Annotated in this window: 49 protein-coding genes and 4 pseudogenes (2 of these 53 running past the window's edge); 15 read left to right on the plus strand and 38 right to left on the minus strand. The window is 54.5% G+C overall.

Annotated elements, in window-relative coordinates; translation table 11 throughout:
- From ACA075_RS21465 to kdpF, 5 genes are all read right to left on the minus strand, one after another.
- Nucleotides 1–2,191, minus strand: the 5' portion of a protein-coding gene (locus tag ACA075_RS21465; RefSeq protein ID WP_497295210.1) for a DUF4118 domain-containing protein. It extends 461 nt beyond the left edge of the window; 2,191 of the gene's 2,652 nt are visible here — the first part of the coding sequence; it begins with the start codon at nt 2,189–2,191; its stop codon lies beyond the left edge, outside the window.
- 103 nt (nt 2,192–2,294) lie between these two features.
- Complete coding sequence (kdpC, locus tag ACA075_RS21470) at nt 2,295–2,840, minus strand: potassium-transporting ATPase subunit KdpC (protein ID WP_497295212.1); 546 nt, start codon at nt 2,838–2,840, stop codon at nt 2,295–2,297.
- 209 nt (nt 2,841–3,049) lie between these two features.
- Nucleotides 3,050–5,107 carry a potassium-transporting ATPase subunit KdpB gene (kdpB, locus tag ACA075_RS21475; RefSeq protein ID WP_497295214.1) on the minus strand — a complete coding sequence of 686 codons (2,058 nt, stop codon included), beginning with the start codon at nt 5,105–5,107 and terminating at the stop codon, nt 3,050–3,052.
- Between the two features lie 10 nt (nt 5,108–5,117).
- Complete coding sequence (kdpA, locus tag ACA075_RS21480; protein WP_497295215.1) at nt 5,118–6,812, minus strand: potassium-transporting ATPase subunit KdpA; 1,695 nt, start codon at nt 6,810–6,812, stop codon at nt 5,118–5,120.
- A gap of 8 nt (nt 6,813–6,820) precedes the next feature.
- The gene (gene kdpF, locus ACA075_RS21485) at nt 6,821–6,910 is read right to left on the minus strand and encodes a K(+)-transporting ATPase subunit F (protein WP_007899818.1); all 90 of its coding nucleotides are present in this window, start codon (nt 6,908–6,910) and stop codon (nt 6,821–6,823) included.
- Between the two features lie 396 nt (nt 6,911–7,306).
- Between kdpF and eat the strand changes: the two genes are divergently transcribed.
- Entirely contained in the window at nt 7,307–8,671 is a 1,365-nt protein-coding gene (gene eat, locus ACA075_RS21490; RefSeq protein ID WP_497295216.1) for an ethanolamine permease, read from the plus strand.
- 125 nt (nt 8,672–8,796) lie between these two features.
- On the plus strand, nt 8,797–8,964 hold the full coding sequence (locus tag ACA075_RS21495; RefSeq protein WP_497295218.1) for a DUF2897 family protein: 168 nt from the start codon (nt 8,797–8,799) through the stop codon (nt 8,962–8,964).
- 45 nt (nt 8,965–9,009) lie between these two features.
- On the opposite strand, the gene ACA075_RS21500 is transcribed toward ACA075_RS21495, so the two are convergent.
- Both ACA075_RS21500 and ACA075_RS21505 read right to left on the minus strand, forming a co-directional pair.
- Complete coding sequence (locus ACA075_RS21500; RefSeq protein WP_094468422.1) at nt 9,010–9,861, minus strand: urea carboxylase-associated family protein; 852 nt, start codon at nt 9,859–9,861, stop codon at nt 9,010–9,012.
- A gap of 15 nt (nt 9,862–9,876) precedes the next feature.
- Nucleotides 9,877–10,530: a GntR family transcriptional regulator gene (locus tag ACA075_RS21505; protein ID WP_497295219.1), complete on the minus strand. Its 654-nt coding sequence runs from the start codon at nt 10,528–10,530 to the stop codon at nt 9,877–9,879.
- 176 nt (nt 10,531–10,706) lie between these two features.
- Here ACA075_RS21505 and ACA075_RS21510 point away from each other — a divergent pair, with 176 nt between their 5' ends.
- Nucleotides 10,707–11,264 (plus strand): TetR/AcrR family transcriptional regulator, encoded by a 558-nt coding sequence (locus ACA075_RS21510; RefSeq protein ID WP_497295220.1) that lies wholly within the window; start codon nt 10,707–10,709, stop codon nt 11,262–11,264.
- Here the strand turns inward: ACA075_RS21510 and fabF are convergent.
- The 10 genes from fabF to ACA075_RS21560 form a co-directional block, all read right to left on the minus strand.
- The gene (gene fabF / locus ACA075_RS21515; RefSeq protein WP_497295222.1) at nt 11,261–12,535 is read right to left on the minus strand and encodes a beta-ketoacyl-ACP synthase II; all 1,275 of its coding nucleotides are present in this window, start codon (nt 12,533–12,535) and stop codon (nt 11,261–11,263) included. The genes ACA075_RS21510 and fabF overlap by 4 nt on opposite strands.
- 32 nt (nt 12,536–12,567) lie before the next feature.
- Nucleotides 12,568–13,362 (minus strand): SDR family NAD(P)-dependent oxidoreductase, encoded by a 795-nt coding sequence (locus ACA075_RS21520; RefSeq protein ID WP_497295223.1) that lies wholly within the window; start codon nt 13,360–13,362, stop codon nt 12,568–12,570.
- Nucleotides 13,363–13,560: 198 nt separating this feature from the next.
- Nucleotides 13,561–13,896: a ComEA family DNA-binding protein gene (locus ACA075_RS21525; RefSeq protein ID WP_497295225.1), complete on the minus strand. Its 336-nt coding sequence runs from the start codon at nt 13,894–13,896 to the stop codon at nt 13,561–13,563.
- 112 nt (nt 13,897–14,008) lie between these two features.
- Nucleotides 14,009–16,003: a polysaccharide biosynthesis protein gene (locus ACA075_RS21530; protein WP_497299309.1), complete on the minus strand. Its 1,995-nt coding sequence runs from the start codon at nt 16,001–16,003 to the stop codon at nt 14,009–14,011.
- 99 nt (nt 16,004–16,102) lie between these two features.
- On the minus strand, nt 16,103–17,137 hold the full coding sequence (locus tag ACA075_RS21535; protein WP_497295227.1) for an MraY family glycosyltransferase: 1,035 nt from the start codon (nt 17,135–17,137) through the stop codon (nt 16,103–16,105).
- A complete protein-coding gene (locus tag ACA075_RS21540) occupies nt 17,134–18,102 on the minus strand; it encodes a UDP-glucose 4-epimerase family protein (protein ID WP_497295228.1) in 969 nt (322 codons plus the stop codon). The genes ACA075_RS21535 and ACA075_RS21540 overlap by 4 nt, the downstream gene beginning before the upstream one ends.
- The gene (locus ACA075_RS21545) at nt 18,102–19,355 is read right to left on the minus strand and encodes a glycosyltransferase family 4 protein (RefSeq protein ID WP_497295230.1); all 1,254 of its coding nucleotides are present in this window, start codon (nt 19,353–19,355) and stop codon (nt 18,102–18,104) included. Before ACA075_RS21545 ends, ACA075_RS21540 begins: the two co-directional genes overlap by 1 nt.
- A 14-nt stretch (nt 19,356–19,369) precedes the next feature.
- The gene (gene wecB / locus ACA075_RS21550) at nt 19,370–20,500 is read right to left on the minus strand and encodes a non-hydrolyzing UDP-N-acetylglucosamine 2-epimerase (protein ID WP_497295231.1); all 1,131 of its coding nucleotides are present in this window, start codon (nt 20,498–20,500) and stop codon (nt 19,370–19,372) included.
- 23 nt (nt 20,501–20,523) lie between these two features.
- A complete protein-coding gene (gene wbjC / locus ACA075_RS21555; protein WP_497295233.1) occupies nt 20,524–21,642 on the minus strand; it encodes a UDP-2-acetamido-2,6-beta-L-arabino-hexul-4-ose reductase in 1,119 nt (372 codons plus the stop codon).
- Between the two features lie 3 nt (nt 21,643–21,645).
- On the minus strand, nt 21,646–22,686 hold the full coding sequence (locus tag ACA075_RS21560) for a polysaccharide biosynthesis protein (RefSeq protein WP_497295235.1): 1,041 nt from the start codon (nt 22,684–22,686) through the stop codon (nt 21,646–21,648).
- A gap of 1,201 nt (nt 22,687–23,887) precedes the next feature.
- On the opposite strand from ACA075_RS21560, the gene ACA075_RS21565 reads away from it, so the two are divergent.
- The 5 genes from ACA075_RS21565 to ACA075_RS21585 all read left to right on the plus strand — a co-directional run bounded on the left by ACA075_RS21565 (nt 23,888) and on the right by ACA075_RS21585 (nt 29,221).
- Complete coding sequence (locus ACA075_RS21565) at nt 23,888–24,286, plus strand: sugar 3,4-ketoisomerase (protein WP_497295236.1); 399 nt, start codon at nt 23,888–23,890, stop codon at nt 24,284–24,286.
- A 38-nt stretch (nt 24,287–24,324) separates the two neighbouring features.
- Nucleotides 24,325–25,443 carry a DegT/DnrJ/EryC1/StrS family aminotransferase gene (locus tag ACA075_RS21570; RefSeq protein ID WP_497295238.1) on the plus strand — a complete coding sequence of 373 codons (1,119 nt, stop codon included), beginning with the start codon at nt 24,325–24,327 and terminating at the stop codon, nt 25,441–25,443.
- Between the two features lie 12 nt (nt 25,444–25,455).
- Nucleotides 25,456–26,718 carry an O-antigen translocase gene (locus tag ACA075_RS21575; RefSeq protein ID WP_497295240.1) on the plus strand — a complete coding sequence of 421 codons (1,263 nt, stop codon included), beginning with the start codon at nt 25,456–25,458 and terminating at the stop codon, nt 26,716–26,718.
- Nucleotides 26,719–26,740: 22 nt separating this feature from the next.
- Complete coding sequence (locus ACA075_RS21580; RefSeq protein WP_497295242.1) at nt 26,741–27,682, plus strand: glycosyltransferase family 2 protein; 942 nt, start codon at nt 26,741–26,743, stop codon at nt 27,680–27,682.
- A gap of 258 nt (nt 27,683–27,940) precedes the next feature.
- Nucleotides 27,941–29,221, plus strand: coding sequence for a hypothetical protein (locus ACA075_RS21585; RefSeq protein WP_497295244.1), 1,281 nt, complete (start codon nt 27,941–27,943; stop codon nt 29,219–29,221).
- 232 nt (nt 29,222–29,453) lie between these two features.
- Here ACA075_RS21585 and ACA075_RS21590 read toward each other — a convergent pair whose 3' ends face one another.
- From ACA075_RS21590 to ACA075_RS21605, 4 genes and pseudogenes are all read right to left on the minus strand, one after another.
- A complete protein-coding gene (locus ACA075_RS21590) occupies nt 29,454–29,714 on the minus strand; it encodes a DUF6429 family protein (RefSeq protein WP_497295246.1) in 261 nt (86 codons plus the stop codon).
- Nucleotides 29,715–29,783: 69 nt separating this feature from the next.
- A pseudogene (locus ACA075_RS21595) lies at nt 29,784–29,999 on the minus strand (transposase domain-containing protein); the annotation flags it as partial.
- The gene (locus tag ACA075_RS21600; RefSeq protein WP_497295248.1) at nt 29,941–30,306 is read right to left on the minus strand and encodes a hypothetical protein; all 366 of its coding nucleotides are present in this window, start codon (nt 30,304–30,306) and stop codon (nt 29,941–29,943) included. The pseudogene ACA075_RS21595 and the gene ACA075_RS21600, both read right to left, overlap by 59 nt.
- A gap of 73 nt (nt 30,307–30,379) precedes the next feature.
- Complete coding sequence (locus ACA075_RS21605; protein WP_497295250.1) at nt 30,380–31,516, minus strand: acyltransferase family protein; 1,137 nt, start codon at nt 31,514–31,516, stop codon at nt 30,380–30,382.
- A gap of 509 nt (nt 31,517–32,025) precedes the next feature.
- On the opposite strand from ACA075_RS21605, the gene ACA075_RS21610 reads away from it, so the two are divergent.
- The 6 genes and pseudogenes from ACA075_RS21610 (at nt 32,026) to tnpC (ACA075_RS21635) (ending at nt 37,356) form a co-directional block, all read left to right on the plus strand.
- Nucleotides 32,026–32,964, plus strand: a complete 939-nt coding sequence (locus ACA075_RS21610; protein ID WP_497295252.1) for a glycosyltransferase family 2 protein — start codon at nt 32,026–32,028, stop codon at nt 32,962–32,964.
- 167 nt (nt 32,965–33,131) lie between these two features.
- Complete coding sequence (locus ACA075_RS21615; RefSeq protein ID WP_497295254.1) at nt 33,132–33,515, plus strand: GtrA family protein; 384 nt, start codon at nt 33,132–33,134, stop codon at nt 33,513–33,515.
- A 17-nt stretch (nt 33,516–33,532) separates the two neighbouring features.
- Nucleotides 33,533–34,987, plus strand: a complete 1,455-nt coding sequence (locus tag ACA075_RS21620; protein WP_497295256.1) for a hypothetical protein — start codon at nt 33,533–33,535, stop codon at nt 34,985–34,987.
- A 202-nt stretch (nt 34,988–35,189) separates the two neighbouring features.
- Nucleotides 35,190–35,333 (plus strand): annotated as a pseudogene (locus tag ACA075_RS21625) (ISL3 family transposase); the annotation flags it as partial.
- 112 nt (nt 35,334–35,445) lie between these two features.
- The gene (gene tnpB / locus ACA075_RS21630; RefSeq protein ID WP_024647222.1) at nt 35,446–35,805 is read left to right on the plus strand and encodes an IS66 family insertion sequence element accessory protein TnpB; all 360 of its coding nucleotides are present in this window, start codon (nt 35,446–35,448) and stop codon (nt 35,803–35,805) included.
- Between the two features lie 18 nt (nt 35,806–35,823).
- Nucleotides 35,824–37,356 (plus strand): IS66 family transposase, encoded by a 1,533-nt coding sequence (gene tnpC / locus ACA075_RS21635; RefSeq protein ID WP_497295258.1) that lies wholly within the window; start codon nt 35,824–35,826, stop codon nt 37,354–37,356.
- 64 nt (nt 37,357–37,420) lie between these two features.
- Here the strand turns inward: tnpC (ACA075_RS21635) and ACA075_RS21640 are convergent, their stop codons facing one another.
- From ACA075_RS21640 to mtnA, 17 genes and pseudogenes are all read right to left on the minus strand, one after another.
- Nucleotides 37,421–37,747, minus strand: a complete 327-nt coding sequence (locus ACA075_RS21640) for a DUF6429 family protein (RefSeq protein ID WP_497295260.1) — start codon at nt 37,745–37,747, stop codon at nt 37,421–37,423.
- A pseudogene (gene tnpC / locus ACA075_RS21645) lies at nt 37,671–38,591 on the minus strand (IS66 family transposase); the annotation flags it as partial. The pseudogene tnpC (ACA075_RS21645) and the gene ACA075_RS21640, both read right to left, overlap by 77 nt.
- A gap of 255 nt (nt 38,592–38,846) precedes the next feature.
- Nucleotides 38,847–39,365 (minus strand): acyltransferase, encoded by a 519-nt coding sequence (locus tag ACA075_RS21650; protein WP_497295261.1) that lies wholly within the window; start codon nt 39,363–39,365, stop codon nt 38,847–38,849.
- An 8-nt stretch (nt 39,366–39,373) separates the two neighbouring features.
- Nucleotides 39,374–40,255 (minus strand): glucose-1-phosphate thymidylyltransferase RfbA, encoded by an 882-nt coding sequence (gene rfbA, locus ACA075_RS21655; RefSeq protein ID WP_497295263.1) that lies wholly within the window; start codon nt 40,253–40,255, stop codon nt 39,374–39,376.
- A gap of 173 nt (nt 40,256–40,428) precedes the next feature.
- The gene (locus ACA075_RS21660) at nt 40,429–41,487 is read right to left on the minus strand and encodes a Wzz/FepE/Etk N-terminal domain-containing protein (protein ID WP_497295265.1); all 1,059 of its coding nucleotides are present in this window, start codon (nt 41,485–41,487) and stop codon (nt 40,429–40,431) included.
- A gap of 125 nt (nt 41,488–41,612) precedes the next feature.
- Nucleotides 41,613–42,689 (minus strand): dTDP-glucose 4,6-dehydratase, encoded by a 1,077-nt coding sequence (rfbB, locus tag ACA075_RS21665; RefSeq protein ID WP_497295267.1) that lies wholly within the window; start codon nt 42,687–42,689, stop codon nt 41,613–41,615.
- A 225-nt stretch (nt 42,690–42,914) separates the two neighbouring features.
- Entirely contained in the window at nt 42,915–43,151 is a 237-nt protein-coding gene (locus tag ACA075_RS21670) for a lipopolysaccharide assembly protein LapA domain-containing protein (RefSeq protein WP_497295269.1), read from the minus strand.
- 27 nt (nt 43,152–43,178) lie between these two features.
- Nucleotides 43,179–43,475, minus strand: coding sequence for an integration host factor subunit beta (gene ihfB, locus ACA075_RS21675; RefSeq protein WP_003218804.1), 297 nt, complete (start codon nt 43,473–43,475; stop codon nt 43,179–43,181).
- 151 nt (nt 43,476–43,626) lie between these two features.
- A pseudogene (locus ACA075_RS21680) lies at nt 43,627–43,904 on the minus strand (hypothetical protein).
- A gap of 313 nt (nt 43,905–44,217) precedes the next feature.
- Entirely contained in the window at nt 44,218–45,912 is a 1,695-nt protein-coding gene (gene rpsA / locus ACA075_RS21685) for a 30S ribosomal protein S1 (protein WP_123406822.1), read from the minus strand.
- Between the two features lie 120 nt (nt 45,913–46,032).
- Nucleotides 46,033–46,722 (minus strand): (d)CMP kinase, encoded by a 690-nt coding sequence (gene cmk, locus ACA075_RS21690; RefSeq protein WP_059406801.1) that lies wholly within the window; start codon nt 46,720–46,722, stop codon nt 46,033–46,035.
- Nucleotides 46,719–48,926: a bifunctional prephenate dehydrogenase/3-phosphoshikimate 1-carboxyvinyltransferase gene (locus tag ACA075_RS21695; protein ID WP_497299310.1), complete on the minus strand. Its 2,208-nt coding sequence runs from the start codon at nt 48,924–48,926 to the stop codon at nt 46,719–46,721. Before ACA075_RS21695 ends, cmk begins: the two co-directional genes overlap by 4 nt.
- 28 nt (nt 48,927–48,954) lie before the next feature.
- Nucleotides 48,955–50,067, minus strand: a complete 1,113-nt coding sequence (gene hisC / locus ACA075_RS21700) for a histidinol-phosphate transaminase (RefSeq protein WP_497295271.1) — start codon at nt 50,065–50,067, stop codon at nt 48,955–48,957.
- Between the two features lie 10 nt (nt 50,068–50,077).
- Nucleotides 50,078–51,172 carry a prephenate dehydratase gene (pheA, locus tag ACA075_RS21705; RefSeq protein ID WP_162436108.1) on the minus strand — a complete coding sequence of 365 codons (1,095 nt, stop codon included), beginning with the start codon at nt 51,170–51,172 and terminating at the stop codon, nt 50,078–50,080.
- The gene (gene serC, locus ACA075_RS21710) at nt 51,172–52,257 is read right to left on the minus strand and encodes a 3-phosphoserine/phosphohydroxythreonine transaminase (RefSeq protein ID WP_497295273.1); all 1,086 of its coding nucleotides are present in this window, start codon (nt 52,255–52,257) and stop codon (nt 51,172–51,174) included. The genes pheA and serC overlap by 1 nt, the downstream gene beginning before the upstream one ends.
- 237 nt (nt 52,258–52,494) lie before the next feature.
- The gene (gyrA, locus tag ACA075_RS21715; protein WP_219095353.1) at nt 52,495–55,158 is read right to left on the minus strand and encodes a DNA gyrase subunit A; all 2,664 of its coding nucleotides are present in this window, start codon (nt 55,156–55,158) and stop codon (nt 52,495–52,497) included.
- A gap of 424 nt (nt 55,159–55,582) precedes the next feature.
- Nucleotides 55,583–56,659 (minus strand): S-methyl-5-thioribose-1-phosphate isomerase, encoded by a 1,077-nt coding sequence (mtnA, locus tag ACA075_RS21720; protein ID WP_497295275.1) that lies wholly within the window; start codon nt 56,657–56,659, stop codon nt 55,583–55,585.
- A gap of 108 nt (nt 56,660–56,767) precedes the next feature.
- Here mtnA and ACA075_RS21725 point away from each other — a divergent pair, with 108 nt between their 5' ends.
- A protein-coding gene (locus ACA075_RS21725) for a TRZ/ATZ family hydrolase (RefSeq protein WP_497295277.1) crosses the window boundary here: on the plus strand, nt 56,768–57,671 show its 5' portion. 431 nt of this gene lie beyond the right edge of the window; only the first 904 of its 1,335 coding nucleotides appear in the window; its start codon is at nt 56,768–56,770; its stop codon lies beyond the right edge, outside the window.

Genomic DNA, 57,671 nt, shown 5'->3' on the forward strand with positions numbered 1-57,671 from the left:
CCGGCGACACCCAGTCCCGCGCCAGCTTCAATGCGCCGTGACCGAGGCGGGTCATGTCCAGCAGGTTTTGAATGTAGCGGTCGAGGCGCTCGGCTTCATCGCGGGTGCCTTCGAGCAGTTCGCGGCGATCCTCCAGCGGGATGGCTTCACCGAGGGCCAGCAGGCTGTCGATGCTGCCACGCATGGAGGTCAGCGGCGTGCGCAAATCGTGGGACACCGACGCCAGCAAGGCACTGCGTAACTGCTCGGTTTCGCCATGCAGGCGCGCGGCTTCCAGGTCTTCGGCCAGTTGCGCACGGGCCAAGGCCTGGGCCAGCGGCTGACTCAACGCTGTCAACAAACGCCGACGCTGACCGCTCAAGGTCTGGCCTTCTTTGGCACAGACGCCCAGCAGCGCCAACGGCCCCTCCTCCACCGACAACGGCCACCACCACCAACGCCCGAACGGCAGCGTGCCGGTGCCCGCGCCCGCCGGCTGGTCATGTTGCCAGGCCCAATCGGCAGCGGCACGCTCGGCTTCGGAAAACGCCAGCGGGCCGCCGGTTTCGACCTTCCAGCCGCCCTGGCCGTCGCGGTTGAGCAGGCACAGTTGCAGATCGCTCCAGCCGTTGAGGTGCTGGGCCGCCGCGCTGACCACCGCCTGGCGGTCGGTGGCAGCAGTGAGTTTGCGCGACAGGTCAAGCAGTTCGGTGGTCTCTTCCTGGGTGTCGCGCAACGCCTGCAATTGCCGCCGTTGCCGCGCCGCGAGGTTACCGGTAAGGGCCGCCATCAGCAGGAAGAACAGCAAGGTCAACACGTCTTCTTCGCGCTGGATGGCGAACGAGAAATTCGGCGGAATGAACAGAAAGTCATAGGTCAGAAACGACAGCGCCGCACAGGCCAGCGCCGGGCCGAGGCTGCTGCGCACCGCCACCAGCAACACAGCGGCGAGGAACACCAGCGAGATATTCGGCAGTGGCAAGACACTCGCCACTGCCCAGGCCAAAGCACTGGCCAAAACCGTTGCCACCACCGCTAAAGCGTAGTCGAACCAGACCAGCGTTTGCGCCGAACGCTGGCGCGGCTGATGCGGTTGGTGCTCGCTGTCGAGGACGTTGATTTCCAGCCCGCGCGCATCGCGCAGTAAACGCGACGCCAGTCCGCCGCCGAACAACCGTCGACGCAAACGCTGCCGGGACTGACCGACCAGCACCAGGCTGGCACGGCGTTCGGCAGCGTGCTGGATCAATGTTTTTGCGACTTCACCGGCGCGCAGTAAAACCACTTCGCCGCCCAGTCGCTCGGCCAGTTGCTGGGCACTTTGCAAGCGCAGTCGCGATTGTTCGTCGCGCACGCTACCGTTGTCTACGTGCACCAGGCTCCACGGCAAATGACGACGCTGGGCGACGCGGCTGGCGTGGCGCACCAGGCGCTCGGCCTGAGCATCGCCATCGACGCCCACCAACAATCGACCGCGCACCGCTGGCGCGGCTTGGCCGAGTTGTCGATAACCCTGGGCCAGGTCATCGTCGACCTGCGCAGCAGCGGTTTGCATCGCCAGTTCGCGCAGGGCGGTGAGGTTGGTCTGGGTGAAAAATGCGTCGATGGCCGCCCGCGCCTGCTCCGGCACGTAGACCTTGCCATCGCGCAGACGCTCAAGCAGTTCGCGTGGCGGCAGGTCGATCAGCAGCAGTTCGTAGGCTTCTTGCAGCACCCAGTCCGGCAGGGTTTCGCGAACCTGCACGCCGGTGATCCCGCGGACTTGATCGTTGAGGCTTTCAAGGTGCTGGACGTTGACCGTGGTGAACACGTCGATGCCCGCGGCGAGCAGTTCCTGGATGTCTTGCCAACGTTTGGCGTGACGGCTGCCGGGGGCATTGGTGTGAGCCAGTTCGTCCACCAGCACCAGCTTCGGCTTGGCCGCGAGCAGGCCGTCGAGGTCCATTTCTTCAAGCATCACGCCACGGTATTCCGAACGCACCAAGGGTTGCTGCGGCAAGCCGCCGAGCAGTGCTTCAGTTTCGGCGCGGCCGTGGGTTTCGACCACGCCGGCGATGACTTTCACGCCCTGGCGCAGTTGGGTGTGGGCGGCTTGCAGCATGGCGTAGGTCTTGCCGACACCGGGCGCGGCGCCGAGGAATACCTTGAGCCGGCCACGGCCATCGCGGGGCAGGTCTGCTAACAGCGCGTCGGCGCGGCCGGAGTCACTCATGCTTGAAGCTCACTTTATTCAGATGTTGATGTGGTGATTGTTCTGCCGCCATCGCTAGCAGGTGCGACGATTCGACCTGCTAGCGATTGGCGGAGCCACCGATCTACAAGTTTTCCAGCGCCATGTTCAATGCCAGCACATTAACCACTGGCGGGCCAACGAGCGGCTGCTCAATGTGCGCATTCATCAATTGCTGAAGCGTAGACACTGGCAAATTACGCGCTGCCGCAACACGCGCCAGTTGATAGGCAATCGCCGCCGGTGGCAAGTGTGGATCGAGGCCGCTGCCGGAGGTGGTCACCATTGCCAGGGGCACGGGCCCCTGACCGGGCACCAGCAGTTTGTTGGCATCGTCAATCACGCGAGTCGCCAGCGCCGGGTTGCTCGGCGAGAAGTTGCTGGCACCGCTCGCCACGGTGGCAAACGCACCCGCCGATGGCCGTGGATGGAACCAGGCGTCGCCGACGAATTCCTGGGCGATCAGTGAGGAGCCGCGGACCTTGCCGTCGGCGTCACGCACTAGGCTGCCATTGGCTTGATCCGGGAACGCGACCTGGGCGACGCCGGTGACGACCAAGGGGTAAGCGACGCCGGTGATCAGGGTCATCAGCACGAGCAGGCTCAGTGCGGGACGTATCATTGTGGACATTTCAAAATCCTCGAATTCGGATATCACTGTGAAGACACACACATCACCTGTGGCGAGGGAGCTTGCTCCCGTTCGGCTGCGAAGCAGTCGTCAACCCGGCGAACGCGGTGTGCCTGAACAAATACGGTGGTGGGGATTGGGCTGCTTCGCAGCCCAGCGGGAGCAAGCTCCCTCGCCACAAAAAGCGGCTCCCACCTACCCATCAACCGTTAAACCAAATGCAACGCCGTCAACAGCATGTCGATCGCCTTGATGCCCACAAACGGCACCAGAATCCCGCCCAATCCATAGATCAGCAGATTGCGTCGCAACAACGCCGCTGCACTGGCCGCCTGCACCCGCACGCCGCGCAATGCCAGTGGAATCAGCACCACAATGATCAAGGCGTTAAACACAATCGCCGACAGAATCGCGCTCTGCGGACTGGCCAGGTGCATGACGTTCAGCACGCCCAATTGCGGGTAGATCGAGGCGAACAACGCCGGCAGGATCGCGAAGTATTTGGCCACGTCGTTGGCGATGGAAAACGTCGTCAACGCACCGCGGGTCACCAGCAATTCCTTACCGATTTGCACCACGTCCAGCAGCTTGGTCGGGTCGCTGTCGAGGTCGACCATGTTCGCCGCCTCGCGCGCGGCTTGCGTGCCGTCGTTCATCGCCATGCCGACGTCAGCCTGGGCCAGGGCCGGGGCATCATTGGCGCCGTCGCCGCACATGGCGACCAGGCGACCGTCGTTCTGTTCGTGGCGAATGCGCGCCAGTTTTTTCTCTGGCGTGGCCTCGGCCAGCACGTCATCGACGCCCGCTTCGGCGGCAATGGCAGCGGCGGTCAGCGGGTTGTCGCCGGTCACCATGACCGTGCGGATGCCCAGTTTGCGCAGCTCGGCGAAACGTTCACGGATACCGGGTTTGACCACGTCCTTGAGATGGATCGCACCGAGCAATTTACCCTCGGCGCAGACCAGCAATGGGGTGCCGCCGCTTTGGGCGATCTTGTCGATTTCCCGGGACAGGGACGGCGCCAGATCGGCGCGTTTCAGGCCGACGAAGGCCAGCAACGAATCCACCGCGCCCTTGCGATACACGCGACCCTGATAGTCGACACCGGACAGACGAGTTTCGGCACTGAACGGTACGGCAGTCAGCAGCTCGGCGCTTGGCTCAGACTGCGGATGCAGGCCGCGCAGATACTCGACGATGGATTTACCTTCAGCCGTGTCATCGGCCAGCGAGGCGAACAGGGCACCCTCGGCGAGTTCCTTGGCGGTGACGCTAGGTGCCGCATAAACCGCGGTGCAACGACGGTTACCAAAGGTGATGGTGCCGGTCTTGTCCAGCAGCAGGACGTGTACGTCCCCCGCCGCTTCCACGGCGCGACCGGACTTGGCGATGACGTTCAGACGCACCAGACGGTCCATCCCGGCAATACCGATGGCGGACAACAAACCGCCAATGGTGGTCGGAATCAGCGTGACCAATAACGCCACCAGGAACACCAGCGGCAGGCTGCCGTTGGCGAAGTGGGCGAACGGTTGCAGGGTCACGACCACCAGCAGGAAGATCAGGGTCAGGCCGATCAGCAGGATATCGAGCGCCACCTCGTTCGGGGTTTTCTGGCGTTTGGCGCCTTCGACTAGGGCGATCATGCGGTCCAGTGTCGACTCGCCCGGGTTGGCGGTGATGCGCACCAACAGCCAGTCGGACACCAGGCGGGTGTTGCCGGTGACGGCCGAACGGTCGCCCCCGGACTCACGAATTACCGGCGCAGACTCACCGGTGATTGCCGCTTCGTTGACCGCGGCGATGCCTTCAATCACCTCGCCGTCACCGGGGATCATTTCCCCGGCTTCGACGCGCACCACATCGCCCTTGCGCAGAGCGGTGGCCGGCACCACTTGAAAAGCGCCGCTGCTGGTTTTGCGACGGGCGCTCAGGCCTTCGCTGCCGGCCTTGAGGCTGTCGGCGCGAGCCTTGCCGCGACCTTCGGCCAACGCTTCCGCGAAGTTGGCGAACAGCACCGTGAACCACAACCACAGGGCGATTTGCGCAGCGACGAAGGTCGGCACGGCGCTGTCGGGAATGAAGCACAGCACGGTGGTCAGGATCGCGGTCAGTTCGACCACCAGCATCACCGGCGCGCGTTGCAATTGCCGTGGGTCGAGCTTGACGAAGGCTTGCACCAGCGCCGGGCGCCAGAGGGCCGAGATCGCGGTTTTGGGTTGCTCCGGCGCCTTGGCGACGACGGTTTTGCTTACAGGCATATTCATGATGGATTCCTTAGAAGCCCATACTCAGATGTTCGGCAATCGGACCCAGTGCCAACGTCGGCAAGAAGGTCAGTCCGCCCACCAGCAAAATGGTCACGGTCAGCAGAGTCACGAACAGCGGGCCATGGGTCGGGAAGCTGTTCTGGCCGATCGGTGCGGTTTTCTTCATTGCCAGACTGCCAGCCAACGCCAGTACCGGGAGGATGTAACCGAAGCGACCAATCAACATGCCAAGACCGAGCATCAGGTTGTGGAATGGGGTGTTTGCGCCGAAGCCGCCAAACGCCGAACCGTTGTTGGCACCGGCCGAGGTGTAGGCGTACAGCAACTGGCTGAAACCGTGGGCTCCTGGGTTGCTCACCGCTGCCACCGGGCCGGGCAGGCTCGCGGCAATCGCGCCCAGTACCAGCACGCCGACCGGCATCACCAGCAAGGTCACCACCAACAGTTGCACTTCCTTCGCTTGCAGTTTCTTGCCGAGGTATTCCGGTGTGCGGCCGATCATCAGACCGGCGAGGAACACCGCGATCAAGACGTTGAGCAACATGCCGTAGAGCCCGGCGCCGACGCCGCCGAAGATCACTTCGCCGACCATCATGTTGACCAGCGCGACCATGCCGCTCAGTGGGTTGAGGCTGTCATGCATGCCGTTGACCGAACCGTTGGACGCCGCGGTGGTAGTCACCGACCACAGCACGGTGGCAGTCGTACCAAAACGCGCTTCCTTGCCTTCCAGCGGTGCGGTCTGTTCGACGGCAGCGTTGGCCAGGGTTGGGTTCGGTTGGTACTCAGCCCACAGCGATGTCGCGCCGCCGATGATGAACAGCGCCAGCATGCAAGCGATGATCGCGCGGCTCTGACGCAGGTCTTTGACGTAGTGGCCGAAGGTGAATACCAGGGCGACCGGGATCAGGATGATCGAGGCCATCTCGAACAGGTTGCTCCACGCTGTCGGGTTCTCGAACGGATGCGCCGAGTTGACGCCGAAGAAGCCACCGCCGTTGGTGCCCAGTTGCTTGATCGCAATCTGGCTGGCGGCCGGGCCCAGTGGAATCACCTGATCGACGCCTTGCATCGTCACGGCATTCACGTACTGCGCGAAGGTTTGCGGCACGCCCTGCCAGACCAGGTACAGCGCCAGCAACAGGCACAGCGGCAGCAAGCCGTAGAGCGTGGCGCGGGTCATGTCGACCCAGAAGTTGCCCAAGGTCTTGGTCGACTTGCGACCGATACCGCGACACAGCGCAACCAATACCGCCAGGCCGGTGGCGGCGCTGACGAAGTTCTGCACGGTGAGGCCGACCATCTGACTCAAGTAGCTCAGGGACGCTTCGCCGCTGTAGGCCTGCCAGTTGGTGTTGGTCATGAAGCTGACGGCGGTGTTGAACGCCAGCGTCCACTCCTGACCCGGCAGGTTTTGCGGGTTCAGTGGCAAGTGGTCCTGAAACAACAGAATCGCGAACAACAGCAAAAAGCCCGCGAGGTTGAAGGCGAGCAAGGCCAGGGTGTATTTCTGCCAGCTCTGTTCGGCCTGCGGATCAACGCCGGCCACCCGATAACAGCCACGCTCGACCGGTCCCAGGATCGGTGAAAGCCAGGTGCGTTGACCTTCCATTACCTTGTAGTAGAACCGCCCAAGAAACGGTGCCGGGATCAGCACCAAGGCAAAGAAGGCCAGGATCAGCCAATAGTCATAACTGTGCATAGCCGCTCCTAGTTCCGGTCCGCGCGCAACAGCGCAACCAACAGATAAATGAACAGCCCCACTGCCAATAGCAGTGACACCCCGTCCAGAACGCTCATGGAAGTTCTCCGTGTTACGGCGTATTGCCGCGTGTGGAGTCATTGTCGGCAGGGAGGCTGTAAAGGAACGAGATCGAGGGGTGTGGCGGGGCATAAAGAAAGCGTAAAGAGTGGGTTTATGCCGGCGTTACAGTGGTGTCTGGACCGCCGCCTTCGCGGGCAAGCCTCGCTCCTACAAGGTCAAGAGCGCCGCGAATCCTGTAGGAGCGAGGCTTGCCCGCGAAGGCGGCATCACAGGCAACAGCGCCCCCAACTGGCGCACAAAAACCAGCCATCCAGCAGCGAACATCCCCGATACGACACCTTTTTACGCTTTACGACTGCTATCACAACACTGGCACGCCCACTGCAAACGCCCTCCCCTGAAGCTTTTCAAACCGTTCAGGGAGTAAACGCATGAACACACAACTCAAACCCACGCTGGGCACGTTGCACTTGTGGGGTATTGCAGTCGGGCTGGTGATTTCCGGTGAGTATTTCGGCTGGAGTTACGGCTGGGGCGTGGCGGGCACGCTCGGGTTCCTGGTGACCTCGTTCATGGTCGCCACGATGTACACCTGCTTTATCTTCAGTTTCACCGAACTGACCACGGCGATTCCCCATGCTGGCGGCCCCTTTGCCTACAGCCGCCGCGCCTTTGGCGAGAAAGGCGGATTGATCGCCGGGCTCGCGACACTGATCGAATTCGTCTTCGCCCCGCCGGCGATTGCCTTGGCTATCGGGGCTTACCTGAATGTGCAATTCCCGGCCCTCGATCCAAAACATGCGGCGGTCGGCGCTTACATCGTGTTCATGGGTTTGAACATTCTCGGTGTGAAACTGGCCGCTACCTTCGAGTTGATTGTCTGCGTATTGGCCGTGGCGGAACTGCTGGTGTTCATGGGCGTGGTCGCTCCGGCGTTCAGTTTCAGCAATTTCGCCCTCAATGGCTGGGCCGGCTCCGATGTGTTCGGGGCACCAGCGATTGCCGGGATGTTCGCGGCGATTCCTTTCGCCATCTGGTTCTTCCTTGCCATTGAAGGCGCAGCGATGGCCGCCGAAGAAGCCAAGGACCCGAAACGCACGATTCCCAAGGCCTACATCAGCGGCATCCTGACCCTGGTATTGCTGGCCATGGGTGTGATGTTCTTTGCCGGCGGCGTCGGCGACTGGCGCACCCTGTCGAACATCAACGACCCGCTGCCACAAGCCATGAAGACCGTGGTCGGCGAAAGCTCGGGCTGGTTGCACATGCTGGTATGGATCGGCCTGTTCGGTCTGGTGGCGAGTTTCCACGGGATCATCCTCGGCTACTCGCGGCAGTTCTTCGCCCTCGCCCGCGCCGGTTACCTGCCGACATCACTGGCCAAACTGTCGCGCTTCCAGACACCCCATCGGGCGATCATCGCCGGCGGCGTGATCGGTATCGCAGCGATTTATAGCGACGGCCTGATAAACCTCGGTGGCATGACGCTGACCGCAGCGATGATCACCATGGCGGTGTTCGGCGCAATCGTGATGTACATCATGAGCATGCTCAGCCTGTTCAAGTTGCGTAAAACCGAACCGAACCTGGAGCGCACCTTCCGCGCGCCCTGCTACCCATTGGTGCCGATGATTGCGCTGATCCTGGCGGTGGTGTGCCTGGTGGCGATGGCCTGGTTCAACACGTTGATCGGGTTGATCTTCCTCGGCTTCATGGCGGTGGGTTTCGTGTACTTCATGCTCACGGCGCAGTTGCGCGCGGATGCGCCGGCGGACGCGATGTTGACCGGACTCTGAATGGTCTCAGGTGTTACCGACAGATCAGGCATAGAATGGAACCACCGCGAAATGAAATCGCTCAAAGTGGTATGCATGATCGATTGGCGAAACCCGCCAATCGGCCTGCCCTCAAGGAGAGCCCTATGCCCTGGTATGCCTGGTTGATTCTGGTCGTTGCAATCGGCTCGATCGTTGGTGGTTTGATGATGCTGCGTGACACCGCCAACAAGGTCGACCTCACCGAAGAGCAACGTAAGCGCGTCGCGGAACGCAACGCGGAAGCGGACGCCAAGGATTCGCAGGACCGCTAAATCAAAAACCCTGTCACTCTGATCGAGTGACAGGGTTTTGCGTTCCTATTTTTCCCAGTCGGCTTTGGCGATGTGCAAGCCATGCAGCCCTTTATACGCAGCACGCTCAGGCTGGCTCCAGCCCTCTAGCAACGAATCCTCCAACCGATAAATCTCCACGCCCAACGGGCGACAGACGCTCAGCGGATCCTGCGCATCCGGCCCCCACATGGCCAGCGACAGGTCCCCTCCCGGACAGGTCGACAGCGCACACAGCAGATCGATCTCGGCAAAGAACTCCAGGTAATCGCCCTTCTGCGCCGGACAGGCCTTCATGAAGTACATGTCGTCGTGGTTCAGGCCCGTGCACTGGAAAATGTTCAGCACGTCATGCACATCGAACTCGGTCAGGCCATGGGGCAACACGGCGCGCGTCAAGTTGGAGTGGCAGTGATGATGGAAATCCTCGCCGGTGAGCATTTTGTTCACATAGGGATCGCAGCGAGTACCCAGTAAATCGTGCAAGCGACCGCCATGTTCGTCGATGCCGTAACCGGCCAGGCTGTCGTCGGTGATGGTCACCAGCGGCCGTAAAAAAGGCAGGTTCGACCAGAGCCGGTCATGGGTGCTGACATGGGCGCCCTGCAGTTGCCGGGTCCGCGCCGCCCACAAACGCTCGCGCGGATCGTTGGCGTTCCAGACATTGAAGTCGCCGACTTGCGGGCCGACCGGCGTGGTCACGCGAAACACGTGCCCGGCCGGTACATTCCAGGCCCGACCGGTGCGGATCGGCACTTCGAACTGCTCGATCAGCGTGCGGCCGTCCTTCGTGTCGCGGATCCGTTCGTAGAAGGCTTTGTCCACCTGCAAGGCCGAGCCTTTGCTGACTTGATAGGCTGCCGGATAGTCTTTGTACATGGCACAAATCCTCGATCAGTGATGGGGGGTTGAGGCAAGCATTTGCAACAGAAGGTGTTGTGAGTCATCGAGATAAGCGCTCATGGCGTCCGTGGCGGCGCGCTTGTCGCCCTCGGCGAGGAAGTCATGGATCTGCCGGTCGCGAGCAAGCCAGGGCGCCTGAAAACGTGATTCATCGGGCGCGGTGCAGAACGCCAGGCGCAGTTGTGCAACAACGTTGGTGAAAAACTCATCGAACAATGGACTTCGCAGTAGCCCGACGATGTGTTGATGAAACGCCAGGCTGTGGGTGCCGACGGCGCGCCAATCCTCACGCTCCCGGGCCAGCTCGGTGGCCTCCAGCGCCTCGAGCATCCGGTCGGACTGGTCGTCGCGCAGCGGCTGGCTCACGCTGATGGCTTGTAACTCCAGGGTACGGCGAACCTTGAACAGATCCCGAACATCATCCTGGCCCAGCCTGCGCACCATCACGCCCTTGTTGCGCACGTAACGGGTCAGACCATCCTGTCCCAGGCGATGCAACGCTTCACGAATGGTGTTGCGGGAGGCGTTGTAGGCAGACACCAAATCGTTTTCCACCAGCGCCATACCAGGCAGCAGGCGACCGCCAATGATGTCGGCGCGCAACTCCAATGTGATGTGATCGGCCAGGGACAGTCCACTGTTCATGCTCATCGCCTCGTGATTGTTCAACAATCGTCAACTGACAAGTAATCACTATTCGTGCCAGCTGAATCGATGCGGCAGGACGAAGTTGGACGCATCTGCATGCTTTTTAGAAGTAGAAGTACAGTCACCATCCCATTTTCATTGGTTAAGATGGCGCATTGTTGCGGAGATACCCGATGCGTTACTCGCAGGACCACAAAGCCCAGACCCATCAACGCATTATCAAGGAAGCATCGGCTCGATTTCGCCGCGACGGTATTGGCGCGACCGGCCTGCAACCCCTGATGAAAGCGTTGGGGCTGACCCACGGCGGGTTCTACTCGCATTTCAAGTCCAAGGACGAACTGGTGGAAAAGGCCCTGCAGGCCGCCGGCGAACAATGCGACGCCATCTGCGCCGAGCTGTTCGCGCAGGAACACCCACTGGAAGCGTTCATCGACACCTATTTGTCCGAATGGCACCAGACTTCACCCGATGAGGGTTGCCCGCTGCCGACTATGTCCTCGGAGCTTGGCTTGCGCGGACAACCCAGTCCGACCTCTGACGTGGTGCTCAATTCGAGGCTCGAACAAGTGCAAGGCACGATTGAAGGCGTAGATGCCGCCGACCGCAGCATCTTCATTATGTCTGCCCTGGTCGGGGCGTTGTTGCTGTCGCGCAGTGTCGAGAACCCGGAGATGGCCCAGCGGATTCTCAACGTGACACGCGAATTTCTCAAACATCCCCGGGATTAATCCTGCCAGCGTTTGAACAGCACGCTGGCATTGACCCCGCCAAACCCGAAGCCATTGGACAGTGCGTACTCGATAGCCATCGGCCGCGCCTGACCGTGGACGATGTCCACACCTTGCGCCGCCGGGTCCGGGTTTTCAAAATTGAGGGTGGGCGGCACGACTTGATCGCGGATCGCCAACAGCGTGAAGATTGCCTCAATCCCGCCCGCCGCCCCCAGCAAATGCCCAGTGGCGGACTTGGTCGATGTCACCGCGATCTTGTTGTCCGAACCGAACAATGACTTGATGGCCGCCAATTCTCCAAGGTCCCCAACCGGGGTCGAGGTGGCGTGAGCGTTAAGGTGCTGGACCTGGGTCGGCGAAATCCCCGCCTGCGCCAACGCCAGCGCCATTGCCCGTCGGGCACCGCTGCCATCCTCGGGCCCGGCGGTCAGGTGATAGGCATCGGCGCTGGTGCCATAACCGACCAGTTCGGCCAAGGGTTGAGCACCACGGGCAAGGGCATGTTCCAGCGACTCGATCACCAGCAGGCCAGAACCCTCCCCCATCACGAAACCATCACGACCACTGTCGAATGGCCGAGAGGCACGCTCCGGGGTGTCGTTGTAACCGCTGGACAAGGCACGCGCTGCCGCGAACCCGGCGAGGCTGACCCGATCGATCGCTGCCTCCGCACCACCGCACACGGCAATATCCGCCTCGCCACAACGTATCAGCCGCGCGGCGTCACCAATCGCCTGGACCCCGGCCGCGCACGCTGTCACCGGAGCACCCAGCGGGCCTTTGAAACCATGCTGGATCGACACATGACCGGCCGCGAGGTTGACCAGAAAGGAAGGAATGGTAAATGGCGACAAACGTCGCGGACCGCGGGTATCCGTGGTGCGGACCGCATCGGCAATCGCGCCGAAACCACCGACGCCCGAGCCAATAATCGTCGCGGTGCGCTCCTGAGCGTTAGCGTCTGGCGCTTGCCAACCGGCCTGCTCCAACGCCTGGCGCGCGGCCTCCATGGCAAACATGATGAAACGGTCCATTTTTTTCTGCTCTTTGGGCGGCGTCGCCCGATCCGGGTCGAAACCCGCCTCGGGATCTTCCGCCACGCTGAGCACTGCGCCACCGACCTTGGCCGGCAGATCGGCAACCACGTCGTCAGGCAGGTTACGCAGCCCGGAGCGTCCGGCCAACAGACGCTCCCAGACCACCTCAACACCGCTACCCAGCGGGGACACCAGGCCCATGCCCGTTACAACCACTCGACGATCACTCATACCGCAATTACCTCAAGCCGATTGAAGGCGCCTCACTTGTAACGCGTGGCGGCCGTACTTTTGGAAAGATTCGGCGCCATGACCAGACGGGCTTTTACAAAGTCGTCCCACTCGGAGGCGTTTGGTAGCGATGGAATGGTGATCAGCTCACCCTGGTCCAGTCCGGACAATGCCGCATCGACCATCTCCCCGGCTTCCATCACCATGTCTGCGGGAATCTGAGTAGCGTCGATACCGGAGCGCTCCCAGATTTCGGTGCGTGTTACGCCTGGCAACACGGCCTGGACCTTGACCCCGGTACCGTCCAGTTCCGCGTTCAACGACTGGGTCAGACTTAACACATAAGCCTTGCTTGCGCTGTAAGTCGCATTGAATCGCTCAGGAAACAATGCCACTACAGAGGCGATATTGATGATCGTGCCACGGCCAGCCTTTGCAAAGCTGGCGGCGGCTGCCGATGCCAGGCGTGTGACGGTGGTGACGTTGAGCTGGATTAACTTTTCCAGTTGCTCCATGTCGGAATTCGCCAACAGACCATCCGCTGCGACCCCTGCATTGTTAAGCAGCAGGCTGATACTCGAATCGCTGCGTAGACGCTGTTCAATCTTCAGAACATCATCTTTTTGTGTAAGGTCTGCCTTGAGTACTTCGACCTGGACACCATGCTCGGCGCGCAACTTGCTCGCCGCTGCCTGCAATCGCTCCTCGTCGCGAGCGACCAGCAACAAATCAAAACCACGCGCAGCCAATCGCTCGGCGTAAATGGCGCCAATTCCGGAGGAAGCTCCGGTGACAAGGGCGGTTCCTTGGGTCTGGACAGAATTCATGAGCGTGCTCCTGGGAGGATACGTAGGAAGATGAACGCCTGAGCGCTTCAGCGGATACAGGAATTATTATAGGCATAATTTAAAGGCAATATGATAGCCGTAATTTTTCATATCCCGATGAAAGGAACGACACATCCTCAAGACCAAAATGCAAAAAGGCCGGTCAATGACCGGCCTCTTGGGCGTTGATCTAAAAGCTTAGTTCACTTCCAGCTTCTCGCGGTTCTTATCCAGGATCGCCTTGCCTATCCCCTTCACTTCCAGCAGCTCGTCTACGGACGAAAACGGCCCATTACTGTCACGATAGGCAACAATCGCCTTGGCTTTCGCCTCACCGATACCGGACAGCTCACGCTGCAGCGTCGGTGCATCAGCTCCATTGAGATCGACTTTTCCAGACTGAGCCTTGGACGCAGCTTCCATCACCAAAGGTGCATTGCCAGCCTCAGGTTTTGCCGCAGGCGCGGCGATGGCAGCAATAGAAGCGCTGGTCAGCAGGGCGAAAACCAGAGAGTAGAAATAGCCAGTACGCATAAATGAAGCTCCATGACATCGATTGAGAAAGCAGCTTTTCCGAAGCTGCTCTCCAAACTTAGGCGATATGGTGGAGCTGTCAAAAGTGTGTCTGTTGCAGGATGTGAAACAATCAGGGTTCGAGGCGGCGTTGCTGGTAAATCCAGTCGACGATCTCGCCTTCGGGGGTGTAGCCACTCACCGTATCCCGAAGAAGCTGGCGAACCCGAGCGTAGTCATCTTTTTCCACTGCCTGAAGCAATTCGGTGAGTTTGCTTTTCAGGACGTCCCAGTCCACGTGATCCTCGTTGGCGCTCATGATCATCGGATGCCGGGTAGCAACAACATTGTCACCGATCAATAGCTCTTCATAGAGTTTTTCGCCGGGACGCAAGCCGGTGAACTCGATGGAAATATCACCGTGAACATTCTTTTCCGACCTCACACTCAAGCCGGATAGATGAATCATCTTCTCCGCCAACTCCACAATTTTCACTGGCTCGCCCATGTCCAGTACGAATACGTCGCCACCCTGACCCATTGAGCCAGCCTGGATCACCAGCTGTGCCGCTTCGGGGATGGTCATGAAATACCGGGTGATCTTCGGATGAGTCACGGTCAGTGGACCACCCGATTTGATCTGTTTGTGGAACAACGGAATTACCGAACCAGAAGACCCCAGGACGTTGCCAAAGCGAACCATCGTAAAGCGGGTTTTATTGACCCGAGAAACATTACTGGTGTCGCCGAAGAGTACCGGAGCAACTTCACGGCTCAGTGCCTGTAGGGTTAACTCGGCAAGTCTCTTGGTACTACCCATTACGTTGGTTGGACGCACAGCCTTGTCCGTAGAGATCAGGACAAAGTTGGCGACACCAGCCTGAAGCGCCGCCTGCGCGGTATTCAAAGTGCCAATCACATTGTTCAGGACGCCTTCGGCAATGTTGTGCTCGACCATGGGCACATGTTTGTACGCGGCAGCGTGATAAACCGTATCAACGTGCCAGGTCTTCATCACATCCAGCAGTTTCTCTGGATTGCGCACTGAACCGAGGATAGGTAACAGTCGAACCGGCAATGATTCGCATGCGATGCGCTGCTCCAATTCAGACAAAATGCTGTAGAGATTGAACTCGCTATGATCCAGCAGCAGAAGAGTGGTTGGCCGCAACGCCAGAATCTGGCGGCAGAGCTCAGAACCGATGGAGCCTCCTGCACCCGTCACCAAAACCGACTGGGCCTTGATGCAATGTTCAAGCAGGTCGTCTTGCGCAGGCACGGAGTCACGACCCAGTAGATCGGCGATATCGACTTCCTGGATGTCGTCAACCTTCACCCTGCCACTGGCCAGATCCATAAAACCGGGCACGCTTCGAACGTGCAACGGAAATACTTCAAGATAGGTGAGGATCTCGCGGCGTCGGCCGCGGTTCGACGAAGGAATCGCGAGGAGCACTTCCTGAGCGCCGGTCACATCGATCATTCGCTGGATATGCTTGGGCTTGTAGACATGAAGACCAGAGATAATACGTTCAGCGATGCCACTGTCATCGTCAATGAACGCCACTGGACGCATCGCCCGTCCCATGCGAAGTGCAGCTACCAGTTGGTTGCCCGCAGCACCGGCGCCATAAATGGCGACTCTGGGAAGACCATCGTCGCGGTTCGCGAAGGGTACATGCTGGACTGCGGTAAACCAGTCTCCAAGAAAATACTGACGCATTGCCAGGCGCAAGCCGCCAATCATGATCAGACTCAACCACCAGTAATTAAAGATGATCGAACGAGGGACAATGTTCTGATGGTTGCTGTACCAATACACGACTACACCAAGTATCAGCGAGGACAAGCTCACCGCCTTGATAATGGCGATGAGCGCATCGTTGCCGAAATAGCGCATCACCGCACGGTACATGCCAAAACGGATAAACAATGGTATCGCAACAATGGGAGCAGTCAGGAAGAGCCAGGGATGGACGATAATTGGATTGACCATTTCATCAATGCCCAGGCGAACCACAAATGCCAGCCATAGGGCAGCCCAAACTAGAACAACATCGGCCGAGACCTGAATCAATCGCTTTTGGCGGCGTGGCAACCCCAGCAAAAGAGCTCGTAACCTGTCCATAAACCCTTCAACCACCTTGTCCCGCTCCTAAACTGGATATGACTTGATCATTGTACCTTTTCGAACACAACGGACACCTTCTAAATCAGTGCCCTCAGCTTAACTGCTTGACGCAGAAACAGAACTCTCGAGCTGCCCGGCATGAAACTTCACAGCCAGAATGATCAAAGGGACGTAGGCCACAGTCAAGCCAAGAGCGCCATCGAGCCCCAATCGGGTCACACAGTAAGCCATCGGTAGCAACCAGAACAAATTAATCGAACCCACGGCGAGGGTCACCGGCAAATGCTTTCCGAACTGACGTGAGGCGAATTGATACGCGTGGCTACGATGCGCCTCGTAGACTTTGTCTCCACGAATCAAACGACGTAGCAGAGTGAACGTCGCATCGACGATGAAGACCCCCAGGAGAATCAACCATCCCCAAAACAATTCCGATGATTGCCACGCGGCTTGGAGGGACAACACGCCCAGGGCAACGCCGAGAAATCCGCTCCCGGCATCCCCCATGAAAATGCGCGCAGGAGGAAAATTCCAGTAAAGAAAGCCAAGAACCGCCATTGCCATGATCAGCGGTCCCCAAATCAATGCTGGAACTCCACTGAGCCAGTACAGCAAGCAGGCACCTAGGCACGCGCACAGCGCTTCTACACTCGCAATTCCGTCGATCCCATCCATGAAATTGTAAAGATTAAGAATCCAGACCAGATAAATGGCTGCGAGGATATGACCAAACCAATGCAGATCCAGGCTGAATCCAAAAACCACGAGTGTAGGAAACCCACCGATCCAGAACAATGCCCACAACGCCGCACTGAAATGACCCAGCAATCGCCAGCGGGCCGCAATGTGGCCATGATCGTCCATGAAACCTACAACGGCGACCAACGCACCAGCGCCTCCGACCGCAATCAGCTGTGACCAGGGGACCAAGTCCGCGTACCCCAGAAAGGGGAGCGAAACGAGGAAGGCAACTACAATCGCAACACCACCACCACGGGGCGTTGGAATGGAGTGAGAGCTACGCGCATTGGGGATATCGATAATGCTACGGCTAATAGCGTAACGGCGCAAAGCGGCCGTCAACACCAAGGACAGAACGCCAACAGCCGGAATGAGCCACAAGTAATTCATTGCGATTGATGTTCCCGAAAATGTAATGCAGTGGCAGCCAAAGCTTGATCCACGCTAACCGGCGGTTCCCAGCCTAAAACCGTACGAGTCTTTTCGATATCGACTTGCAACGATCCGCATAGTCGCTGGGAAAGCGCCTTTTTCCCCAACAACAGCGCACCGCGTTCCAGCACCCAGGAAGGTACCGGGATCAGACGAGCCGACTTGCCAAGAGCAATCGCCATCCTGTTCAGCAAGGCGGTAGTGGACAAATCCTCCCCATCACTCACCAGGAACGTCTGATTGGCAGCAGCCGGATGATCTATGCAAGTGATGACCAGATCTACCAGGTTATCCAGAGCAACCAGGCTGCGCCTATTGTGGATTGCGCCAAAAGGCAGCGGAACACCCTTGTCCAGCCAACGCATCATGCTCAGGAAATTCGCCTTCACCCCCGGCCCGTAGACCAGCACAGGTCGAATGATCACGATCTCCATCGCTGTTTCAGTGGCAAGCTGTCGAAGGGCCTGCTCCGCTTCCAATTTCGAGACACCGTAAGGATCGGCAGGAGCGGGAACATCATCGCCAGTGTAAGGGGTACCCGCAGTCGTCCCCTCCCCATTGACCTTGATCGAACTGATGAAAATAAAACGTCGTGCACCAGCAGCTGCCGCCTGGCGTGCGAGGTTCACCGTGCCTTCGACATTTACTTGGCGAAACGCAGCCAAAGGGTCGGACTCGGCATCATTCATGACATGCACCCGGGCCGCAGAATGAATTATCACATCAGGATTGGTCAGTTTACCTGTCCACTGGGTCTTGCCATCAATGCTGTCGATACGCAACGTCGTAACGTCCTGCACCTTAAGCTGCGACGCTCCCCGAACAACCGCCACGACCGGGTGTTTCCTGTCGTTGCACAACCGCTTGAGAATGGCGCCACCGACAAAGCCAGTCGCTCCAGTCAATAAAATAGAATACGACATTAATGCCTGGCCTTTCTTAAGGTAGCGGTTCGAAAAAGATCTTCAAGACGGGCCAGAAGCAAAGGCTTCGAATAATTGCTCAAGTAATACTCGCGGCCGGACTGCCCCATGGCCTGCAACTCACTCGCACCAGTCTTCGCCAAGGTCGAAGTAATGTGTGCCAAGCCTTTCGCATCACCAGACGAGCATGTGAGACCAGCACCGGACTCAACGATTACTCTTGCAGCCTCGCCGTTGATCATCCCCAGAAGAGGCCGGCCGGATGCGAGATAAGCCTGCACTTTCCCCGGTATCGTTTTCTCAAAAACATCGTTGGTCTTGAGCGACACCAGCAGTGCATCCGCACAAGCAAACAGGGCCGGCATCTCGTCCAGGGGATGTCTTCCCAGCAACAAGACATTTTTGAGCCCTCTGGCCTGAACCTGTTGACTCAGCCATTCGCTCATACGCCCATCGCCAACGATGACCCAGCGCACAGCAACATCGTTGACGAGTGCTTGCGCTGCATCCAGCACAGTTGGGAAATCTTGGGCTTCTCCGAGATTGCCAGCGAAGACTACGGTGAAGACCGAGTCATCACGAGCCAGTAATTTCGACTCTGCCTCGGTTGCCCCGGAAAAGTCGTCCTCGGCCCAACTAGGAAAATAAACCAGTCGCTCCGGAGAAACATCTTTGGTGCAGTATTTTTTAACGTTGTCGAAAAAACCGTGCGATTGCATCAATAAATAATCGGTACGATTATAGATCCACGAAACCATTTTACCGACAATCGATAACAACGCCGGCTTCTTCAGAACACCTACGGCTCTAAGTGTTTCGGGCCACAGATCGAGCACCCAAACAAACACCGGGGTCTTTTTCAACCGCCCAATTACCAGCGCCGGAATGGCGGCCATTATTGGTGATACCGCGTAGACGAAAACGACATCGTATTGTTCGCCACGCAACTTGTAGGCACCGACAACGGAAGCACTGGTAAAAAAGCTGAGATAGTTGAGTATCAAATTGATGCTGCGTTTGCCCCTAGGGAGCATCGGAACACGCTCAATTCTGGCACCACAGTAGTTATTAAAACGTTCTGGCGCTGCCTTGAACTCTGCGAAAACTTCGCCTTCAGGGTAATTGGGCAGACCAGTCAGTACAGTGACCGAGTGTCCTTTCTCAGTAAAATCACGAACCAAATCGTTTATACGCATATTTTCTGGCCAAAAATATTGCGTAACCACCAGGATCCTCAACTTATTCTCAGGCATTATCACAACTCGAATTAATAGCGTTTCCAGACGATTCGATTGACATAGTCAGTGTAACTGTGAACGATCCGCGCTACTTTTTCGGACACATTTGGCATGCTGTAATCTGCAACCAAGCGCAAAGTACGCTCCTCGCCAGATGCTTGGGAATCCAAGACCATGAGTCCTTGCAATACACGCTCAACTTCAAGCCCAACCATCATCACGGCAGCTTCTTCCATGCCTTCAGGACGTTCGTGTGCTTCACGAATGTTCAGCGCGGGAAAATTAAGTATCGATGATTCTTCGCTGATGGTCCCGCTGTCAGAAAGTACCGCTTTCGATTCCAGCTGAAGCTTGTTGTAGTCTTTGAATCCCAGGGGCTTCAGAAGTTTCACATTTTCATGAAACACGATGCCCATGGCGTCAACACGTTTTTGAGTACGTGGGTGGGTCGAAACAATCACCGGAAAACCAAACGTTGTGGCAACGGTGTTAAGAACATCCACCAGTTTCAGGAGATTTTTGTCAGAGTCGATGTTCTCTTCGCGGTGAGCACTGACGACAAAAAACTTACCTGCTTCAAGCCCTAAACGAGTCAACACGTCTGAAGACTCGATCCCATCACGATAATGGTTCAGGACCTCGAACATTGGACTGCCGGTCTTGATGACCATGTCGGGCGACAGGCCTTCCTTGAGCAGGTAATCGCGCGCGATAGTGCTGTAGGTAAGGTTGATGTCGGCGGTATGGTCGACAATGCGTCGATTGATTTCTTCCGGCACACGCATATCGAAGCAGCGATTGCCGGCTTCCATATGGAATGTTGGTATTTTGCGGCGCTTGGCAGGAATAACAGCCATGCAGCTGTTGGTGTCACCCAGCACTAAAAGCGCCTCAGGTTGAACCGACGCAAGCACACGATCAACGGCAATGATCACATTCCCGATTGTTTCCGCACCACTGCTACCCGCAGCGTTGAGAAAGTGATCCGGTTTACGAATTCCCAGGTCTTGGAAAAAAATCTCATTGAGTTCGTAGTCGTAGTTCTGTCCGGTGTGGACCAGTACGTGCTCACAATATTTATCAAGCGCGGCAATGACACGCGACAAACGGATGATCTCAGGACGCGTGCCTACGACTGTAACAATCTTCAATTTTTTCATTGTAATGCTCATTCCTTATGCGATCAGGCCTGGGTACCAACTGCCATGGTGTAGGTATCCGGCAGCTCACGATCAAAAATTTCGTTAGCCCACAGCATGACGACCATTTCGTCATCACCCACGTTCGTGATGTCGTGGCTCCAACCGGGCACGGTCTCGACGATTTCAGGCGTCTCGCCATCAGTGAACAATTCGTAGATTTCACCCGAGACTATGTGCCGAAACCGAAAACAAGCCTTGCCCTTGATAACCAGAAACTTTTCAGTTTTCGAATGGTGATAATGGCCACCCCGGGTTATGCCCGGATGCGCCGTAAAATATGAAAACTGCCCAGAATCCTTGGTCTTCAGCATCTCGACGAAGACGCCACGGGCGTCACCATGCTTCGGAACCTTGTAGGTAAAAGCCACAGGGGGTACATAGCTGAGGTAAGTAGAATACAGCGCCCGTACCAGGCCGGTGCCGACCCGCTCGGTAATCATCGACTCACGACTCTTCTTGAATGAGTAAAGCACTGATGAGAGTTCACCAACAGAAATCGAATAAACCGGCTCTACAACTGCAGTGGAACCAGCAGGATGTTTGCCATCCATAACAGCAATGAAACTGCTTACAACATCATCAATATAAACCAACGAAATTTTCGCATTGGCGTCGTTGATACTGATAGGCAAGTCGTTAACGATATTATGGCAAAACGTCGCAACGGCAGAATTGTAATTTGGACGAGCCCATTTACCAAAGACATTTGGTAACCGGAAAACTTGCACATCAACTCCATGCTCTGCGGAAAGTGCAGTTAGAGCATGTTCAGCATCACGCTTACTGGAGCCGTATGCATTATCCAGTTCAGCCTGAATTGAAGAAGTGTAAACGACAGGGATATTTCGACCACTCGCTGCCACCGAAGCACACAAGGCTCTGGTCAAGTCAGCGTTTCCGATCTTGAATTCGTCGACACTTTTAGGGCGATTGACCCCGGCCAGGTGAAAAATAAAATCCACTTCTTTGACGAGTCCATCCAGGGAGGTTATGTCATCGTCATGACAGAACCGCAGCACTTCGACATCTTTTCTCTCTTGCAAATGAGCAACAAGATTCTTGCCAATGAACCCATTGGCACCGGTGATCAATACTTTCATGCCTTACTCCTCGGGCACCGCATGCTCACCACGCTGGATCGCTTTCATAAAATCAAGCTTGAGCAGCAAACGCTTCATACCTTCAACATCCAGCCGCTCGGTATTATGCGAGTTGTAGTCTTCCATATGGGAAATCTTCTCCTCACCCTGCTCCACGAACTTGCTGTAGTTCAAGTCGCGCAAATCAGGTGGAACGCGGAAGTACTCTCCCATATCTTCGGCGCAGGCCATTTCCTCGCGACTCAGCAAAGCTTCGTAAAGTTTCTCGCCATGGCGTGTGCCGATAATCTGGATAGGATGCTCAGGCTGGCCAACCATTGCAGTCAACGCGCGAGCCAGTGTCTCCACCGTTGCAGCAGGCGCCTTCTGCACAAACAGATCACCGTTATTACCGTGCTCGAAGGCGTACAACACGAGATCCACGGCATCCGCCAGGGTCATCATGAAGCGGGTCATATTGGGATCGGTAATGGAAAGTGGCTTCCCTTCTCGTATCTGCTCGATAAACAGGGGAATAACCGAGCCTCTCGAGGCCATTACGTTGCCGTAACGAGTGCCGCAGATGACCGTCTTGGTCTCGTCAACATTGCGGGACTTGGCGACCATGACCTTTTCCATCATTGCCTTGGAAATGCCCATGGCGTTGATTGGATAGACCGCTTTATCAGTACTCAGGCAAACAACTCGCTTGACGCCGTTGTGGATCGCGGCCTCAAGCACGTTATCAGTACCGATAACATTGGTCTTGACCGCTTCCATCGGGTGAAACTCACACGATGGAACTTGCTTTAGCGCAGCAGCATGGAAAATATAGTCCACACCACGAGTAGCCGTCAGAATACTTTGATAATCTCTGACGTCGCCAATATAGAATTTAAGCTTCGGATGGGCATAGCGTTTGCGCATGTCATCTTGCTTTTTTTCATCGCGGCTGAAAATGCGGATTTCCGCAATTTCGCTGCTGAGAAAACGCTTTAAAACGGCATTTCCGAAGGATCCAGTGCCGCCGCTGATTAGCAATGTCTTGTTTGCAAAATTTTCCACGCAGAAGCTTCCCGAAAAAATATACGAAATTTTACCATAACATCCTGGTATTTTTTTGAAGAACATCTCAAAGCCACGCCAGGCATCAACAGATGCAAGCCGAACATCGCATGACGAGCTATCGCGACTATTCGCACCCCGCCGGCCGATGATTTTAGGTGCAAATGCCCAGCAACCCAAGAAGTTCGTCGCCGATCGCTCCGATTAAGCCTGCCATCAACTCACGGGCCTTGACCGACGATCGATCAGGTGGAAAAAACGGTGTGGATCCATTCCGCCATTGATCATTTACTGCGCAGCATCGATTGACCTCGGAAGCCGTGGGGCTGACCACACTTGCTTCTGACGAACAAAAAGGATCGCTTCCTCATCACTCCGCTGTGCCGCTGTGCACCGTAAATCCTCCTTACCTCTTCGGGTTGCCCAGGCTTTGTCGACGAGTGTAATATCGTCTGCCCCTTACAGAATGCTGTGAATCTGACCCCAAGGAAGATGCACAGGATTATCCCGAACCAGTTTTCAAGTGTGAGAGGAGACGCGCGGGGCGATACAGTGAAGGGTTTCAAGCACGGCTGCCTCCTTACCATTGTGCATAGATGCTTTTTTTCGATTGGATCTGACTAGTGAATGTCATCGCCTTTGACTATGTACCAGATGTCTTTCGCAAGCCCCTACATCGCAATGCAGAAATTGGACCTTCCGCACAGGCAGGATTCAGAGCCCACTCGCAAAGTTGCGTGGCGGGTGCGAATGACTCCCAGGACAGCTTGGCACGATCAGACAAAACCGGGCTGGATGGCGTGCAGTAAACCACGACTCAATCTCACCCTGTGCCCTCAACAATTATTGCCAAGTCCGCATTACTCCACGCCGCCCAGGATCAGCTTTAATGCACTTCTGCCTCAGCTCCGATCAGCTAACCAGCTTGGCCCAACCAACATGGACAAGATTTATTGGTCCGAGGCAGATCCAGCTTCTGCGCTGCGGGACGGTCGCCTTGGATGAAGCGGGTAGCTCAGCGAGCCCTTGGAAGCGCGACGATTTACGAAAAACCTTGAAAACAAATCCGTATTAGGTAGCCCGTTTGGAAAAAATGCATCTAATAAAGGGTGGTTGCGCTTTAATTGTCAGCAGTGGATAGCTCCTTCGCTGACAAAATCTAATTTATCGGCAGTATTTTTAGACTTATCGGAGGAGCAGAATGAGCTTGCTAAAATGGATAGATTTCCCACTTGTCGGTGATGCTCGCGGTTCTCTTGTCATCTTGGAAGGGTCTAAGACAATACCGTTCGAGATGAAGCGCGCCTACTACATTTTCGGAACACAGGGGAGCTTGTCCCGCGGGTTTCATGCCCACCGAAAACTGCAGCAAGTGGCGGTATGCGTGAGCGGCCGATGCCGCATGGTGTTGGATGACGGGAAGAAGCGCGAAGACGAATGGCTCGACACGCCTACGAAAGGACTGATCATCGACCCCATGGTGTGGCATGAAATGCACGATTTCAGTCCTGACTGTGTGCTGCTCGTCTTCGCAAGCGACCACTACGATGAAGCAGATTACCTTCGTGACTACGAAGATTTCACTGCCCATATCGAATAACTTTAATTGCTCTCGCATGTTAACAAGCTGGATATAAAATGATTAACTTCCTTGATCTTAAACAAATTAACGCCAATTCCCGCGACGAGCTGATTGAAGCTTGCACACGAGTCATTGACTCTGGCTGGTACATTGCCGGTAGCGAACTAGCACGATTCGAGAGCGAGTTTGCCGATTACTGCGGGAGCAAACATTGCATTGGTGTTGCAAATGGTTTGGATGCGCTAATCCTGACTCTGCGCGCTTGGAAGGAACTGTCTAAGCTCAAAGATGGCGACGAAGTGATTGTACCGGCTAACACCTACATCGCGAGCGTCCTCGCTATTACTGAGAATAACCTTGTTCCTGTATTGGTAGAACCTGATGAAGGCAGTTACAACTTATGCCCTCAGAAGGTAAAATCAGCTATAACTTCAAAAACTCGCGCAATCCTGCCAGTGCACTTATATGGCCAACTAGCTGATATGCCTACACTCCTTGATATCGCCAAACAACACAACCTATTGGTGCTTGAAGACTGTGCTCAATCACACGGAGCAAGCGTCAATGGACGCAAGGCGGGCAATTGGGGTGACGCCTCCGGGTTCAGTTTCTACCCTGGCAAAAACCTCGGCGCACTCGGCGATGCTGGTGCCATTACCACTAATGACGATGAGTTGGCGCAGACTCTTCGCGCTCTACGCAATTATGGTTCGCACGAAAAGTACAAGAATCTATATCAAGGCGTTAATAGCCGACTTGACGAGATTCAAGCAGCCATGCTTAGTGTAAAACTCAAGCATCTGGATGAGCAAACTACACACCGACGTCAAATTGCGCAGTTGTATATGGAAGGCATAAAAAATTTAGCGATTACACTGCCAGTTGAACTCAACCATGCGCCGCTTGACCTGACCACGCACGTTTGGCACTTGTTTGTTATCCGATGCGAACAGCGTGATGCGTTACAACAACATCTTTTGCGCAATGGTGTACAAACCCTGATCCACTATCCAATACCTCCGCACCAACAACAGGCTTACCCGCAGTTGAATGCGATGAGTTTTCCTATCACAGAAAAAATTCACCAGCAGGTCTTGAGCTTGCCCATGGGCCCGACACTCACTTTCGATGAGGCTGCCCAAGTCGTAGAAGCTTGTAACAGCTTTTCCTCATAAGGCCGACTGAGCATGACCCTAATTAAGACCAGCCTGCTCAATGGGATTGCGGTCATCATCAAAATTCTGACTCTATTGGGCATTAACAAAATTCTCGCGGTCTATGTAGGGCCGTCTGGGTATGCCGCGATAGGTCAGTTTCAGAATGCCGTACAAATGATCACCACTTTTGCGAGTGGAGCAATCAATAATGGTGTCACAAGATATACCGCAGAGTATTTCGACGACGAACCCCAGCAGCACCTCGTCTGGCGAACCGCCGGCACCATTGCATTAGCTGGCTCGATGGTTACAGGCGCTATTCTCGCCCTTTTCAACCAGACACTGGCGACTTGGTTTTTAAAAGATGCCAATTATGGTGGCGTATTTCTATGGTTCGCTGCAACTTTAGTGCTCTTTACATTTAATACCCTGTTGTTAGCAATACTGAATGGGAAAAAAGAAATAGTTCGCTATGTGATTGCCAATATAGCCGGCAGCATTTTCGCATTGTTAGTCACCACCACCATGGCGATAAATCTCGGTCTTTACGGCGCATTGGTTGCATTGGCTATATACCAATCAATTAGTTTCTTTGTGACTTTGTTTATCTGCTACAAAGCGCCTTGGTTCAAGATACGATATCTGGTAGGCGGCCTCGATAAACAGACAGTAATAAATCTCGGTAAATACACGTTAATGGCGCTAACCTCGGCCGCTTGCGTGCCGATCAGCCACATACTGGTCCGGAATCACCTTGGTGAAAACTTCGGCTGGAACGCCGCCGGTTATTGGGAAGCCCTTTGGCGACTGAGTACAGCCTATCTAATGCTGGTCACCACCACATTGAGTGTATATTACCTACCCCGACTTTCTGAATTAAAACTGTCTACGGAAATAAAAAAGGAAATTGTCCAGGGTTATAAAATCGTTCTACCAGTTGCTGCCGCATGCGGCCTAATTATATACCTGCTACGCGACCTGATTATCATGCTGCTGTTTACTAAGGACTTTGCCCCCATGCGAGAATTATTCGCATGGCAAATGTTGGGTGACACCCTGAAAATCGGTAGCTGGATTTTGGCCTATCTAATGTTAGGGAAGGCCATGTTTAAGCTATTTATAGTTACTGAGATAGTCTTCGCAAGCGGATTTGTCGTACTCACGTGGATATTTACTAATATTATGGGCCTTGAAGGTGTAGCTGTCGCTCACGCAGTGAACTACGCCGCTTACTGGCTTGTTATGGCGTACTTTGTGCAGCGCTATCTTCAGAAAAACACACAACAAATTTGAAATTTTATTTAGCGGATTAAAAATGAATAGCAATTCCCCAAAAGTCAGCATATTCATGATTTCATACAACCAGTCAACTCTGATAGAAGAGGCTGTATTGTCTTGCTTAGAGCAAGATTATAACAATATCGAAATTGTAATCTCGGACGACGGATCCACCGATGGAACAGCGGAGATTTTGGCGCGTTTCAAAGAGAAGAATCCTGAGAAAATCAATTTAATCTTGAATCCGGTCAATCAAGGCATTGTTAAAAATTCAAATGTTGCACTTTCAAATTGCTCAGGCGACCTTGTGGCATTCATGGGCGGGGATGATATTTTATATCCAAAAAAGATTAGTCGCCAAGTTGAAGCTTTTGTATCTGATCCTGAAGTCGTTTTTTGTTACCACCCCTGCCATATTTTGAAGAACGGCGTAATCACAGAGACTGTAGGTAACCGTTCGAAAGATATAGTCACAAACTTCTACGAAATGATGGCGAACTATGGAGCCCAAATTCCAGGCCCCGTGCCCATGGTCGCTAGATCGGCCATTCCTGATGGCGGGTTCAACGAAAAAATTTCGACGGCGTGCGACTGGCTGTTGTTCATCGAAATCAGTTCAAAGGGTAAAGTTGTACGATTAAATGAGGTACTTTCAATTTATCGGAAGCATGACAACAATATCGGTCATAAAATATTCTCATACGCTGATAACTTCCTCCAAACATTAGATCTTGTCGAGGAAAAATATGGGGCTGACCCAAAGGTAGTCACTGCTTGCAATAAAGGTCGAAAAAGATTTCTATTAGGAATAATTTACAACGCGATACTCGCTAAAAACAAAGACGCTTTAAATAAATACATTCAGATCTACAAAAAAGCTGGCGGGCGCGCCCCTCAAATTATTCATGCGATTGGAGCCCTACCCTTCTCCAGCTGGCTATTTCGTTCAATCAAAAATTCAATGAAGAAGATTTTTTAGCAGGACACAACTGAAGGCTTATTATTTAGGCTAAAAACTGGAACATTGGTGATCTAGAATGACCATCTCGAAAACTGGAGAGTCTGGCGATGGAATTGGTAAATTTCTGCTTTAACCGAACGGATTTTATCATTGCTGAGATCTTGCCCAGACGCACGCCGATGAATTCATCAAGCCACGACCGTACTATACTCGACCACCTCGACATACAACGACGCGCTCACTTGAGCAACCTTAATATTATACTTGGGCATATTTATGGATAACATCAAAAACGAAATAAGCCCTCGAGATTATATTTTTATATTTCTTACTGTAGGCGCGTACCTGCTCCACACCCTGAGAAACATAACAGAATTATACTCCGGACTTCCAATTTTAATCTCGATGGCCGGCTTTTTGTTATATTCATTAAACAGAACAAAAGTTGATAGCGTGGGATTCTACGCGCTAGTTCTATTCTTTCTATCATATCTTCTACCGTTGACCTATTCCTTTCTATGGTATCCCGATGAAAGCTATACAGTTTCATTTGCAAGATACCTTTATATGATCCCTTTTGCGCTATTTTGTATTCTCGCTATTAAAAGCACCGTTCACTACGTATTTTTATTAAAAGTTTTTTCGCTCTTTATTTTGCTAGGCGGATTTTCGATATTTTACCAAATTGTTTTTGGTCCGATATCCTGGTTTCCCGAGGCTTCTGAACGTGAAGGCTTAGTGCGTTTTTCCTCGCTCGCAGGAAACTTGACTGCATATGGAGTCTTCGGCGGTTTGGCACTGCCCGTTATATATTTCCTATTCGACAACAAGCTTGTTCGCAACTGCTCTCTAGTAATTGTAATAATCGCAATGCTCTGCACCTTACAGAAAGCCGCGATCGTTAACATAGCATTATTTTTCATGCTTTTATTTCTCTCGGGAGCCATGATTAATAAACTCAAGATAATTGGATTTGTAGTCTTCATCCTCCCTACATTGATCTTCGTGTTCTACTTCCTTGAAGTTAGCTACGTGGTTGCCACGGTAGATAATATTTTCAGATTCAAGGAAGGCTCGGGGGCGTCAGATGTCACGTTCGCACAGAGCTTACTCGACCGCTTATGGTTCTTACCGTCTCAGTTATACGAACTGCATGGTTCTTCCGGATTGATTTTTGGAGTGGGGATGGTAGGAGGCTCAGGGACTTTGGGGTTCCCAGATTATCCAATGGCGCATAATGGGATTTTTGACCTTCTGTTCATAGGTGGAATTTTAAATCTCGCAGTGTTCTCAACGTTGGCAGTTTTCATTTTGTGCCGGCTAAAAAAACTGCAGAACTACTGTGACTCTCAGAGTTATTCTCATACGGTTATAAAGGTTTCTATATTCATCTACTTATTAATCCTAGTGAATATGCTTTTTGCAGGGCCTTTACATGTACAACCGTATGGAGGAGTAATTTTTTACGCTGTAACAGTTTTTGTTTGCCTACGGCCCGATGAAATAAAAAGATTGGTCATTAACCACAAAACAAACCATGCTGCAAGAATCGCGTAACAGCTTTTGATTAAATATTGCGCCAGTTCCACTGATACCACAGACCGTGCGCGTCTGTCACATCACAAGCAGTTTTTTGGGCGAAGTGTCGCCTGATGTCTAAAACAACATAGTTCCTTCTTGCGAAGATGGTGGATAGCACACCAAGCCAAGTTCACCTATATTTCACCTGGAACCACTTCCTTGATCGTAAGCGATCCATAAACCCCACTTATTTTATAAAGGGGTGTGGTCAGGTATTAGAGTCGGGCACCTGCTCCGTTTGAGTCCTTATCCCGAACAACCGGTCGGCTATCTCTCGACCTCGCGCCAGTCCTTCCTCCGTCAACCAGATGGATTTGTTTATGTAGTCTGGATCACTGATGAAACCATGTTCATGCAGTCGATTCATGATCTCGAAGTCGAACCCTTTCCACGCATTGCCTTTGTCGGAGCTGTAGGCTGCTAACAGCGCAAGCACTGCGTCTTCAATCAGTTTGTCGTCGTATTCCATGGTCGTTGCTCCGCTCGTATTCTTTAAGCGCTCCGAAAGCCCCACCAATCACCAAGATGGATAGCACATCTAGCTCTGATATACCGGCGAAAAGTTCCACGGCAGCAGGGCTTCGTAATCCTCAACCGAAGTCGCCATTGGCAGGCGCTCAAGTGCGTGGCGCAGCCACGCATAGGGTTCTTGGCCGTTGGCTTTGGCGGTCTCGACCAGGCTGTAAAGTCGAGCGCTAGCCTTCGCGCCTTTGGGCGTATCGCTGAACAACCAGTTCTTTCTTCCGATTACAAAATACAGCGTCGACGGTTTTCACATTGACGACTGCTGAGCTTGCAAGCTTTGCACTAAGGTCGAAGCTGATTCTCCAGGGTGGGACGTTCTGCGTGGTTGAGACGATGCACAACGGCGCACCCACTGGCGCAAAAAACAACACCGTCTTGTCTGGTCCGATACCAGCCTCAGGAACGTCCGGTGTGACGGTAACCTTCACAGCCGGAGCAGCACGCAGCGTGATCAATTGCACTGTGTTGAACAACAGCGGACAGACCATCAGCGCTGAACTGCAAGTAGAAAACCTTTCATCTTGTTCAATTTCCACCGTATCAGAGCTTTAACTGAAAAGGGTGCAGGATGATGTTCTGCACCCTTACTGATCTGCTGAAACGGTGCAATTATCTCACGGACGCACCATCGATACTCAAATTGCTATACGATTTTTCAACTTTTGTATTTCTAATAGATCTCAGAAAATTCAGAGTTCTCGTTTTAGCTTGCATTTCGAATTTTCTGAAAAGTAAGTAGCTGAGGGCCAAGCTTAGTGTCGCATAGATAATAGAGAAAATGATCTCGTTTGCTGCGCCTGTCATGCCAAGCATGTCGAGTCGGACCATCTCGCCATACCGGATTACAAGTTGATGTACCAAGTACAGCGCAAAGCTGGCTTCTCCCAGGGTTACTAGTACTTGATTCGACAGCACGCGAGCAAGGAGGCCGTTCTGATAAGCAAATGCGAACACTATTAGGCCCATCGGGATAATGTAGTAGGCGTCATACCTGTAGTTTACATCTACCCTAATACCATAATAAAGCGCGACCCCAAGCAGGGATAAGGAAGAAAGCTGAAGCGTTGTAGAGGCTATTACCCCAGGAGCGCGAGATTTGTCAAAAACTCTGAATAACAGTAATCCGAAAATAAAATCGGGTATGCGCATAGCAGGAGCTATGTACATGATGTAGTGAAGTGGTGTAGATCCCATACCTCTGTCTGTCAGATATTTGAGCGCTAAAATTGAAATTGCTAATGCCAGTAGTGATTGTGTTTTCATTCTTATTAGTAGAGGGAAAAATAGATAGAAAAACATTTCTACCGAAAGGCTCCATGATGGAGCGTTGAATGAAAAGTATGTATCTCCCGATGAAAATAATCCATGCGTGAGCGTAGCATTTAAAAGAAAAATATCAATTACATTGCTTATGTGCGTCATTTTTAATGTGACCAGCAATGCAATTGGCACCGCAAGTAATAGCGTCAATAAATGCAACGGATAGATTCGCGCTATGCGTGCACACATAAAATCTATGAAGTCTATTTTATTGGCTTTAGATTTGTCATTATACGAGTACGAAAGAATGAATCCGGAAAGGATAAAGAAGAAAGTAACGCCAATGTATCCTTCGGAGAAAAATCGGGCATAGAGCCATCGGATAGTTTCCGATTCGCTCGTCGCGGTAAAACCCAAATGACTGAAAAACACCATCGCTGCGGCGCCGAATCTAAGCGATGTCAGAGCGTGGAGGGGGGGGCTCATGCTTCTTATTTTCCTTTTAGCTGCGCTCGATAGCCCTATGCCATCGCGAGCGCGAATTTTATATGAAACCTTTGTAAAAGTCGCTTAAACGGTGAAGGCAACGTGCCAGCTCATTGATCCATGCTTGCGGTGTTTGCCAATGGCCGCTCCTTGACGTGCTGGCGTCACTGGCAGTGAAAATCAAAATTCGCTTTGCGCTGCTCAGCACGTCACCCCGCGCACTATAGCAGTGGGAATCACCACAATTGCCGCGCCATCTCGAGTGATGCACTGTGCACGCACGCTGGTCCGTGCTCCAGCGGGCCGTCAGGCAAGCGATCTGGCTGAAGTTGCTGGGCGAGCGATCGCCTGCGGCATGATGTGATAGGTTATTGGGATGCTTAGATGGGTTGAGTGCCATCGCCGACGTCTCAATCCATTGGCGCCCTCAGGCTTGAAAGGTGATAGTGTAGTAATTTGAAATTAGGCCCCAATTTTCCGGGGCTTACGTCTTTTTTGGGGCATGAATTTTGCTAACCTTGGTCATACCCGTTTATCGCAATGAGGCTTCTATCCCACAGTTGCTCTTGGCGGTTGATAAGATTAATGACTTTTTAAAGAGTGAACTGGAGGTTGTGTTTGTTGTAGATGGCAGTCCAGACAAATGTTATGAGCTCCTGAAGCAGGATCTACCCAGTAGAGCTTTTCGCTCCAAGCTGATCTTGTTATCGCGAAATTTTGGATCGTTCATGGCGATACGCACCGGCTTTCAGTTTGGCTCAGGCCAACGATTCGCTGTGATGGCCGCGGATCTCCAAGAGCCACCCGAGCTAGTTCTGGAGATGAACTCTATCCTCACAGCCAAGAAAGTAGACGTTGTCGTGGGCGTGCGCGAAGGTCGTGACGATCCATTGGTGAGTCGAGTAGCGTCTAAGGTCTTCTGGGGCCTGTATCGTCGCTACGTGGTCCCTGAAATACCGCAAGGTGGAGTGGATATGTTCGCCTGCAGTAGGCCTTTTCGAGATACGTTACTGACGTTGGAAGAACGACACAGCTCCCTCATCTCGCAAATTTTCTGGCTGGGATTCAGAAGGGCGACGGTAAAATACACTCGAAATAAACGGGAGCACGGCGTGTCTGCCTGGACATTGCGCAAAAAAATAAACTACATGATGGACAGCGTATTTGCATTCACTGATCTTCCAATTCGCTTGCTAATACGAGTAGGCGGAGCAGGGGCTATGTTGGCGCTACTGTTTGGCCTGGTTGTAATTGTCGCAAAATTGGAAGGAAACATCGTGGTCCCCGGTTACGCGGTAACCATTCTGATGATCACCTTGCTGGGGAGCTTGAATTTGATGGGTCTGGGTATTGTGGGGTCGTATGCATGGCGAACATACGAAAATACGAAAAACAGACCATTGGCGATCCCCATGCGTGTCGATAGCTACGAAAAAATGGACGGGTGATTCGAATCGCGGTCCACAGTCGTTGCGGATTTCAAGCTCCGTAAACTTGTAAGAAGACATGAGTGTGGACTGTTTTAGGGGCGGAACCTTGTTGTATTACATCCTATATTATCTGTCGATCTCCATTTGGAGTGTTCCTGAGATAAGTATGCATATGGAAGGCTCTTGTGCTTAATAAAATCATGGCGACGGGCGCATTTCGGCGTTTTCTACTCAGTGGTATATTTAATACGCTGGTGACGTATGTCCTTTATTTGGTGTTGCTATTTTTTTGTTCTTATCAGACTAGCTACACAATTGCCTATTGCTCAGGCGTAGTGCTGGCATATTATCTCAATAGATTGGTGGTATTCAAAAGTCATCGTGGCTTGCGATCTATTCTTTTATTCCCACTTATTTATATTGTTCAGTATTGTTTAACAAGTATTTTGCTATGGTTATTAGTTGTCCGTTTTGGTGTGGGTGAGCGATTTGCATTGCTGGTTGGTATTGCTCTTATGGTGCCAATTAACTTTGTGATGTCCAAGAGTGTTTTTACTCATAATAAATAAATGGCTGGAGCGATGAATTGAATAAGGTTTCTGTTCTGAACGGATTGGCGGTGGCGGGTTTGCTACTGCTAGTTCATATGGTCGTTGGGCTCGTACCCGTTGGCGATGGCGCGGGGTGGGACGGCCAGCTCTATCTTCAATATGTTCAAAAATTAGCCCAAGGAAATCCGATAGAGGACGATCCTTACCGGACGATTCGTATGTCTGGTTTTTTACCATTGATACTGGCATCTGCGGCGGGCGCGTCTCTAGAAAGCCTGATCTGGATTCAACTTTTTCTTAACATATTTATGCTGTCGATCGGAGCTGCGCTACTTCACGACACCATGATGCGGCTATCTGTAAAAAAATCAGTAGCTACAATATCCGTAGCGATATTGGCCTGTAGCTGGGTGTTTGCATGTATGCCCATGTTTTACCCAGTGCTCAGCGATAATGTTGTATTAGCCATGGTTTGTATCTGCCTCTGGTGCTGGGTGCGGTCCTATCGGTGGGCAGTTTACAGTTTTTGCGCTTATTTTACTTGGCTAATGCCTGGCTTATTTCTTATTCCTTTAATCTTGGCGGCATTCCCGCATAGGCATTATGAACGGCAAGATTACAATTTTTCTAATTTTAGGTGTGCACTGGTATTATTTGCTGTAGTCGCGCTACCATTATCTGTACTGATGCTTTCCATGATTGCTGATATCCCCCAGTCAGCCGTGGCTATGCATGGCGCCAGTGTGGTTGGCCAAACTGCAAGTTCCGACATGTTGTTGTTGTCGATCACTGCCATGCTTATTTCCCTGTCGTTGATCATATGGCTGGCTGTTAGGTTGTTACTGGATGCTATAACTTGGCAATCAGTTAGCTTTCGTGGCCTTATCACGGGAATTTCTTTCTTCGTTGTTTCAGCAATTTTGATCAAGACGTGTGTTGATTGGAGCGCAGGTTTCAAAGGCCCGCCGCTGTTTGAGTATCTTTTTTATCAGTCGTTAGCTGCGCCTTTTAAACCGATAATCGCGCATTTTATCAGCTTCGGACCTGTAATATTACTAGCTCTATATACGTGCATAGCCTTCGCGTTTAGGTATTCAGATTCTACCCCGAGGGCACTAATCGTCATTTGTTGTGCCTTCCTGCCGTTGCTCGCCTACGGCTCTGAGACAAGGCAGTGGATTGGCATGCTGCCAATCGCCGTGCTTATTTTCGCCGTTTCAGATTTTACGTGGTTGGCGCGAGTGTGGTGTCTGGTTGTGTCGGGCGTGGTGTTCGCACCTTCTCTGTGGCTAAAGAGCTACGTGGCAATTGCAGTGTCCGCCGGGTTAAGTTTTCAAAGCTTTGAATGGCAATTTTATTTCGGACGGCATGGGCCATGGATGTCCATCACTGTTTATCAGGCGGGGCTGATCCTGGCACTTGGTTTTATCGTCGTTACAATATTGTTGCAAAAGAAAGCGAAGGGACTTGTTCCACCTGCTGTTGTTTGATGGAAAAGGAGTTACAGGACTGCATTAGGCCTGCCTTCTGGGCGCTCCGAATTCGAGATTGAATCGCTGCCCCCCATTAATGCCCGCGAACCCGCGGGTATTTTTTGGTTCTTCACGGAATCCCGGGAAACACACAAACAAGAACGCCGATTTGATTGATGATGTTCGTACGAGCAAACACATCTAACAAACCGGCGTTCTTATGCGTGATATTAATACTTTCCTCCCTTTTTGGGAGGGCTTTTCTGTCGTCACGATCAAGCCTGATGGCGACGCACTACAAATCGATCTGATCCCCCACGCCACACGATTCCCTTCCTGCGGTAGCTGCAAAAAAACCGTCAGCGATCCATAAACCCCACCTATTTTAAAAGTAACCGCTCCATGAACCCCACATTCAAAGCCGCCAATTGATCCCGGATGCTGTGCTCCCGATTTCTTTCTGGAGCCCATCCGCCATGATGCGACCCGACGCAAAAGTCGAAAAAGTGTATCTGTACCCCAAGCCCGTCGACTTCCGAAAATCCATTGATGGCCTGGCTGCGCTGGTCGAGCTGGACATCAAGGTCGCCGTGTTTGACCCGGTGCTCTTCGTCTTCCTCAACAAACCGCGCAACCGCGTGAAGATTTTGTACTGGGAGCGCAACGGCTTCTGCCTTTGGCTCAAGCGCCTTGAATCTGAGCGATTCAAAACATCGCCCGATGCCACCGACGAGGCGATTGTCCTAACTGTTCAGGAACTCAACTGGATGCTCGACGGTTTCGACCTCTGGCGTAACCGTCCTCATCAGGTTTTGACGCCGCGATTCGTGGCCTGATTCGTTATAATCCAGGGCATGATTTCAATGCCCAAAGATCTTCCTGACGATCCTGCGCTGCTCAAGCAATTGCTAGAGCAAATGCTGCTTGAGCGCGAGTCTAACAAGGGCCGTATTGTTCATCTTGAAGAAGAAAACGCGCTGCTGCGTCAGCGCCTGTTCGGACGCAAGTCCGAACAAACAGCCGATCCGACCACGCCGCAGTTAGCTCTTTTCAACGAAACTGAAAGCATCGCCGAACCCGTCGGCGAAGACGCTGAAGAAGAGGTCGTCGGTCCAGCCAGGCGTCGCGGTAAACGAAAGCCGCTGCCCGCCGACCTGCCACGTATCGAAGTCATCCACGAACTTCCCGAGGATGAACTGACTTGCGTTTGCGGCTGCCGCAAACACGCCATTGGCGAAGAAGTCAGCGAGCAGCTTGAAATCGTGCCGATGCAGATTCGCGTTATCAAACATGTGCGCAAAGTTTATGGCTGCCGCGATTGTGAGACCGCACCGGTCACTGCGGATAAGCCGGCTCAACTGATTGAAAAAAGCATGGCCAGCCCAAGTGTTCTGGCGATGCTGCTGACCACCAAGTACGTGGACGGTCTGCCGCTTCACCGTTTTGAAAAAGTACTAGGCCGCCACGGCATCGATATTCCGCGCCAGACCCTGGCTCGCTGGGTTATCCAGTGCGGCGAGCACTTCCAGCCGCTGCTGAATTTAATGCGCGATAGCCTGTTGGCCAGCCGTGTCATCCACTGCGATGAAACACGCGTACAGGTGTTGAAAGAGCCTGACCGAGAGCCGAGCAGTCAGTCCTGGATGTGGGTGCAAACCGGCGGCCCGCCAGACAAACCGGTGATCCTTTTCGACTACTCCACCAGCCGAGCGCAGGAGGTGCCGTCGCGCCTGCTCGAAGGTTATCGCGGCTACGTCATGACTGACGATTACGCGGGTTACAACGCGCTGGGAGCACAGGCCGGAGTTGAACGTTTAGGGTGTTGGGCTCACGCACGGCGTCAATTTGTCGAAGCGCAAAAAGTACAGCCCAAGGGCAAGACAGGACGGGCCGACATCGCATTGAAGTTGATCAGCAAACTATATGGCATCGAGATCGCCTACAAACGGAGTGGTGATGAGGCGCGGAAAAGAGGCCGCCAGGAGTTGAGCGCCAGCGTGCTGAGTCAACTGAAAGACTGGATGCTAAAGACGCTGCCGTACGTGACTACACAGAACGCATTGGGCAAAGCCGTCAGCTACTTGGCAAACAACTGGAACAAACTCGAGCGGTACGTCGAGGAAGGTTACTTGCCCATCGACAACAACGCCGCAGAACGTGCAATACGGCCGTTCGTTATCGGAAGAAAAAACTGGTTGTTTAGCGACACGCCAAAAGGGGCGACGGCTAGCGCTCAACTTTACAGCTTGGTCGAGACTGCTAAAGCCAACGGCCAAGAGCCCTATGCGTGGCTGCGCCACGCACTTGAGCGCCTGCCAATGGCGGCTTCGGTGGAAGATTACGAAGCCCTGCTACCTTGGAACTGCGCACCCCAATCTCATAGCTAACCGCACCGCCCACCTTTGACTAGGTGGGTTTTATGGAGCGCTTACTTTTAAAAGGGGCATGTGGTCAGGTATTAGAGTCGGGCACCTGCTCCGTTTGAGTCCTTATCCCGAACAAACGGTCGGCTAACTGTCGACCATGCGCCTGTCCTTCCTCCGTCAACCAGATGGATTTGTTTCTGTTGACTGGATCACTGATGGAACCATGTTCATGCAGTCGATTCATGATTTCGATGTCGACCCCTTCCCACGCATTGCCTTTGTCGGAGCTGTAGGCTGCCAACAGCTTATGCGTCTGGGCATCACGTCTTGCGTGATTAAGCCGGCTGCCACTTTTGCGGAAGCAAATGCTCGATTTCACTGGCCCTATGTGTCGGCAGGCGCGTGAGAACATCCTTCAGATAGGCGTATGGATCATGACCACTCAGCCGCGCAGAATGGATCAGGCTCATGATCGCCGCAGCCCGTTTTCCGCTGCGTAGCGAACCGGCGAGGAGCCAGTTCTTGCGACCAAGAGCCCAAGGTCGAATCTGGTTTTCGGCCCAATTATTATCAATGGGCACGGCCCCGTCATCGAGGTAGCGCGACAGCGCTGACCAGCGTTTCAAGCTGTAATCGAGTGCTCTGCTGATAGCCGAACCTTCGGGCACAAGATCACGCTGGGCGATCATCGAGGCGTGCAGCCTATATCACTGGCACGGCTTTTTCTTGCCGTATTCGGCATCGAAACTCCGGCTCCAGGTCGCGCACTTCGCTTTCGATTTCGTACAACAATTGGATGTAGCGCAAGGCCTGCTCGGCGATCTGACTTTTGTTCGTGGCATGCAATTCGAAGAACGTGCGGCGGGCATGAGCCATGCAACCGATCTCGGTTACGCCGAGTTCGAAGCTGGCCTTATAACCGCCGAAAACGTCGCAGACCAACTTACCTTTCCAGCCTTGCAAGAAGTTGCGAGCATGCTCACCAGCGCGGCTGGGGCTGAAGTCGTAGACCACAGCGCCTGTTTCGCAGAACTGGCTGGTGGCGTAAGCCCAAACGTAGGAACGGTGGGTTTTCTTCGAGCCCGGAGCGAGCATCTGCACGGGGGTTTCATCCGCGTGCACAACCTGCTGCCCGATCACTATGTCACGCAGTGCATCGACTGCGGGCTGCAACCGCACGCCAGTAACGCCCCCCATTGAGCCAAAGTCGAGCGAGGAATCGCCAAGCCGGCACGACCAAAAATTGATTCCTCTCTTTAATAAATTTGAAATTCAAGCCAAAGTAGCCACACTCAATTTCTTGAGATCCACAAGAAACAAAAAAAATGTAATTGCTATTTCTAACTTGAATGCATGCAAAACAGCGAAAAACGTTCGATAAATACCTAACCTATCAACAGCACTACTGTATCAGACTATTCCATCGAGCAAAAAAACGCCCCTAAACAGGAGCGCTTTTTGTGTATATTCAAATAAACTTCAGCGAGATAGTCGTTTGATACAAAAAACATCTATACACGACTAGACTTTATAACCCTAGCTGGATTCCCTACAACAGTTACGTTCGAGGGAACGGAGCGTGTGACTACAGATCCCGCGCCAACCATCGCATTTTCTCCGATGGTTATACCAGGCAGTATGGTGCAGTTTGCTCCCAGAGACGCCCCTCTACAAACTACCGTTCTACCAAATGCCTTCGGATAGACTTTACTTCGCGGAAATATATCATTAGTAAATGTCACATTGGGCCCTATGAACACATCATCTTCAATGGAAATTCCGTCCCAGATTTGCACGCCGCATTTAATCGTAACTCTATTTCCAATCACAACGTCATTTTCAATAAAGACGTGATCGCATACATTGCAGTCCTCGCCAATTTGGGCTCCAGGCAGGATGTGGGTAAATGCCCAGACTCGAGAGCCTTTGCCTACGTTCGGAGACTCGCATAACCCGTGGGAATGCACAAAGTAATCTTTAGGCTCACTCATATTTTCATTGTACCCCTTTTTGAATTGGAGCTTATTCATCAGATAAATTAAATTTTAATCTTCGATTCTTCAGCGATGCTTATCAAATACTGGCCATAGCTATTTTTGCTGAGCTCATTCCCTGTCGCTAACAACTGATCGACAGTAAGCCATCCATTATTAAAAGCAATTTCTTCAAGGCATGCGATCTTATAGCCTTGGCGCTTTTCAATGGTTTCTACGAAGTGAGACGCTTCCAGAAGGCTTTCGTGAGTGCCAGTGTCCAGCCAGGCAAATCCGCGCCCTAAAAGCTCTACGTGAAGATCGCCACTCTCCAGATAAGCTTGATTGATGCTGGTAATTTCCAACTCACCGCGGTCGGAGGGTTTCACTTGCTTGGCGATTTCGATTACATCATTGTCATAGAAGTACAGGCCTGTAACCGCAAAATTCGATTTAGGCTTTGTCGGTTTCTCTTCGATAGAAATAGCGCGTTTATTATCGTCAAAATGTACTACACCAAAACGTTCAGGATCTTTGACTTGATAACCGAAAACAGTCGCTCCCCGCTCAAGGTTGACGGCTGAGCGAAGCAATGGAGTGAAGCCCTGTCCATAAAAAATATTATCTCCCAAGACAAGGCACACTCGATCTTTGCCTATAAAGTTTTCACCTATAAGAAATGCTTGTGCCAAGCCATCCGGGTTATCCTGAACAGCGTATTCCAGTGTCACTCCGAATTGACTTCCATCACCAAGCAAACGCTGAAAGCCGCTGAGATCGTCCGCAGTAGTAATGATCAGAATATTCCTGATTCCTGCGAGCATCAGCACTGACAGCGGATAGAAAATCATGGGTTTATCATAGATCGGTAGCAGTTGTTTCGAAACCCCTTTGGTGATCGGATACAATCTGGTTCCTGAGCCGCCAGCCAAAATGATACCCTTCATATCGTCTCCTAATGCTTGATTCAACGTATTTTTTACTGAAAATGGCTATGATCAGGTAAGTACCCTTTTTAGCCATTTTCAAAAGCCATAGCGCATTAATGTACGCAGATCACCTGCGCACCATACTGGAAGCTTGTTTTTTGGAAGCTTCCTCATGCCCTAAATAGTTCTCTTCAATTACTCGAAAAGCTGTTCTTTTCACCAGAGAAGAATATCCGAAACAGTGCGATTATCACTCCCACTATTAGCCCAAGCATTGCGCCCAGCAACAACAGCAGTGCTTTTTTAGGGTGAACGGGGGTATCGGGGAGCTCAACCTGACCATCCATTCTAAACACCTCGACGTCCCTGATGTTCGATTCAAGATCTGTATAAAACTTTGACTTAGTCTGCAGAACTCTCAGCCTATTAATAAACGGATCGTCCGACTTGCGAGTTTCCAGATTATCAATTTCTGCCTTCAGGGCTTTAATACCACGCATATAAAGAGGCTGTTCATCCAAGCTACCAGCAACTTTAACTTCTGAATTACCACTGACGATTGGCGGCTTCTCCAAGCCAATTGCTTTCGCCACAACCAATGCTTCTCGCAGTTTAATGATAGAGTCTTCCCTCGACCTCAACCCAACTTCGCGTATTGACACAATCTGCTGCTGAAGATTACGAGCAAGAACATCGGCCTCACTAGAAATATTCTTGATCATTTCTTTCTTGGCCAACTCGCTGGCGCGACCGATGTATTTACCGACCAATATAATCGTCTGTTCCGGGTGCTCATCCCTTGCAGTTACCGCATACCGATCAGGATTATCTTTTCCAGCAAGCGAAACAGCGAGCACCTTAGAAAAGTCGTTGTATAACGATTCTATTGATTTTTTTCTATCAGACTCAGGCAGCGAAGGAAGATAAGTTTTGTAAAAAAACTCGCGACGTAGTGAATCCGCCTGCAAATTTCTCAGAAAAACACCGTAAACATCCTTAACATTGAAAGGCGCCAACTCGCTTTCCGCGGTTCTGCCGTAATTATAATTTGCCACATCATTTTGAGTCGGTGGCACAACAACAATTTTTGCTTCGTAAATAGGCGTACTCAGAAACGCATAGGCTGCCGCTATCGCCGTAGTTGCGATCACAGCACCAATAATTACCAATCGCTGGCGCCAAAGGGCTGACATTAGCGCCCTTAGGTCGACCTCATTAGTATTTGAGGATACAGCGGAGTTGTTCTGCATACGTTTCTAGCCCTCGACAATCAATAAAACACTTCGCATATCTTTGTTGATAACTGACACATTCTGTTCGTTAAAATTCTGATGTGTATCCGTTTTCAATGCATGGCCACTAGGGCGCGACCATTTTATTCACTTACAGCACGGGAGCTATAGTTATCGTCTATCCACTGCTGGTAACTTCCGCTTTTCACGTGGGCAATCCACTCTGTATTGTCGAGATACCACTCCACCGTCTTGCGGATCCCCGTATCGAAGGTTTCTTCAGGGACCCAGCCCAGTTCTCGCTGGATTTTGCGGGCGTCGATTGCATAGCGCTGATCATGGCCCGCACGATCCTGCACATAGGTAACCAGGTTCGCATGTGGGCGGTATGGTGAATCTGGTCGCAACTCGTCAAGTAGCGCACAGAGAGTGTGCACGACCTCAATATTCTGTTTTTCGTTGTGGCCGCCGATATTGTATGTCTCGCCGATCACGCCTTCAGTGACAACTTTGTACAGTGCGCGGGCATGATCCTCGACGTAAAGCCAGTCACGAACCTGGTTGCCTTTACCGTAGACAGGAAGCGGTTTGCCTTCCAGTGCATTGAGGATGACCAGCGGGATCAACTTCTCAGGAAAGTGGAAAGGACCGTAGTTGTTGGAGCAATTAGTGACCAGGGTTGGCAAGCCGTAAGTGCGCGCCCAAGCGCGGACCAGATGGTCAGAGCTGGCCTTGCTGGCGGAATATGGGGAGCTTGGCTGGTAGGGCGTGGTTTCGGTGAAGAGGTCTTCAGGGCCTTCCAGGTCTCCGTAAACTTCATCAGTGGATATGTGATGAAAACGAAATCCCGTCTTGCGAACGTCGTCCAGCGCCAGCCAGTATTGGCGAGCAGCTTCCAGCAGAGTGTAGGTGCCGATGATATTGGTCTGAATGAACTCAGATGGACCGGAGATGGAACGATCGACATGAGACTCTGCAGCCAAGTGCATGATCGCGTCCGGCTGATGCTCGCGTAGGACACGGTCGACTTGCTCACGGTCACAAATATCAACACGCTCGAACGCATAGCGCGGGTCTTGGCTGACTTCCGTCAAGGACTCCAGGTTGCCCGCGTAGGTGAGCTTGTCGAGATTCACGACAGAATCTGAAGTGCTGGAGATGATATGGCGGATGACCGCCGAACCGATGAATCCGGCGCCGCCGGTTACTAAGATTTTCACGCGAAACCATACCCTTGAGTTACTGACAGGGCCGCCAACCGAGCACTGTCTAATCCATGAATGCAAAAGCCGGCATTGACCCGAAGCTACTTGCAGAGTCAGTCCGTCCGAATTCGGAACCAGCCGCTTCGGACAAGCGAACATTTTACAGCTTAATGGCATTTTTACTAATGGATGTAGACAAGCAGTGGTTAAAGCCAGTCCACCGCTCGAAGTGCGGGGAAATTAGCCAGGATACTTCAAACGCGGCGGTGTGCGCCTCAGAAGCATACTCAGCAAAGGCCCGATCAACATTCCCAGCAATAGTGCAGCCAGTATCGCCAGGGAAACGGGGAGTTGTGGGCCTGACCACCCAAGGAATAACAGCGAAACAGACTGCTGGTTCTCGAGCACGAACGCTAGAATCGCCAACACCAGCAACAGGGCGAGGACGGCGAGCACTACACGCTTCAAGTTACGCATTACCAACTCCTTGAAAATCAAAGGCTGTCAAACCCCCTCCTCCTCATCCTCATTCACCCGGTCCCGCAGCTCCTTCCCCGGCTTAAAATGCGGAACGAACTTGCCATCCAGGCTAACCGACTGCCCGGTCTTGGGATTGCGCCCTACCCGCGGTGCGCGGTAGTGCAATGAGAAGCTGCCAAAACCCCGAATCTCGATACGATCCCCGGTGGCCAGGCATTGGGACATTTGTTCAAGCATGGTCTTGATGGCCAGTTCCACATCCTTGGATGAGAGCAGCCCTTGATGGGTGACAATTCGTTCGATCAACTCCGACTTCGTCATATTTTTCCCTTCTTTTTCAAGCAGCTAGATCAGCGCTTCAAAGGTTTTAGCACGCTAGGAGCCATTTGAACAGTCCAAGATTTGACATATCGTTACCGGCTTTGAGTCGCCCTGTTTGTGGGCGTCTCAAGCTGGCGGGCCGCTTGTTCAGTCACCTGCTAATCACCAGCATGGTGCGTGTCAGGTAGCCTGCGGGATTAAAACCGAATGGGTATTCATCCTCGTCCTTGGCGTCATCCGACCTTGCAATGACCTTTTAGCCTGCAGCTTTGCACTTCTAGTCGGCGCGCTTGCGGCATTTCTCCCAACCCGAGCCCAGGCCGGAGCAATCGATCTCTATCCCGCTGACACCACGCACCGCATAGGTCTTGGCGCTGGTGGTGCAGCCTGCCAGTGCCAGTACTGCTATGGCGACATGAGCTTGTTCATGCACTTCCCTATTAGTCAGGAACCCTACCGGAGGGTGCTGCGCCCTATGCTTTAGAGTAGCTGCAAATAAGCGATTGATGCTGTTAAAGAAAGGGACAGTTTGGTGAGGGTGTTGGTTCAGCGTGGGATGCACGTGGCGACCATTAAGAGCGAAAGATCAAAAGATCGCAGCCTTCGGCAGCTCCTACGGGGATGGGGAGCTCTGGCATCAGATAGGCGTAGCACTGGAGGAATTCGGGGAATGGGACTTCGCCAAATCCTAGGCACAAAAAAGGGCGACCGAAGTCGCCCTTTTTCTATGGTCTGACAGAACTTAGTTCTGTTTTTCCATTTGTGCACGCAACAGGTCGCCCAGAGTGGTAGGACCAGCAGCAGGTTCCGAAGTCGCTGGCTTGTCGCGCAGGCTTTGGATTGCTTCTTTCTCTTCAGCATCGTCTTTCGACTTGATGGAGAGCTGGATTACACGGCTCTTGCGGTCAACGCTGATGATCTTGGCTTCTACTTCCTGGCCTTCTTTCAGAACGTTGCGCGCGTCTTCAACGCGGTCACGGCTGATTTCGGAGGCTTTCAGAGTCGCTTCGATATCGTCGGCCAGAGTGATGATGGCGCCTTTAGCGTCAACTTCTTTCACGATGCCTTTAACGATTGCGCCTTTGTCGTTCTCTTGAACGTACTCGGAGAACGGATCGCTTTCCAGTTGCTTGATACCCAAGGAGATGCGCTCGCGCTCTGGGTCAACCGACAGGATAACGGTGTCCAGCTCGTCGCCCTTCTTGAAGCGGCGAACGGCTTCTTCGCCCACTTCGTTCCAGGAGATGTCGGACAGGTGAACCAGACCGTCGATGCCGCCGTCCAGACCAATGAAGATACCGAAATCGGTGATCGACTTGATGGTGCCGGAGATTTTATCGCCCTTGTTGAACTGGCCAGAGAAATCTTCCCATGGGTTAGATTTGCACTGCTTGATGCCGAGGGAGATACGACGACGCTCTTCGTCGATGTCCAGAACCATAACTTCCACTTCGTCGCCGACTTGTACGACTTTCGAAGGGTGGATGTTCTTGTTGGTCCAGTCCATTTCGGAAACGTGTACCAGGCCTTCAACGCCTTCTTCCAGCTCAGCGAAGCAGCCGTAGTCGGTCAGGTTGGTTACACGAGCGGTAACGCGAGTGCTTTCTGGGTAACGGGCTTTGATAGCAACCCATGGATCTTCGCCCAGTTGCTTGAGGCCCAGGGAAACACGATTGCGTTCGCGATCGTACTTCAGAACCTTGACATCGATCTCGTCGCCAACGTTGACGATTTCGGAAGGATGCTTGATACGTTTCCAAGCCATGTCGGTAATGTGCAGCAGGCCATCGACGCCACCCAGATCGACGAATGCGCCGTAATCGGTGAGGTTCTTGACGATACCTTTGACTTGTTGGCCTTCCTGCAGGGATTCCAGCAGAGCTTCACGCTCGGCGGAGTTCTCGGCTTCGAGGACGCTACGACGGGAAACGACAACGTTGTTGCGTTTCTGGTCAAGCTTGATGACCTTGAATTCCAGCTCTTTGCCTTCCAGGTGCGTGGTGTCGCGCACAGGACGGACGTCAACCAGAGAACCTGGCAGGAACGCACGGATGCCGTTAACGTCGACAGTGAAGCCGCCTTTAACCTTACCGTTGATAACGCCCTTGACCACTTCTTCGGCTGCGAAGGCTGCTTCCAGAACAATCCAGCATTCAGCGCGCTTGGCTTTTTCACGGGACAGCTTGGTTTCACCAAAGCCGTCTTCAACCGAGTCCAGAGCAACGTGAACTTCGTCACCGACGTTGATAGTCAGTTCGCCAGCATCGTTGTAGAACTGCTCAAGCGGGATGAGTGCTTCAGACTTCAGGCCAGCGTGAACGGTTACCCAGCGAGCTTGGTAATCGATATCAACGATAACACCGGTGATGATGGAGCCTGCCTGAAGGTTCAGGGTTTTTAGGCTTTCTTCAAAGAGTTCCGCAAAGCTTTCGCTCATTTTAATTCCTGTTGAATAAGGGCGAAGGATACGCCCATCTCCACATCCCAGACGACGTGGGTTATGTTCATTTGAAGAAACGGCACAGGACTATGACTGGTCCCCTGGGTCGCTTCTTGGTCACCCGGCAATATCGCGAATGGCGATCTCGCTCATGATGCGTTCCAGCACCTGATCGATGGATAATTCCGTGGAATCCAGCTGTATGGCGTCAGCCGCCGGTTTGAGCGGGGCTACCGCTCGCTGGGTGTCACGCTCATCGCGTGCACGTATCTCATCTAGCAGACTCGACAGACTAACACCATCGACTTTGCCCTTCAACTGCAAGTATCGACGGCGAGCTCGCTCCTCGGCACTGGCAGTGAGGAATATCTTCAGCGGCGCGTCCGGGAAAACCACCGTGCCCATGTCGCGCCCATCGGCGACCAACCCCGGAGGCTCCTGAAACGCCCGCTGGCGTTGAAGCAGAGCGTCGCGGACGGCCGGCAAGGCCGCCACCTGGGAAGCCCAGGCGCCTACCTGTTCGTTGCGCAAATCATCAGTGACATCGTCACCTTCAAGGATGATCCGCTGCGGATGACCTTCGGTCGCGCCGACGAACTGCACGTCCAGATGAGCGGCCAGCAGCTTCAGCGACTCTTCATTGGTCAGATCGACGCCATGATTGCGCGCCGCGAACGCCAGCAGGCGGTACAGCGCACCGGAATCCAGCAAGCACCAGCCCAGGCGCTTGGCCAGAATCCCGGCAATAGTGCCCTTGCCCGAACCGCTAGGCCCGTCGATGGTGATGACCGGTGGCTTGATAATCACGACTGAGCCTCTTGTGCAACACGGATGCCGACCTGCGCGCACAGCGCGAGGAAGTTCGGGAACGAGGTTGCGACGTTGGCGCAATCATGGATGCGGATCGGTGCGGTGGCGCGTAGCGAGGCCACGCTGAAGGCCATGGCAATCCGGTGGTCGCCGTGACCGTGCACTTCCCCGCCGCCGATCAGGCCGCCGTCGATGATGATGCCGTCCGGGGTCGGTTCGCATTTGACGCCCAGCGCCAGCAAGCCATCCGCCATGACCTGGATACGGTCCGATTCCTTGACTCGCAGCTCTTCGGCGCCGCGCAACACGGTGCGCCCTTCGGCGCAGGCCGCCGCCACAAACAGTACCGGAAATTCGTCGATGGCCAGCGGAACCAGCGCTTCGGGAATCTCGATACCTTTGAGCTTAGCTGCCCTTACGCGCAGGTCAGCCACAGGCTCGCCGCCGACTTCACGCTGGTTTTCCAGGGTGATGTCAGCGCCCATCAGACGCAGGATGTCGATCACGCCAGTACGGGTCGGGTTAATACCAACGTGCTCGAGCACCAGCTCAGAACCTTCGGCGATCGACGCGGCCACCAGGAAAAACGCGGACGAGGAGATATCGCCCGGCACTTCAATATGGGTAGCGGTCAGCTTGTGGCCGGATTCGACCGAAGCGGTAGCACCGCTGACAGTGACCGGATAGCCGAAGCCGCGCAGCATGCGCTCGGTGTGGTCGCGAGTCGGTGCCGGCTCGGTAACGGTGGTTTTGCCTTCGGCATACATGCCGGCCAGCAGCAGGCAGGACTTAACCTGGGCACTGGCCATCGGCATGGTGTAAGTCAGGCCCTTGAGCTTGTTGCCGCCACGAATAGTCATCGGTGGGCGACCTTCAGCAGCGGTCTCGATCACGGCGCCCATTTCACGCAGCGGATTGGCCACGCGATTCATCGGGCGCTTGGACAGCGAGGCGTCACCGGTCAGGGTGCTATCGAAGTCCTGCGCAGCCAGTAGGCCCGACAGCAGACGCATCGAAGTGCCGGAGTTGCCCAGATAGATCGGGCCCGGCGCAGGTTTCAGGCCATGCAGGCCGACGCCGTGAATGGTCACGCGGCCGTGGTGCGGACCCTCGATCACCACGCCCATGTCGCGAAAGGCTTGCAAGGTCGCCAGGGCGTCTTCGCCCTCGAGGAAGCCTTCGACTTCGGTGACACCTTCAGCGAGGGAGCCAAGCATGATCGAACGGTGAGAAATCGATTTATCGCCTGGTACACGAATCCGCCCAGTCAGGCGGCCACCAGGTTGTGCCAGGAAAATCAGGTCGTTGGAATTCATAGCGTCCACATAAGCCCGGCGGGCCAGGATTTTACTGAAATGTTCGCGGGCAACCCGGGCGCGAGTGAATACGCCCAACAATTGGTGCCCATCCCCTGCATCGACCGCGTCGCGCAAGGCGTCGAGGTCGCTGCGAAATGTATCAAGTGTGCGCAGGACAGCTTCGCGGTTGGCGAGGAAGATGTCGTGCCACATGACCGGGTCGCTACCAGCGATTCTTGTGAAATCGCGGAAACCGCCCGCAGCGTAACGGAAGATCTCAAGGTTTTCATTGCGCTTGGCCAACGAATCGACCAGGCCGAACGCCAACAAGTGCGGCAAATGGCTGGTCGCCGCCAACACTTCGTCGTGACGCTCGACCTGCATGTGCTCGACATCGGCGCCCAATTCGCGCCACAAACGGTCGACCATTGCCAGCGCGGCCGGATCGGTCTGATCCAGCGGCGTCAAAATCACTTTATGGCGACGGAACAGCTCGGCATTGGAGGCTTCCACCCCGCTCTGCTCGGAACCGGCAATCGGATGACCCGGCACAAAACGAGACGGCATGCCGCCAAATGCTTCGGTCGCGGCACGTACCACATTGCCTTTGGCACTGCCGACGTCGGTGAGAATCGCTTGCCCCAGGTCCATGCCGGCCAATCGGCCAAGCATTTTTTCCATGGCGAGGATCGGCACGGCGAGCTGGATCACATCCGCGCCCTGACAAGCAACTGCCAGGTCTTCTTCGCAGCGATCCACCACGCCCAATTCAACCGCGAGTTTGCGCGACTGCGGATCGAGATCGACCCCGACCACTTCGCGGCACAGACCGCTTTCACGCAAACCCTTGGCAAACGAACCGCCGATCAACCCCAGGCCGACCACCACCAGGCGACCGATCATAGGGACAGCAGATTGCAGTGCAGTGACATCAACCACGAGCCAGAACCTTGGTCAGCGCCTCGAGGAAGCGGCTGTTTTCAGCCGGTAAACCGATGGTGATGCGCAGGTGATTCGGCATGCCGTAGTTGGCCACCGGACGCACGATCACGCCTTCGCGCAGCAACCCCTGGAAAATCGGCGCCGCCACCTGCCCCATATCGACACAGATGAAGTTGCCCTTGGATGGAATCCAGCTCAGCCCCAGTTCACGGAAAGCCGCTTCCAGTTGCTGCATGCCGGCTTCGTTCAGGCGACGGCTTTCAGCCAGGTAGTCGGTGTCTTGCAGCGCAGCGCACGCAGCGGCCAGGGCCAGGCTGTTAACGTTGAACGGCTGGCGCACGCGGTTCAGCACATCAGCGACCACGGCGGTGGATAAGCCATAACCGACCCGCAGCGCCGCCAGGCCATACGCCTTGGAGAACGTGCGCGAGACCAGCAAATTCGGGTACGCCGCCAGGAAATCCAGACCATCCGGCAAGTCGCTGCCCTCGGCGTATTCAATGTACGCCTCGTCCAGCACCACCAACACATGCTCAGGTACATCCTGCAGGAACTCGTCCAGCGCCTCGGCACCGAACCAGGTTCCGGTCGGGTTGTTCGGGTTGGCGATGAACACCACGCGAGTATCGGCATCAATCGCAGCCAGCATGGCCGGCAGGTCATGGCCCCACTCTTTGGCCGGGATCACCTTGGCCGTCGCGCCGACGGCTTGCGTGGCGATCGGATAGACCGCAAACGCATGCTCACTGAACACCGCGTTCAAGCCAGGCGCCAGGTAAGCGCGCGCCACCAGCTCCAGAATGTCGTTGGAACCGTTGCCCAGCGTCACCTGATTCAGCTCAACACGGCACTGCTCAGCCAGCAGGGTCTTGAGCGCAAAACCGTTGCCGTCCGGATAACGGGTCAGCTCGGCCAGTTCATCGCGAATGGCCGCCAGCGCCTTTGGACTCGCGCCCAACGGGTTTTCATTACTGGCCAGCTTGATGATTTTGGCCGGATCGATGTTCAGCTCACGCGCCAGTTCGTCCACGGGTTTGCCCGGAACGTAAGGCGAAAGTTGTTGCACGCCCGGCTGTGCCAGAGCGAGGAAGTTGCCACTCATTTGCTACCCCTTAGAGAACTGCTTTCGGGTAGGAACCCAGCACTTTGAGTGCTACTGCTTCCTGACTGATCTTTTCCAATACGCCTTTGATCAACGGATCACGGTGGTGGCCGACGAAGTCGATGAAGAACACGTAGGTCCATTTACCGCTGCGCGACGGACGGGTCTCGATTCGCGTCAGGTCGATACCGTTGTCGTGGAACGGCACCAGCAACTCATGAAGCGCACCGGGCTTGTTGCTCATGGAGACGATGATCGAGGTCTTGTCGTCGCCGGTCGGCGGTACTTCCTGGCTGCCGATCATCAGGAAACGCGTGGAGTTGTCCGGGCGATCCTCGATTTTCTCGGCCAGACGGGTCAGCCCGTACAAGCTGGCGGCCATGTCGCCGGCAATCGCCGCCGAGTTCCACTCACCCTTGACCCGCTTGGCTGCTTCGGCATTACTCGACACCGCCACGCGCTCGACATTCGGGTAGTGCGCGTCCAGCCACTTGCGGCACTGGGCCAGCGACTGGGCGTGGGAATAGATGCGGCTGATGCTGTCGGTCTTGGTGTTTTCACCCACCAACAGATGATGGTGGATCCGCAGCTCGACTTCGCCACAGATGACCATGTCGTGTTCGAGGAAGCTGTCGAGGGTGTGGTTGACCGCGCCTTCGGTGGAGTTTTCCACCGGAACCACGCCAAAATTCACCGCACCGGCCGCCACTTCACGGAACACTTCGTCGATCGCCGCCATCGGCTTGCTGATCACCGCGTGACCAAAATGCTTCATGGCCGCGGCTTGGGTGAAGGTGCCTTCAGGGCCTAGGTAAGCCACTTTCAGCGGCTGCTCGAGGGCCAGGCACGAGGACATGATTTCGCGGAACAAACGCGCCATCTCTTCGTTGCCCAGCGGCCCCTGGTTGCGCTCCATCACGCGCTTGAGCACCTGAGCTTCACGCTCAGGACGATAGAACACCGGCACTTCGCCTTCGGCCAGCGAGGCCATCTTTACTCGCGCAACTTCCTGGGCGCAGCGTGCGCGCTCACTGATCAGCTCCAGGACTTTAGTGTCCAGGGCATCAATGCGAACGCGCAGTGCCTTGAGTTCTTGCTCAGACATTAGCCGTGTTCCTTCTCGAACTCTGCCATGTACGAAACCAGTGCGTTGACCGCAACGATGTCGACGGCGTTATAGATGGAGGCACGCATGCCGCCCACGGAACGGTGACCCTTGAGGTTCAACAGGCCACGCTCGTCGGCACCGGCCAGAAAAGGCTTGTCGAGACGATCGTCAGCCAGGCGGAATGGCACGTTCATCCACGAGCGATCCGACTTGTTGATCGGGTTGCTGTACAAGCCGCTGGCGTCAATGAAGTCGTACAGCGTGCGCTGCTTCACGTCGTTGAGCTTGCCGATGGCTTCAACACCACCCTGCTCTTTCAGCCACTCGAATACCAGCCCCGAGAGGTACCAGGCCAGGGTTGGCGGGGTGTTGTACATCGAGCCGTTGTCGGCCGCGACCTTGTAGTTGAGCATGGTCGGGCACAGGGAACGGGCATGCCCCATCAGGTCTTCGCGGATGATATTCACCACGATGCCGCTCGGGCCGATGTTTTTCTGTGCGCCGGCGTAGATCATGCCAAAGCGCGAAACATCGATCGGGCGCGACAGGATGTCCGAGGACATGTCGGCAACCAGCGGAACGTCACCGGTTTCCGGGACCCAATTGAATTCCAGACCGCCAATGGTTTCGTTCGGTGCGTAGTGAACGTAGGCCGCATCTGCAGACAGGTTCCATTCGTTCTGGCCGGGAATAGCGAAATAGTCGTAAGGCTTGGCGGTAGCGGCAACGTTGACGTTTCCGTAGCGCGAAGCTTCTTCGATGGCTTTCTGCGACCAGATACCGGTGTCGATATAGTCGGCGGTGCCGCTTTCCGGCAACAGGTTCAGAGGGATCTGAGCAAATTGCTGGCTGGCGCCACCTTGCAGAAACAGCACTTTATAGTTCGAGGGGATATTCAGCAGATCACGCAGATCCTGCTCGGCCTTGGTGGCGATGGACACGAACTCATCACTGCGATGGCTCATTTCCATGACCGACAGGCCCTTGCCGTGCCAATCAAGGAGTTCACCCTGGGCGCGCTGCAGGACAGCTTCGGGAAGTGCCGCAGGACCGGCACAGAAGTTATAGGCTCTCTTGCTCACATCCAATCTCGCTCTGATTTGGTGACCACAAAATCTTGATTCAACACATCGACCGATGTGGGAGCGAGCTTGCTCCGGGCGGCGTTCCGACGATTGCGGTGGATCAGCAATCTCAATACTGTCTGATCTGACGCCATCGCGAGCAAGCTCGCTCCCACAGGGATGTGCAGTGTTGCAAATTTTCATACGGGACAAACAACAAGGGGGCGAATTTTCATCCGCCCCCTGTTTGTCCGCTTATTCCTGCGGCTCTTCGTCGGCTGCGGCGTCGAGTTGCTGGTCTTCGACAACATCGTCGATTACGACTTCACCGTCGAACACTACCCCTTCTTCACCCTCTTCGCCTTCGAGCTCTTCGCCTTCGACTTCCGACGGCTCCTGCACCCGCTCCAGACCGACCAGCGTTTCATCGCTGGCGAGTTTGATCAGGGTAACGCCCTGGGTGTTACGACCCAGACTGGAGACTTCGTCGACACGGGTACGCACCAAGGTGCCCTGGTCGGAAATCAGCATGATTTCCTCGCCGTCGAGCACCTGGACCGCGCCAACCAGACGGCCGTTACGGTCGTTGCTGACCATGGCGATAACGCCCTGACCGCCACGCTTGTACTCAGGGAACTCGGTGATCGCCGTGCGCTTGCCGAAACCACGGGCCGAAGCGGTGAGGATCTGGCTGCCTTCTTCCGGGATCAGCATGGAAATCAGCTTCTGGCCTTCCGGCAGACGCATGCCGCGCACACCGCGAGCGGTACGGCCCATGGCGCGAACGTCGGTTTCCTTGAAGCGAGTTACCTTGCCGCCGTCGGAGAACAGCATGACCTCGCGGCTGCCATCTGTAATGGAAGCTGAAATCAGTACGTCGCCTTCATCCAGCTCCAGCGCGATCAGACCGACGCTGCGTTGACGGCTGAAGGATTCCAGCGGGGTCTTCTTCACGGTGCCTTTGGCAGTGGCCATGAAGATGAAGTGACCTTCGGTGTACTCATCGACCGGCAGCATAGTGGTGATGTATTCATCACTGTCCAGCGGCAGCAGGTTGACCAACGGACGACCACGGGCCGCGCGGGACGCTTCCGGGATTTCGTAGGTTTTCAGCCAGTACACTTTACCTTTGCTGGAGAACAGCAGCAGCGTGGTGTGGCTGTTGGCGACCAGCAGGTGAGCGATGTAGTCCTCATCCTTCACGCCGGTAGCCGATTTGCCTTTACCGCCACGACGCTGGGCCTGGTACGCAGCCAATGGCTGGGTCTTGGCGTAGCCACCGTGGGAGATGGTCACGACGCGCTCTTCTTCCGGGATCATGTCACCCAGGGTCAGGTCGAGACGGGCATCGAGAATCTCGGTGCGGCGCACGTCGCCGTATTCGGCGCGGATCACTTCCAGCTCTTCGCGGATCACTTCCATCAGGCGCGTGGCGCTGCTGAGGATACGGATCAGCTCGCCGATCTGGTTGAGGATCTCTTGATACTCGGCCAGCAGCTTTTCGTGTTCCAGACCGGTCAGACGGTGCAGTCGAAGTTCCAGAATGGCTTGTGCCTGTTCCGGTGACAGGAAGTACTTGCCTTCGCGCAGACCGTATTGCGGGTCCAGGGTCTCTGGACGGCAAGAGTCAGCACCGGCACGCTCAACCATCGCGACCACGGCGGAAGATTCCCACGCAGTCTTGATCAACGCTTCCTTGGCTTCCGACGGGGTCGGCGAAGCCTTGATCAGGGCGATGACCGGGTCGATGTTCGACAGGGCAACCGCTTGACCTTCCAGAATGTGACCACGTTCGCGGGCTTTACGCAGTTCGAACACGGTACGGCGGGTAACGACTTCGCGACGGTGACGAACGAAGGCTTCCAGCAGGTCCTTGAGGTTCAGGATGCGTGGACGGCCGTCGATCAGCGCGACGATGTTGATACCGAATACGGCTTGCAGCTGGGTCTGGGCGTAGAGGTTGTTGAGGATCACCTCAGGCACTTCGCCGCGACGCAGCTCGATCACGACGCGCATACCGTCCTTGTCGGACTCGTCGCGCAGTTCGGTGATGCCTTCGAGCTTCTTCTCTTTAACCAGCTCGGCGATCTTTTCGATCAGACGGGCCTTGTTCAGCTGGTAAGGGAGTTCGGTGATGACGATCTGCTGACGGCCACCGACCTTGTCGATGTCTTCGATCATCGAGCGGGCGCGCATGTAAATGCGGCCGCGACCGGTACGGTAGGCTTCGATGATGCCGGCGCGACCGTTGATGATCGCGGCGGTCGGGAAGTCCGGGCCGGGGATGTATTGCATCAGCTCATCGATGGTCAACTCGGGGTTGTCGATGAGTGCCAGGCAACCGTCGATGACTTCACCGAGGTTGTGCGGCGGAATGTTGGTCGCCATGCCCACGGCGATACCGCTGGAGCCGTTGACCAACAGGTTGGGAATACGGGTCGGCATGACTGCCGGGATCATTTCGGTGCCGTCGTAGTTCGGCACCCAGTCCACGGTTTCTTTGTGCAGGTCAGCCAGCAGCTCGTGCGCCAGCTTGGTCATGCGCACTTCGGTGTATCGCATGGCCGCGGCGTTGTCGCCGTCCACCGAACCGAAGTTGCCCTGACCGTCTACCAGCAGGTAACGCAGCGAGAATGGCTGCGCCATCCGAACGATGGTGTCGTACACCGCGGTATCACCGTGCGGGTGATACTTACCGATCACGTCACCGACAACACGGGCAGATTTCTTGTACGGCTTGTTGAAGTCGTTGCCCAGCTCGCTCATCGCGAACAGCACACGCCGGTGCACGGGCTTCAAGCCATCGCGCGCATCCGGCAGGGCCCGCCCGACGATTACGCTCATCGCGTAGTCGAGGTAGGACTGCTTCAGCTCGTCTTCGATATTGACCGGGAGGATTTCTTTGGCCAGTTCGCCCATGAGAAGCTCGATTCCTTTTTCTGGTGAAACTTCGTCACATCCATATGGGACGAACGAAGCTCGCCGCTGCAGGCTGAGTGCCATGCACCGACTTACGACAAATCAGCAAGTTGAACCATGGATTTGCGCAGTAAAGACAACCCCGTGGGACTGCCTCGGAAAACGCCGGATGTTATCACAAGAGCCGCCACGCACCTATCCCCCAGATGCGCATGGAGTGTAGTTAGTTGACTGGTGGCAGGCTGAAAGGAGACGAGAGAGGCTTAGAGCCGCTCCGAATGCAGAATTGGCAGCTGAATACGGATGCTTATTGACTTTTAGGGCCTCATCGCCAGCAGGCTGGCTCCCACAGGATCGGTGTCGATCATAAACCCTGTGGGAGCCAGCCTGCTGGCGATGTCGATTTACAAGGCGCCGGACGCTCTCAATGTAGCCGCTTACGACACATCAGTTGCGCCATTTTCGCGGTGTCCGGGCGCTCGACGATGCCTTTTTCGGTGACGATCGCATCGATCAGGTCCGCCGGGGTCACGTCGAACACTGGATTGAACGCATCAACCTCTGCCCCGACCCGCTTGCCGCCGACCTCAAGCAACTCGCGACCATCGCGCTCTTCAATCGGAATCTCGTCGCCGCTGGCCAGGTTCATGTCGATGGTCGAACTCGGCGCCACCACCATGAAGCGCACACCATGGTGCATGGCGTTGACCGCCAGTTGATACGTGCCGATCTTGTTGGCCACGTCGCCATTGGCGGTGATCCGGTCGGCGCCGACGATCACCCAGGTCACGCCTTTGGTTTTCATGATGTGCGCGGCGGCGGAGTCGGCGTTGACGGTCACGGGAATGCCTTCGTTGGCCAACTCCCATGCGGTCAGTCGCGAACCTTGCAGCCATGGACGGGTTTCATCGGCGTAGACGCGTTCGACCATGCCCTCGATAAAGGCCCCGCGAATCACCCCCAACGCCGTGCCGAAGCCGCCGGTGGCCAGCGCACCGGTGTTGCAATGGGTCAGGATTGCCTGAGCGTTGCCCTGGTGCTTGCGGATCAGGTCCACACCGAGTTGCGCCATGGTCAGGTTGGCTTCGCGATCACTTTCATGGATGGCGATGGCTTCCGCTTCCAGCACCGACAACGGATCGGCGTGATGCTTCAAGCGCTCAAGCCGATCGCGCATGCGACCCAAGGCCCAGAACAGATTGACTGCGGTGGGACGGGAATCGGCGAGCAAGGCGAAATCTTCTTCCAGCGCCGCCTGCCAGTCGCCACCCTCGACAAACCGGGCGCGAGCCGCTAGCACGATGCCATAAGCCGCACTGATGCCGATGGCCGGCGCGCCGCGCACCACCATCGAGCGAATGGCCTCGGCCACGCCTGCGGCGCTGGTGTAGGCGATCCACGTTTCCTCGAACGGCAAAATACGCTGATCCAGCAGGTACAGGGCGCCATCACGCCAATCGATGGCCTTCACCTTCTCCGCAGCCAACAGTCGATCGCGCATCCCACACCCCGCACTCATGAACAAAAGCCGCCGATTATAGCGATCCCCCCGCGAAGACGCTCGGGTATACTTCGCCATCCTTTACAAAAGCACTGGAACCGACCCTCGATGCCGAACATTGCCGCTGCGCTCGACCTGTTATTGCTGCCGACCTGGCTGGTACCCGTCGAACCCGCTGGTGTTGTCCTCAAAGAGCACGGCATCGGTATTCGCGATGGGCGTATCGTGTTTATCGGCCCACGGGCGGCTGCGCTGAAGCTTAACGCAACCGAAGTGCGTGAGTTGCCGGACATGTTGCTCAGCCCCGGCCTGATCAATGCCCACGGGCATGCCGCGATGACACTGTTCCGGGGCCTGGCCGACGATCTGCCGCTGATGACCTGGCTGGAAAACCACATTTGGCCCGCCGAAGCCAAATGGGTCGATGAAGCCTTCGTCCGAGACGGCACCGACCTGGCGATCGCCGAGCAGATCAAAGGTGGCATCACTTGCTTCTCTGACATGTATTTCTTCCCGAAGGTTGCCAGCGAACGCGTGCATAACAGCGGTATTCGCGCGCAGATCGCCATTCCGATCCTCGACTTCCCGATTCCAGGCGCCAGCACGGCGGACGAGGCCATTCGTCAGGGCGTTGAATTGTTCGGCGACCTCAAGCACCACGAGCGGATCAAAGTGACCTTCGGCCCCCATGCGCCCTACACCGTGGGCGACGAAAACCTGGAGAAAATCCGGGTGATCGCCGAAGAACTGGACGCCTCGATTCACATGCACGTTCATGAAACCGCGTTCGAAGTGCAGCAATCGGTCGAGCAGCGTGGCGAGCGCCCCTTGGCCCGACTCGGCCGCCTGGGCTTGCTCGGCCCGCGCTTCCAGGCCGTGCACATGACCCAGATCAGCGATGAAGACTTGGCGCTGCTGGTAGAAAGCAACACCAATGTGATTCATTGCCCGGAATCCAATCTCAAGCTGGCCAGCGGCTTCTGCCCGGTCGAGCGCCTGTGGCAGGCCGGCG

It is taken from the genome of Pseudomonas sp. LBUM1663, assembly GCF_059695905.1.

Coding starts and splice junctions, on each gene's coding strand:
- ACA075_RS21520 (WP_497295223.1), bottom strand. CDS start 13,362: ATGAATTCTGTCCAGACCCAAGGAACCGCCCTTGTCACCGGAGCTTCC.
- ACA075_RS21640 (WP_497295260.1), bottom strand. CDS start 37,747: ATGTTCTCACGCGCCTGCCGACACATAGGGCCAGTGAAATCGAGCATT.
- ACA075_RS21570 (WP_497295238.1), top strand. CDS start 24,325: ATGATTAACTTCCTTGATCTTAAACAAATTAACGCCAATTCCCGCGAC.
- tnpC (WP_497295258.1), top strand. CDS start 35,824: ATGATTTCAATGCCCAAAGATCTTCCTGACGATCCTGCGCTGCTCAAG.
- rpsA (WP_123406822.1), bottom strand. CDS start 45,912: ATGAGCGAAAGCTTTGCGGAACTCTTTGAAGAAAGCCTAAAAACCCTG.
- wbjC (WP_497295233.1), bottom strand. CDS start 21,642: ATGAAAGTATTGATCACCGGTGCCAATGGGTTCATTGGCAAGAATCTT.
- kdpA (WP_497295215.1), bottom strand. CDS start 6,812: ATGCACAGTTATGACTATTGGCTGATCCTGGCCTTCTTTGCCTTGGTG.
- rfbA (WP_497295263.1), bottom strand. CDS start 40,255: ATGAAGGGTATCATTTTGGCTGGCGGCTCAGGAACCAGATTGTATCCG.
- ACA075_RS21605 (WP_497295250.1), bottom strand. CDS start 31,516: ATGAGCCCCCCCCTCCACGCTCTGACATCGCTTAGATTCGGCGCCGCA.
- ACA075_RS21575 (WP_497295240.1), top strand. CDS start 25,456: ATGACCCTAATTAAGACCAGCCTGCTCAATGGGATTGCGGTCATCATC.
- ACA075_RS21535 (WP_497295227.1), bottom strand. CDS start 17,137: ATGAATTACTTGTGGCTCATTCCGGCTGTTGGCGTTCTGTCCTTGGTG.
- ACA075_RS21590 (WP_497295246.1), bottom strand. CDS start 29,714: ATGGAATACGACGACAAACTGATTGAAGACGCAGTGCTTGCGCTGTTA.
- kdpF (WP_007899818.1), bottom strand. CDS start 6,910: ATGAGCGTTCTGGACGGGGTGTCACTGCTATTGGCAGTGGGGCTGTTC.
- ACA075_RS21545 (WP_497295230.1), bottom strand. CDS start 19,355: ATGCCTGAGAATAAGTTGAGGATCCTGGTGGTTACGCAATATTTTTGG.
- ACA075_RS21695 (WP_497299310.1), bottom strand. CDS start 48,926: ATGATCGGTCGCCTGGTGGTGGTCGGCCTGGGGTTGATCGGCGGTTCG.
- ACA075_RS21585 (WP_497295244.1), top strand. CDS start 27,941: ATGGATAACATCAAAAACGAAATAAGCCCTCGAGATTATATTTTTATA.
- ACA075_RS21580 (WP_497295242.1), top strand. CDS start 26,741: ATGAATAGCAATTCCCCAAAAGTCAGCATATTCATGATTTCATACAAC.
- kdpC (WP_497295212.1), bottom strand. CDS start 2,840: ATGTCCACAATGATACGTCCCGCACTGAGCCTGCTCGTGCTGATGACC.
- gyrA (WP_219095353.1), bottom strand. CDS start 55,158: ATGGGCGAACTGGCCAAAGAAATCCTCCCGGTCAATATCGAAGACGAG.
- ACA075_RS21525 (WP_497295225.1), bottom strand. CDS start 13,896: ATGCGTACTGGCTATTTCTACTCTCTGGTTTTCGCCCTGCTGACCAGC.
- ACA075_RS21530 (WP_497299309.1), bottom strand. CDS start 16,003: ATGGACAGGTTACGAGCTCTTTTGCTGGGGTTGCCACGCCGCCAAAAG.
- ACA075_RS21660 (WP_497295265.1), bottom strand. CDS start 41,487: ATGCAGAACAACTCCGCTGTATCCTCAAATACTAATGAGGTCGACCTA.
- wecB (WP_497295231.1), bottom strand. CDS start 20,500: ATGAAAAAATTGAAGATTGTTACAGTCGTAGGCACGCGTCCTGAGATC.
- ACA075_RS21565 (WP_497295236.1), top strand. CDS start 23,888: ATGAGCTTGCTAAAATGGATAGATTTCCCACTTGTCGGTGATGCTCGC.
- ihfB (WP_003218804.1), bottom strand. CDS start 43,475: ATGACGAAGTCGGAGTTGATCGAACGAATTGTCACCCATCAAGGGCTG.
- kdpB (WP_497295214.1), bottom strand. CDS start 5,107: ATGAATATGCCTGTAAGCAAAACCGTCGTCGCCAAGGCGCCGGAGCAA.
- ACA075_RS21650 (WP_497295261.1), bottom strand. CDS start 39,365: ATGAATAAGCTCCAATTCAAAAAGGGGTACAATGAAAATATGAGTGAG.
- ACA075_RS21495 (WP_497295218.1), top strand. CDS start 8,797: ATGCCCTGGTATGCCTGGTTGATTCTGGTCGTTGCAATCGGCTCGATC.
- hisC (WP_497295271.1), bottom strand. CDS start 50,067: ATGAGTGGCAACTTCCTCGCTCTGGCACAGCCGGGCGTGCAACAACTT.
- eat (WP_497295216.1), top strand. CDS start 7,307: ATGAACACACAACTCAAACCCACGCTGGGCACGTTGCACTTGTGGGGT.
- fabF (WP_497295222.1), bottom strand. CDS start 12,535: ATGAGTGATCGTCGAGTGGTTGTAACGGGCATGGGCCTGGTGTCCCCG.
- ACA075_RS21510 (WP_497295220.1), top strand. CDS start 10,707: ATGCGTTACTCGCAGGACCACAAAGCCCAGACCCATCAACGCATTATC.
- ACA075_RS21505 (WP_497295219.1), bottom strand. CDS start 10,530: ATGAACAGTGGACTGTCCCTGGCCGATCACATCACATTGGAGTTGCGC.
- ACA075_RS21500 (WP_094468422.1), bottom strand. CDS start 9,861: ATGTACAAAGACTATCCGGCAGCCTATCAAGTCAGCAAAGGCTCGGCC.
- ACA075_RS21540 (WP_497295228.1), bottom strand. CDS start 18,102: ATGTCGTATTCTATTTTATTGACTGGAGCGACTGGCTTTGTCGGTGGC.
- ACA075_RS21670 (WP_497295269.1), bottom strand. CDS start 43,151: ATGCGTAACTTGAAGCGTGTAGTGCTCGCCGTCCTCGCCCTGTTGCTG.
- mtnA (WP_497295275.1), bottom strand. CDS start 56,659: ATGCGCGATCGACTGTTGGCTGCGGAGAAGGTGAAGGCCATCGATTGG.
- tnpB (WP_024647222.1), top strand. CDS start 35,446: ATGATGCGACCCGACGCAAAAGTCGAAAAAGTGTATCTGTACCCCAAG.
- pheA (WP_162436108.1), bottom strand. CDS start 51,172: ATGTCTGAGCAAGAACTCAAGGCACTGCGCGTTCGCATTGATGCCCTG.